A 57,671-nucleotide genomic window follows, 5' to 3' on the forward strand; every position below is an offset into this window, starting at 1 on the left:
AAAGCCGTCTACAGACGCATCGCCTGTAGAAAAGCGTGTATCCGTGGCTCCACGCGATGAAGTCATGGCAGCGTTCATGAATGTCGATGCGCCGGACTTTGGCTTGGCTCCTGTGGGCGCGGATCTGCAGGATCAGAAGGCTGAAGTCGCTGCGCCCAAGGTTGATCTAAGCCAGCTTACGCTGGCACCTGTAGGAAGCGACATAGGTGAGGAGAAGCCCGAGGCGCCCGCTCAGGTGCCTGATACGTCTCATCTCAAACTGGTGTGATTGCTCAGATCATGGCAGGAAAGGGCCGCAGCATTTCTTGAACTTGGCAGTACTGCCACAAGGGCAGGGATCATTGCGCCCAGCCGTTAACGGTACTGTCGGGTCGAGAAAATACCAGTGGCGCTGTTGCTGGACAAACGCTGAGCGCTCACGATGAGCATGCTCACCTTCTGCGTCATGCCAGCGTGCAACAAAGGTTACCCACGCATGTTCGGGAACGCCGCCTAATGGCTCATGACTTTCTACCTCAAGCCCAAGCCAGATGCTTTGAGCGCTCCAGGCACTCATCGCCGCCTTGTCCAGGCCTGCCTGTTGGGCAGGAAGCGTTGTAGCTACCACATAGTCGATCAGTCCCAGCACATAGGCACTGTAGCGTGAGCGCATCAACGCCTCGGCTGTAGGCGCCGGCGCGCCTGAATGATAGCGGCCGCAGCAGTTATCAAGCAGCTCATCGCTGCCGCATGGGCAAGGGGTAGAGGCCATCGTTACCACCAGTATTTTCCAAAGCGTTCAGGGTGGGCCCAGAAACGGGCATTCAGCCAGTCCGGTACCTGTTTGTAATCATGCAGATCATACGTGAACAGCGTCAGTATCTGCTGATCACGCTGGAAGCGCTCGCTTTGCTGCATGGCCAGCGCGTAGAAGTCCTTGGACTGCCACTGGCTGGCAGCCAGGTCAACCAAGACGGCCAGGCGGCTGGCATTGAGATTACGGATTCCACCGAGTAACTGCTGACCTTCACGCAGGGGTAGGTGCTCCAGGCAATCGGCCAGAATAGCCAGGTCATAGCGTTGGTTGGACACAGAGCCCTGCAAGGATCCAGTAGGTGCCTGAGTCAATTCACATTCAGGGTGAGCAGTTTTGAAAGCCTGCACGGCAGGCATCTCGCTGGCGCTGACAACCAGCAGCCGGGAAGGCGTGTAATGGTCCAGTAGCGCGGCCAAAGCCTGTTGGGGAGTGCGTGACGATAATGTCTCAGTCATATGGAACCTCGGCAGGTGTTGTGGAGACTAAACAGGCGGCACTGTCAAGATCAGGCTTGTACCGCCAGTCTGACGGAGCGGAGAAATCGATGTCCAACCCCTTTTTTCAAGGTCGCTTCTTTCTGTCCTTAATGGGAGACAACAATGACGATGATAAGGACCGCTTTACCCCTCATTCTGGTGGGCAGTGTTTTAACAGGTTGCGCCGGTGTAAAGAAAACTGACTGGCCCGCCTGTGCCGCTATTGGTGGTGCTACGGGTGCCGCAGTGGGCGCTATCGAAAGCAGTAGCTATGCAGGATGGGGCGGGCTGGTCGCTGGCGCCACTGCTGGAGCCTATTGCTATGTTCATGGGCAGGGCGAAGAGCAGGTGGCAGCTGTCGAGCCTGTAACGCCTGCCCCGACTCCTACGCCAGCGCCAGCGCCGCTTCCTCGCCAGGAAACCATTGTCGTACGTGATCTGCATTTTGCCTTCGACTCGGCTGAAATCAGTCCAGCAGACCGTGCGCAGCTCGATACGGTAGCCTCCCGGTTAAGAAGCGAAGCATCTACGACTCGCCTGACCATTAACGGTCATACGGACAGCAAGGGTACAGACAGGTATAACCAGCGTCTGTCTGAGCGCCGGGCTGCCTCCGTGCGCAACTATCTCGTTCAGTCGGGTGTTCCGGCAGCCAGTATCGTATCGGTCCAAGGCATGGGTGAAAGCCAGCCCGTGGCTACCAATGATACTGCCGAAGGACGTGCCACCAACCGCCGCGTAGAGATCCTCGTCGAACGTCAGTAACTGCCTTCACGTATGCTGTAGGTGCGCGTCAACAAGACTTGCACCTGCAGCAAACTCAGGTATGGTCATCTTCTCTCAAGAAGGAGATGGTGATGAGGCTGTTGGGTATCGTGGGTAAAGCGGCATTTCTTGTGTTCTGGCTGGCGGTTCTGGCCAATCTTCTGGAGCCATTTGCCTATCCCTTCCATCCCTTGATCAACGGAGTCGCCGCAGCGCTGTTGCTGCTGCACTTTATCGAAATGCTGGCAACAGGTGCACGTTTGAAGAGTCGCCCGAGTCCCTGGCTCGACCGTCTACAGGTGCTGTTGTTTGGCGTTTTCCATTGGCATCGCCTGCCGGTTGCTATAAAAACCTTGAATTGATTCAACCAAAGGCGTTGAGCCGGGCCGATGCGACAATCACTACGCTGATTCCGAGCAAAAGATTAAAACCTGCCAGTGTGCGAATTTGTTTTAATACTTGCGCGGCTGCTAGCCAATCCTGCCCGGATACGCTTCGTCTGAGTTGGGGCAGTTGAATAGCGTGTATCTTTAGAAAAAGCGCCACCATGGCCAGGTATAATCCCATCATTATCTGGATATAACGGGGCGCGGTTTCAAAGCCATTGAAATTGAGATGAAGAATCCCAATTCCTGTCACCGGCAGCGTAATCACAGCACCCCATACCCAGCGAAAGAAGCGTGGAAATAACGCATTCCAGAAGCGGATACGGGTAGGGGTATCCAGCGTTGCTGCAACCACAGGGTGCAGGATGACCCAGGCAAAAAAGAGGCTGCCTACCCAGAGCACGGCAGCAAGAACATGGATGGTATAAAGCCAGGTAGAGGGTGTCATTCAAGCATTCCTGATAAATTGGTGCCGAAATCAGACGATACGTTCGGTGTCGGTGCAAAGGCGCGTTATCATAGCGCTCCCGCTCAACTACTGATATTTTATACAGTCCTGTGTGTCTGATAGGCCGCCTACCCGTGGCGCCTGCCGGAAGCGTATGACGCTTCCCTGTCGAGGAACCCAATGCTTAGTGCCGAACTCAAGTCCCAGATCCAGGGGGCTTACACCCGCTTTCTCGAAGCCAAGTCGCTCAAGCCGCGCTATGGTCAGCGGCTCATGATTGCCGAGACGGCCAAAGGGCTCGGCGCGATCAAGCAGGATGACGAAGGGCGCCGCGTTGGCGATCCTGCCGTCGTAGCCGTAGAGGCCGGAACCGGTACCGGCAAGACGGTTGCCTATAGCCTGGCTGCTATTCCTGCAGCCAAGGCGGCTGGCAAGCGTCTGGTCATCGCGACAGCAACGGTGGCACTGCAGGAGCAGATCGTTAACAAGGATCTTCCAGATATCCTGCGTAACAGTGGCCTGTCATTCAATTTTGCATTGGCAAAGGGGCGAGGGCGCTACTTGTGCCTATCGCGTCTGGATCTCATGTTGCAGGAAAGTGAGGCCCAAAATACTACGGCTCAGCTTTTTGCCGACGATGGTTTCACCATTGATGTCGATGAAGCAGGCCAGAAGTTATTCACAAAAATGATCGATCGCCTGGCTGGCAACCGTTGGGACGGTGACCGCGATAGCTGGCCTGAAGCCATTGACGATCAACACTGGTCACGTATTACCACTGATCATACCCAGTGCACCAACCGACACTGCCCGAATTTTCAGCAATGCGCTTTTTTTCGGGCCCGTGAAGGCATGACCAAGGTCGACGTGATCGTTACCAACCATGATCTGGTACTGGCTGATCTTGCCCTGGGTGGCGGAGCGATCCTGCCTGACCCGCGCGATACTATTTATGTATTTGACGAAGGCCATCACCTGCCAGACAAGGCGATTAATCATTTCGCCCACTTTACTCGTCTGCGCTCTACAGCCGAGTGGCTTGAGCAAATTGCCAAGAACCTGACCAAACTGTTGGCTCAGCATCCGTTACCGGGTGAGTTGGGACGGTTGGTAGAGCAAGTGCCCGAGCTGGCCAGACAGATCCGTACCCAGCAGCAATTCATGTTTACCGCCTGTGAGCAGCTGGCAGATTTCCGTGCGGGCGAGGACATGGAAGGGCGTGATCGGCCCCGTCATCGCTTCACTGGCGGCCTCGTCCCGGCGGATTTACGTGAGATGGGAACAGAACTCAAGAAAGGGTTCGCCCAGCTATCCGATCTGTTTACGCGCCTGACGGACCTCCTGAAAGAGGCCATGGATGGCGAGAAAAGCATCGGTGTTGCCAGCTATCAGGCAGAAGAGTGGTATCCACTGTTTGGTAGCCTCTTGGCGCGTTCCCAAGGCAACTGGGAGTTGTGGACGGCCTTCACGCTGGAGGACCCGACCGACTCACCGCCAATGGCACGTTGGCTGACGTTAGTGGAGTCCGGCGCGTTCCATGACATCGAGGTCAATGCAAGCCCCATTCTGGCCGCAGAAACGCTACGCCGCACGTTGTGGAATGTGGCTTACGGGGCGCTGGTAACATCAGCCACCTTGACCGCGCTAGGAACGTTTGATCGTTTTCGGATGCGTGCAGGTCTGCCGCAAAGCGCTACCACTGCCATTGTGCCCAGCCCCTTCAAGTATGCTGAGGCAGGACTGCTGCGTGTACCCAACCTGCAAGCGGACCCAAGAGATTCTGCCGCTCACACGGCTGCTATCGTGCGAGAGCTGCCTGATATGCTGGAGGGCGCCAAGGGCGCGCTGGTGCTGTTCTCTTCCCGGCGGCAGATGCAGGATGTCTTCGATGGGTTAGAGCGCGAATGGCGCCGTCGGGTCCTGATCCAAGGCAATCTGTCCAAACAGGAAACCTTGAACAAACACCGCTCTCGTGTAGACGGTGGCGAGCCCAGTGTACTGTTTGGCTTGGCCAGTTTTGCCGAAGGGGTCGATCTGCCGGGGGCTTACTGTGAGCACGTCGTGATTGCCAAGATTCCCTTTGCCGTACCGGATGATCCTGTTGAGGCTGCCCTGGCCGAGTGGATTGAAGCCCGCGGCGGTAATCCATTCATGGAGATCGCCGTGCCTGATGCTTCGCTGCGCCTGATTCAGGCCTGCGGGCGTCTACTGCGGACCGAGTCAGACAGCGGCACAATCAGTCTGCTGGACCGCCGCGTAGTTACGCAGCGCTATGGAAAGGCCATCTTGAGTACCTTGCCGCCATTTCGTTTGGAAGTGCAGTAGCTGAGCCTCTCCTCATCAGTATGAGATACTCAATCCAATCACGATGAGGAGACAGTTGTGCAGACCCGAGGTTATTTCGATCTGGCCTTCGAGACAGTCAAGGACCGCTTCTGTGCGTTGTTCGATGAGCCTGGGCGAGGCGTACATACCCGCGGTGCAGCCTTGTGTGTTCAGGTAGACGGCGAAACTGTCCTTGACCTCTGGGCCGGTACGGCAGACAAGGATGCGCAGAGTGCCTGGCAGACCGACACGGTATTGAATCTGTTTTCCTGTACCAAGGCATTTACCGCCGTGGCTGCCATGCAGCTGGTTCAGGAAGGCAAGCTTGAGTTGGATAGGCCTGTACAGCACTACTGGCCGGAATTCGCTGCAGCAGGCAAGGGTGCTATTACCGTGCGGCAGTTACTCTGCCATCAGGCAGGACTTCCTGCGCTGCATGCCCCATTACCTGCTAATGCCCTCTACGAATGGGACACCATGACGGCTGCCTTGGCGGCAGAGACGCCCTGGTGGGTGCCGGGCGAGACACATGGCTATTCACCTATGACCTATGGCTGGCTAATAGGTGAGCTAATCCGCCGTATTGATGGCCGCTCGCCAGGAGAGGCTATTGTTTCCCGAACAGCCAAACCGCTTGATCTGGATTTTTATATTGGCCTGCCGGAAAGCGAAGAATATCGAGTTGCCCATATCGCTCGAGGCAAGGGTGATATGGGGGATGCAGCTGCCCAACGGCTTCTGAAAGCTACTATGACAGACCCGCAGGCCCTGAGCACTCGTGCGTTTGCCAATCCGCCGGGTATTCTCACCAGCACCAATAAACCAGAGTGGCGCCGTTTCGAGCAGCCAGCGGCCAACGGACATGGTAATGCGCGTTCACTGGCAGGATTTTATACAGGATTGCTCAATGGCCGTTTATTGGACCAGGGACTCCTACAACAAATGCTCAAGGAACACAGCCGAGGTGATGACAGGACGTTGATGACTTCGACACGTTTTGGTCTGGGATTCATGCTGGATCAGCCTGAGCACGTTAATGCTACTTACGGACTGGGTGCGCAAGCGTTTGGTCATCCTGGTGCTGGCGGATCAATCGGATTCGCTGATCCTGAGCGAAAGGTGGCGTTTGGTTTTGCCACCAATACATTAGGTCCTTATATTCTCATGGACCCACGGGCGCAGCAGCTGGCGGAAGCCGTAGGGCAGTGCCTTTGATAAGAGCGCGAACCGAAGTGGCCGGCATGGAGCTAAAGGCCACTTGGTTATTTCAACTCAAATCATCAGTCATTAACGGCTTTTAAGGCAGGGGCCGCTGGCGCAAGGTCCGCCTGGGTTTTGTGCAGCGCTAACTCCAGGTCAGCTGTCACCTGTGCAGGCGCGGGGCGATACGCCAGGAAATAAGCCAGCCCTACAAAACCGGCACCGCCCACAGCATTGCCCAGGAACACGGCTACCAGATTGGGCAGGCACTGCGCCCATGTAGCCTGGCCTGCAAAAATAGCAGCCGGAATAATGAACATATTGGCAACAACGTGTTGAAAACCGATGGCAACAAACGCCATGACAGGAAACCACATGCCAACAACCTTACCCACAACATCCTTGCTGGCAAAAGCGATCCAGACGCCCAGGCAAACGAGCCAGTTGCAGCCGACACCGGAAACAAACGCGTGAAAGAAGTCTGCATTGATCTTCGCATGCGCAATGGCAACAGTTTTATCCAGAAAAACGCCTTCGGTCAGGCCCAGTACATGGCCAAAGAAATAGGCTACGGCAACGCTGCCAATGAGGTTGGCGAAAGTAACCCAGACCCAGTTGCGAATCACTCCAGCTGTACGGATAGCACCTGCGAAACGTGCCATTGGCAATAGCAGCATATTACCCGTCAGCAGCTCACCGCCTGCCAACACCGTCATGATCAGACCGACCGGGAAAACGGCCGCGCCGATGAACCCCGCAAACGTGCCCCATTCAGCAGGCATGGTGCCAATCACATGAATATCGAGAAGAAAACCAGTAGCAATAAAAGCGCCGGCCATAACGCCAAGGATGAGCAGGGTAAAGACAGAAAGCCTATTTTTGGCAATACCAGCCTGTATCGCCAGTGTTGCGATTTCTTTAGGTGTATTTATAGACATAAGTGTACGCAAGGGAGGACAAATTGACGCGCCCAGCGTAGTGATGGCCAGTGCTAATTTCAATAGCTTGCTATCTATCGTTTGATAAGCCCTGTCTATGACGTGTTACTCTTACCGATCTCGCCTAAACCGACCCTATGTCTTGTCTTTTGCTTAACCGCCTGTCGGTTGATACAAAAGGACAACGTAGAACTCTTGCGAAATAGTCAGTTAAAGACACAATCTAAGAAACCACTTTAACTTCGCCTGTCGGTGCCGATTCGGCGGGCTTGCGCCTGATGGGATAAAAACGCATGAAGCTGCTCAAGACTACTACTGTCGTTCTCTGCATGAGCGTTTCCGCTTGCAGTTATTTTCACAAGGAAAGCGATGTTACTGCTGCCAAGGAACCGGTTCCTCTGGCAAAGACAAAGGTAGAATCGCAAAGCAATGTCGACGCCCAGGCGAAAACAGAGGACGGTCATTGGTGGTGGCCGTTCGGAAAAGGCGACAAGACTGTAACCGAGGCAAAGGTTCAAGCGAAAGTCCCGGAAATTACAGTCAGCAAAGAGTGGCTTGATCAGCACGAAAAAACGATTCGTGAAGCCATTTCTGGTAGCAAGATGCAAATGGAGCGTCGGGAGGACGGCCTGGTACTGATTGCCAACGTAGATGATTCCTTCAACCCAGATCGCGCTGAGATGCTTCTTCCTTCCATGCTGGGCCCGTTAGGGCGTACGGCCAAGCTGGTCAGCAAGGATGATGAGAGCGCTGTTATTGTGCTTGGCCATACCGATAGTACCGGCACCAAGCCTATCAATGATCAGCTCAGTTTAGGGCGTGCGAAGGCAGTCGCCTCCATTTTCCGTTTGAGCGGCCTCGGCGGCAGCCGCCTTGTCGTTCGCGGCCTAAGCGATACCCAGCCGCGGGCTGCAAACGATAATGCCGAAGGGCGCGCTCAGAACCGTCGTGTCGAAGTTCTGATCCAGCCACGTACGGTTGTGCTGGCCTCTCTGCAAAGCCAGCGCTGAGTCATTAAAGCATCCGAAACCCGAAAGTTTCGGATGCTAACTCGCCATATACCCGGCATGGGTCATGCAACCTGGCGCCTGACTGGGTAAGCTGTAAGTTCCATTCCCAATCAGGAGCTTGCCATGACCCAGACGCTGGCTGACATGCGTCGTGATTACACCCGCGACGGACTAACCGAAGCGCAGGCCCCGGCCGAACCATTTGCGTTGTTCGGTCAGTGGTTTGAGGACGCCGTTAAAACCGAGCAACCCCCGGTAGAGGCCAATGCCATGGTGCTGGCGACTGTCGATGCCGGGCAACAGCCACATTGCCGTGTGCTCCTGCTCAAGGGTGTCGATGCCAGGGGCTTTGTGTTCTACACCAATTATGACAGCGCCAAAGGACAGCAACTCGTCGAGCAGCCCAAGGCCGCAATGACCTTTTTCTGGCCCACATTAGAGCGTCAGGTACGGATTGAAGGCGTAGTCGAGCGCGTAAGTTCTGAGGAGTCCGACGCCTACTACCGCGTCCGGCCACTGGGAAGTCGATTGGGCGCCTGGGCTTCACCGCAAAGCCAGGCGATTGATGGACGGGAAGCACTCGAGGCGAGAGTAGCTGAGGTCCAGGCACGCTTTGCCCATGAAGAGCCACCGCGCCCACCACACTGGGGGGGATACCGGCTGGTTCCTGAGCGGATTGAATTCTGGCAGGGCCGCTCCAGCCGCTTGCATGATCGGCTTGACTACCGTCGTGAAGGAGAGGGCTGGAAACGCCAGCGTCTGGCTCCATAAACCGCTGCTCCGATCAGGAAGGGATTGCCGTGATTGAACTTGATTCAACCCTTGCGCAACACATCGTGGATCGCTCCATGGCAATCCTTCCCTATAACATCAATGTGATGGATGCCCAGGGTATGATTATCGGTAGCGGTGATCCGCTGCGATTGCATACCCGCCATGAAGGTGCCCAACTCGTACTGGCCAACAGTCGAGTCGTCGAGATCGATGAGCAGGCAGCCTCCTGTCTGCGTGGGGTGAGGCCCGGCGTGAATGTGCCATTGCTCTATGCCGAACGGCTAATTGGGGTGCTTGGTATCACGGGTACGCCAGAGGTTGTCAGACCGTATGCCGAACTGGTTCGGATGGCTGCTGAAATGCTGGTGGAACAGCGGCAGTCCCATATGGAGCGCCATTGGCAGCGGCATCGGCTGGATAATTGGATCGGACAGTTACTAGACCCTTCGGTAGGCCTGAATACGCTCTCTGTAGAGGCTGAACGACAGCAGGTGCCACTAAGTTGGCCGCGTCAGGTGTGTTTCATCGAGTTGGATGAAGCCTCTGACTCCAGATCGGCCAAGGCACTCAGCGCCATGCTATCGGCTAATCTGGAAAGTTTCTGTGCCCCGGTTGGTATGCAGGAATGGTTCTGGTGCCGTCCGTTCGGGCGCCCCCATGAAGAGCAGGCCTGGCTTGATCAGGCAAAGGCCAAGGGGCTAAACGTACTGCGTTTTACAGCGTCCGGCCCGCTGGAGTGTTTGGCTGATCTGCGAGAGGCCTGCCAGTCGCTGCGCCTGTTGCAAGCTTATGCCCGGGCCTGCTTGCCTACCGTGCGCTTGCTTAAACTGGATGAGCACCGCCTTACAGCTCTGCTCTATAGCCAAAGGCAAAGCTGGCTTCTCCAGGGCTGGCTCGAACCGCTTAAACGGCTGTTTGCACAAGATGAAAATGGCGTTTTGCGAGGGACCTTGCAGGCTTGGTGCGAGCATCACGGACAGGCTTCGGCTTGTGCCGCCTCCTTAAATATCCATCGAAACACTCTACGTTATCGCCTTGAACGCATCTGTGAGTTGACTGGCCTTAGTCACGATATGCTGGGGCAGTGGTTGTATCTATCGCTGGGAATCAGTCTTTTAGACTGCACCTGACATTATGCAATTGCACAAAATATAGCGGATAAATCAAGCTTTTTGCTGTGCATTTGTACCAAGCGTAATCCTTGGAAGTGATAGCACAATAAGCTCATTCACAGTTATCCGATCACAATAACAACCGGAGCCTGTCATGAGCCTCGTTTTTATCCTGGTGGCGTTGATTGCCTTTATCGTCGTAACCACTACACGCTTTAAGCTTCATCCGTTCCTGGCCTTGCTCCTGGCTGCTTTTCTAGCCGGTTTTGCCTATCAAATCCCCGTTACCGATATCACTAAAACCCTTACAACAGGCTTTGGCAATATCCTGGGGTATATCGGTATTGTTATTGTGCTGGGCACTATCATTGGTGTGATTCTGGAGCGCAGCGGCGCAGCCATTACCATGGCCGAAACCGTAATCCGCCTACTCGGTGAGCGCTTCCCAACACTAACCTTGTCCATTATCGGCTATCTGGTCTCGATACCCGTATTCTGCGATTCCGGTTACGTCATCCTTAACTCATTGAAGAATGCCCTGGCAGCCCGGATGAAGGTCTCCTTGATCTCCATGAGTGTAGCCTTGGCGACTGGACTTTATGCCTCGCATACCTTCGTGCCACCTACACCAGGGCCGATTGCTGCAGCAGGTAACCTGGGGCTCGATGCGCGCCTGGGATTGGTTATTGGCGTTGGCCTTATCGTGTCGTTCGTAACAGCCATGGCGGGTCTTTGGTGGGCAAACCGGTTCCTGAACAAAGACATTAAACTGGTCGATGACGGCACGCCGATACCCTCCCAGGAGGACTTCACTGCATTACGGGAAAGCTATGGTGTTCTTCCCAGTGCCTGGCAGGCATTTGCTCCTATCTTCATTCCGATTGCACTGATCTGCCTGGGATCGGTTGCTGCTTTTCCCAGTAAGCCTTTTGGTGAAGGAGCAGTGTTGACGTTGCTGGGCTTTATTGGGCAACCCGTTCCTGCGCTCCTGGTAGGTCTGGTGCTGGCGTGTTCGTTGCTCAAGGGTGACGACAAGCGTAAGGAATTTCAGAATCATGTGGCTGAAGGCATTCTATCCGCCGCTCCTATCTTGCTTATCACCGGCGCCGGCGGGGCTTTTGGTGCGGTCTTGAAAGTAACTCCACTAGGGGATTATCTCGGGAGCACGCTCTCCGCACTGGGAATCGGTTTGTTCATGCCATTTGTAGTATCCGCTGCCCTGAAAACCGCGCAGGGTTCTACCACTGTGGCGCTGGTAACAACCTCCGCTCTGGTAGCACCGCTTCTGGGGCAGCTAGGGCTCGACAGTGAAATGGGCCGCGTATTGACTGTGATGGCTATTGGCGCGGGGGCCATGACGGTTTCTCATGCCAACGACAGCTTCTTTTGGGTTGTAACTCAATTCAGCCGCATGAGTGTGGCTACAGCGTATCGCGCCCAGACACTCGCCACTCTGATTCAAGGGCTCGCGGGTATGGCCACGGTATGGCTACTGAGTTTGTTCCTGCTGTAACGGCCTGTCATACCTACCGAAAGGCTGGGCCGCCAGCCGGGAGAGCATTTATGAAACTCGTGATTGCACCTGATTCTTTTAAGGAAAGCTTGAGTGCGCCCGAGGTGGCTCAAGCAATTGCCGAAGGGTGGCGAGAGGTATTTCCTTCAGCTGCCATTGAACTGAAACCTATGGCCGATGGTGGTGAAGGCACTGTTGACGCGCTGCTGGCGGCAACGGGTGGCCAGCGCCGAGAAATGACTGTGCAGGGCCCGCTGGGGCAGCCAGTGCCCGCTCATTGGGGATGGCTGGAGGACGATACGGCCGTGATCGAGATGGCGGCCGCCAGCGGTCTGCATTGGGTTCCGAAAGGGCAGCGGGACGTTAAGCGTGCCAGCAGCTATGGTACGGGTGAACTGATCAAGGCTGCGTTGGATGAAGGCGCTCGGCGAATCATCTTGGGATTGGGCGGCAGCGCTACGAATGATGGCGGCACAGGGTTGCTTAGCGCTCTGGGCGTCCAATTCCTGGATGAGCATGATCAGCCTTTGATGCCGGGCGGCGCGGCGCTGGCCAGCCTTACCAGGATTGATCTGAGCCAGCTGGATCGACGCCTTGCCACTGTTCGTATCGAGGTGGCAGCTGACGTCAACAATCCATTGTGTGGTATTCACGGCGCTTCTCATATCTTCGGCCCCCAAAAAGGAGCAACGCCTGACGATGTCGCTGTGCTTGATGCAGCGCTTGGTCACTATGCTCAGGTTGTAGCTTGCGCACTGAGTGAGGACCACCGTAATTTTCCGGGAGCGGGAGCCGCTGGAGGGCTGGGCTTTGCTGCCAAGGCGTTTCTTAACGCGCGGTTCCGTCCGGGAATCGAGCTGGTTGCAGAGATTTTAGGGCTGGCCGAAGCAATCCGGGGCGCTGATCTGGTCATTACAGGAGAAGGGCAACTTGACCATCAAAGCCTGCATGGCAAGACACCTGTAGGCGTCGCCAAGATAGCCCGTGAGGCCGGTGTGCCGGTGGTTGCGCTGGTTGGTAGCCTGGGCGAGCGCTATCAGCAGGTCTATGACTCAGGTATCGAGGCAGCCTTCAGCCTGGCACCTGGCCCTATCACGCTTGAGCGGGCGTGCCAGACCGCCGCTCAAGAGTTGCGCGCACGCTCTACTGACCTTGCCCGCTTCTGGCGTCTGGCTCGACAGTCACGCTAGCCCTACGTGGGTTGAATCTCTCGACTTCAGGCAAAATAAGCGAAGCGTATGAACAAAAGCTGTCTGCGATTCAAGATTTGACCGTTTGCCGTAGAGCAGTGTGAGAGCATGATAAAAGCTGAACATTCCTGTAAGGCGGAGGGTCCACCATAGGGTTCCGCCGAGAACAGCCCTGTAGGAACTGGAGTTGAACGATGAATAAAGCCACTCAAATCATTACTGCACTGACTGCCTCTGTACTGCTGGCAGGGTGCGTGTCCAGCCAGACCGGTGACGTGTATTCACGTGATGAAGCCCGTCAGGTACAGACTGTACGCATGGGTACCATTACGGCCCTGCGTCCCGTCAAGATTGAAGGAACCAAAACGCCCATTGGCGCAGGTGCCGGTGCTGCAGTAGGCGGTATCGCCGGCAGTGGCGTGGGCGGTGGGCGGGGTAGTTATGTAGCCGCCATCGTAGGTGCTGTCGCTGGCGGTCTGCTTGGCGCAGCTACCGAAGAAGGCTTCACCCGTGCCAACGGTGTAGAGGTTACGGTGCGTGAAGACGACGGCAGCACACGGGCCTATGTACAGGAAGTAAGCAAGGGTGAAGTATTCCGTGTAGGCGAGCGTGTCCGCATCGTGACAGTTAACGGCACTAGCCGTGTAGCGCCTAACGTGACCCAGTAAGATCAATGGCCGCAGACGCATGTCTGCGGCCATTATTTGGTAGGCTCACTCAACGCAGGTCAACTGTGCGTTAAAAATGAGTGTCTACTGATGCTTCCCGCATCCGCCCGTACATCCTAGACTGCGTATTGCCGACGTTTTCTGTCGCATATCTGTAAGCCGCTCCGCGGGCTGGTTGTGCGCTGTAAATAGTTGTCGCATAGCGGCAATGCCCGGCGTGAACTACTCCCTACAATCCTTCCATCGCTAGCCAACAACAGGCAGGAGAATTTTCGATGTCTGCTCCGCAGCTCTCGGTGCAACGCACCGACTTCGACCAGATCATGGTGCCCAACTATGCACCCGCCGCATTCATTCCCGTCCGAGGTGAGGGTTCACGAATCTGGGACCAGGCAGGGCGTGAGTTGATCGATTTCTCCGGCGGCATTGCGGTTAATGCGCTGGGGCATGGTCATCCTGCCCTGATGCAGGCGCTGATGGAGCAGGCCAACAAACTCTGGCATGTGTCCAATATCTATACCAATGAACCTGCGTTGCGCATGGCTCGCAAACTGGTTGATGCGACTTTTGCCGATCGTGTCTTCTTTGCCAACTCTGGTGCAGAAGCCAACGAGGCCGCCTTTAAGCTGGCGCGTCGTTATGGGCATGATGTCAGTGGCGGAAGCCGTTATGAAATCATTGCCGCAACCAATAGTTTCCATGGTCGTACGCTGTTTACCGTAAGCGTGGGTGGCCAGCCCAAGTACTCTGAGGGATTTGGTCCGAAGATCGAGGGCATTACTCATGTGCCCTATAACGATCTGGACGCCCTCAAGGCGGCTATTTCCGAGAAAACCTGTGCGGTTGTGCTTGAGCCTATCCAGGGCGAGGGCGGCGTGCTGCCAGGGGATCAAGCCTACCTGCAAGGCGCGCGCGATCTGTGTGACCAGCATGGCGCACTGCTTGTGTTTGATGAGGTCCAGAGCGGCGTAGGCCGCACAGGCTATCTCTACGCGTATATGCACTATGGCATCACGCCCGACATTCTGACGACGGCCAAGAGTATTGGGGGTGGCTTCCCGTTGGCTGCGATGCTGACGACCGACAAGCTGGCGGCACATCTATCAGTCGGAACCCACGGCAGCACCTATGGTGGTAACCCGCTTGGCTGCGCTATTGGCGCTGCTCTGCTGGACGTGGTCAATACACCTGAAGTACTAGAGGGTGTGAAGGCTCGCCATAACCGTTTCCGCACTGCACTTGAGGCCATGGGCAGCAAATACGGGATCTTCTCTGGCGTTCGTGGCATGGGGCTACTCATTGGCGCTCCGCTGAGCGAGCCTTGGAAAGGCCGCGCAAAGGAAGTGCTGACTGCGGCCAATGAAGAGTCGCTCATGGTGCTTCAGGCGGGGCCGGATGTAATCCGCTTTGCACCTAGCCTGGTTATCAGCGAGGCTGACATCGATGAGGGTCTAGCCCGACTGGAGCGTGCTGTCGCTCGAATTACCCAGGCCTAAGCTTAAACGTGGCGCAGGGAGGCGCCACGGCATTCAAGAACGATTTCAATTAGAAAAACTATAAGGAGTGACTTCATGCTGGTGATGCGACCTGCTCGGGCAGCCGATTTGCCCCATGTGCAGCATCTGGCCGCGGACAGTCCGGTAGGTGTCACCTCTTTGCCGGATGACATCGAGCGGCTCAAGGAAAAGATCCGGGTTTCAGAAGCCTCGTTTGCAGCTGAAGTCAGCTTTAATGGCGAAGAAAGTTATTTCTTTGTCCTGGAAGATTTAGACACAGGGCGCCTGGTTGGCTGTTCTGCCATCATCGCCACGGCCGGTTTTTCCGAGCCGTTCTACAGCTTTCGGAACGAGACTTTTATTCATGCCTCCCGTGAGCTGAAGATTCACAACAAGACGCATGTGCTTTCGCTTTGCCACGATCTGACCGGCAACAGTGTATTGAGCAGCTTCTATCTTGATCGTGATTTTCTGGATACGCCTGTCGCCGAGCTCAACTCGCGTGGCCGCCTGATGTTCATGGCTGGTCATCCCGAGCGGTTCGCCGAGTCTGTTGTGGTCGAGATCGTGGGCATGAGTGATGAGAAGGGTGACTCGCCATTCTGGGACTCCGTAGGCCGGCACTTCTTTGACGTAAGCTATGCTGAAGCGGAGCGCATTTGCGGGGCCAAGAGTCGTACGTTTCTGGCCGAGCTGATGCCAATTTACCCGATCTACGTGCCGCTACTGACCGATGCAGCGCAAGAGGCAATAGGTCAAGTCCACCCACGTGCACAGATCACCTTCGATATCCTGACTCGCGAAGGCTTCGAGACAGACAACTACGTTGATATTTTCGACGGCGGTCCGACGTTGCATGCTCGCACCAATAACATTCGTTCAATGGCGGGTAGCCATATAGTCTCGGTAGAGGTGCGAGATGCTGTCGAGGGCACTCGCTCGTATCTGATCAGTAACGACCTGCTCCAGGATTACCGCGCCATTGTTTACGAACTCGACTGGGAGCCTGGAGCCCCAGCAGTCCTGTCAACTGCTGCTGCAGCTGCGCTGAACGTCAAGGCAGGCGATACCGTACGGCTCGTCGCCGTTTAACCATGAAACGTACCGTTGTCATGAGAGTAATGCGTGCCCAAGGCGCGTCAGACGCAAGCGCGACTAAAGGTCGGCCTGAGTCATCGGAGGGAATATGATCATTCGTCCTGTTACCCGCGCGGATTTGCCCGCGCTGATTGAGCTTGCGCGCACAACAGGCGCCGGGCTTACCACCTTACCAGCCAGTGAAGAGCGTCTGGCTCACCGGGTGGAGTGGGCTGAAAAAACCTTCCGCGGTGACGCTGAGCGTGCCGATGCGGACTATCTCTTCGTACTCGAGCAGGACGACGGTAAGGTTATTGGTATTTCCGGTATTGCTGGTGCCGTAGGTTTGCGTGAGCCCTGGTATAACTATCGGGTAGGGCTCACGGTCAGCGCCTCCCGTGAGCTTAATATTCACCAGCAGATTCCTACGCTGTTCATGGCTAACGACCTGACAGGCAACTCGGAGCTTTGCTCGTTGTTCCTGCATGCAGGCCATCGTAACGGGTTGAACGGACGCCTTCTGTCCAAGGCGCGTTTTCTATTCATCGCAGAGTTCCGCTCGCTGTTTTCAGACAAGTTGATCGCTGAAATGCGGGGCGTGTCTGACAGTCGAGGGCTGTCTCCATTCTGGGAGAATCTGGGGCGTAACTTCTTCAAAATGGAATTTTCCCAGGCGGATTACCTGACGGGTGTCGGCAATAAATCATTCATTGCTGAGCTCATGCCGAAGTTTCCGCTTTATACGTGCTTTTTGTCAGATAAGGCCCGTGCCGTCATCGGGCGTGTTCACCCGGATACCGAGCCGGCTCTGCGGATGCTTAATGCGGAAGGGTTTGCCTACCAGGGGTATGTAGATATTTTCGATGCAGGCCCAGCGATTGAGTGCGAAACCAATAAGGTTCGTGCTATCCGGGATAGTCAGATTCTTGTGCTGTCCATCGGGACGCCAGGCGAAGATGCCCAACCCTATGTGATTCATAACCGTAAGCGAGAGGGCTGTCGGATTACGGCTGCGCCTGCACGAGTAGCTTCGGGAACGCTGGTCGTTGACCTTGTTACTGCAAGAAGACTGCAATTGTCTGCTGGCGCTCAGGTTCGCGCTGTGCCGGTCGCGCCTTAGGAGAAAACGATATGAGTACGCATTATATTGGCGGTCAATGGCTAGCTGGCGAGGGTGCCGAGTTCACCTCGCTGAATCCTGTAGGGCAGGCGGTTGTCTGGCATGGAAAAGAAGCGACCGATACTCAAGTAGCGGCCGCAGTGGCTGCCGCACGAGCAGCCTTTCCAGCCTGGGCTCGTCAGCCATTGGAAGCACGTATCAAGGTGCTCGAGGCCTTTGCCGCAACGCTCAAGTCGCGTAGCCAGGAGCTGGCCAATGCGATTGGCATGGAAACCGGCAAACCTCTTTGGGAGGCTACAACAGAAGTCACCAGTATGGTGAACAAGGTAGCCATCTCGATTCAGGCCTATCACGAGCGGACCGGTGAAAAAGCAGGTACGTTGGGTGAGGCCAGAACTCTGCTGCGACATAAGCCGCATGGCGTTGTCGCGGTATTTGGTCCTTATAACTTTCCAGGCCACTTGCCCAATGGACATATCGTGCCTGCTTTGCTGGCAGGAAACACGGTTGTCTTCAAGCCCAGTGAAATGACGCCCGGTGTCGCCGAGCTCACGGTTAAGTGCTGGGTTGAAGCGGGCCTGCCGGACGGTGTACTCAATCTAGTACAGGGCGCTCGTGCTACCGGTGTTGCCTTGGCGGCACAGCCTGATATTGATGGCCTGTTTTTCACAGGATCCAGTCGCACAGGCGCCTTGCTCCATCAACAGTTTGCCGGTGCGCCTCATAAAATTCTGGCGCTTGAGATGGGGGGCAATAATCCGCTGGTGGTCGACACGGTTGAACAGGTCGAGGCGGCGGTCTATACCATTCTGCAATCAGCCTTCATTTCGGCCGGGCAGCGCTGTACCTGTGCGCGTCGTCTGCTGGTGCCGAAGACGGAGCAGGGCGACATTATCCTGCAGCGTCTGGTTCAGGCGGCGGCCAAGCTCCAAATCGGTCGCTTTGATGAAGAGCCTGCGCCTTTCCTGGGCACTGTAATTTCTCTGGAGGCTGCCCGCCAGCTGCTTGAGGCGCAGGAGCGTCTCTTGGCTGCAGGTGCAGTGTCGTTGCTGACCATGACTCAACCTCATGCTCAGAACGCTTTGCTCACGCCCGGCATTCTGGATGTGACTGGCGTTGCCAATCGTCCTGACGAAGAATTCTTCGGGCCGTTGCTGCAAGTCATTCGCTACGACAGTTTTGACGAGGCTGTACGCGAGGCTAATGCTACCCGCTTTGGTCTGGCGGCAGGCTTGCTCTCGTCATCCAGAGCGAGGTACGAACAATTCCTGATCGAGTCACGCGCGGGTATCGTCAACTGGAACAGGCCGTTGACGGGCGCTGCCAGCAGTGCTCCCTTTGGCGGCATAGGCGCTTCAGGCAATCATCGCCCCAGTGCTTACTATGCGGCGGATTACTGTGCTTATCCGGTCGCCTCGCTGGAGGCAGACACGCTTGATTTACCGGCAACGCTGTTGCCTGGAGTCCATCTATGAGTGCTTATGAAGTCAATTTCGACGGACTGGTCGGCCCAACACATAACTACGGGGGGCTCTCCTATGGAAACGTAGCCTCTCAAAGTAATGGGCAGCTCACCTCGAACCCTCGCGAGGCAGCTCGCCAAGGGCTGGCCAAAATGAAGGCGTTGATGGAGCTTGGCTTCAAGCAGGGTGTGTTTGCTCCTCAGGAGCGCCCTGATGTGGCGGCGCTGCGTCAGCTGGGATTTGCTGGAACAGATGCACAGGTTGTAGAAAAGGCGGCAAGAGAGGCCTTACCACTGCTGGCTTCGGTCAGCTCTGCCTCGTCAATGTGGACGGCCAATGCCGCAACGGTCAGTCCCAGCGCAGACACGGCCGATGGGCGGGTCCATTTCACGGCAGCCAATCTCAATAGCAAGTTTCACCGCAGTATTGAACATCCTACGACCAGTCGTGTACTGGCGGCCATGTTCCATGATGAAAAACACTTCGCACATCATCCCGCCTTGCCGGCAGTAAACCAGTTTGGTGATGAAGGAGCTGCCAATCACACACGTTTCTGCCGTGACTATGATGAGGCTGGCGTAGAGTTCTTCGTGTTTGGCCGGAGTGCATTCGATGGTCGTTATTCGTCACCACAGCGTTACCCGGCGCGCCAAACCCTGGAAGCGTCACAGGCCATTGCACGGTTGCATGGCTTGACGGACGAAGGCGTAGTCTATGCCCAGCAGAACCCTGAAGTAATAGATCAGGGCGTCTTTCATAATGACGTAATTGCAGTGGGCAATGCCGAAGTGCTGTTCTACCACGAAGACGCTTTTCTGGAGAGCGACCGCGTTCTCAAGGAGCTGGCAGATAAATTGGATCGCCGCGGTGGAACATTGCGCGCAGTGTGCGTGCCTCATAGCCAGGTAAGCGTAAACGACGCAGTACGTTCCTACCTGTTCAACAGTCAGTTGTTACTCAAGCCGGATGGCCAGACACTACTGATCGTGCCTGAAGAGTGTCGCCAGAATACTCAGGTATGGACGTATCTGGATCAGCTCGTTAAAAGCGACGGCCCTATTCGCGAAGTCAAGGTGTTCGACCTCAAGCAAAGCATGCAGAACGGCGGGGGACCAGCCTGTCTACGGCTGCGTGTAGCACTCAAGGAGACAGAGCTTAATGCGGTCAATCCAGGGGTGTTGATGACAACCGAGCTCTATACACGACTGCTGGCCTGGGTAGATACTCACTACCGGGATCGCCTGAACGTATCCGACCTGGCCGATCCGCAGCTACTATTCGAATGCCGAACAGCCCTGGATGAGCTTACACAAATCTTGGGACTAGGTTCGGTATACCCATTCCAGATCGATTGAGTGCAGACATGATCGAAAGCTTGTCCCTTATTCTTGAAGATACCCAAGGCGAGCGCCGCGAAGCACGCGCTGCTCGTGTTGCCGTTCAAATCAATGGCCGTGACCTCTGGCTGGAGCCGGATGGACAAGGTGGGCTCACGATCTATGCCGAGTCTTTTGAAGACGAGGCTGAAACCCCGGTACTGGCGCTACGCCCCCAGGCGGTGAATCAGTTTGGGCTGGCGCTCAGCCTGGAGCCGGTTGCAGAGGACCATGAGCATGGCCCAGATTGTGGTTGTGGGCATGATCACTGACTAACACTACTGCCAGCCAGGATCATCATGACGGAACAGTACGGTCTTTCTCTGGGCAAGCTGCTTGAACTCACATTGGCTGGCCGGGAGCCAGCCGAAAAGATCCAGGTAACCTCCAGCGGCATCCGCCTGCAGTGGTTGAGTGAGGGTGCCTTGCTGGTCAAACCGGCTAATGGGACGGATGCGGGCGTTGATCTTCTGCTGTCAGCCGGCATACACGGTAACGAGACAGCGCCTATCGAAATGCTGGATCGCCTTCTCAAAGGCATCGCGCGCGGTGAAATAAAACCGCGTATTCGAATTCTCTTTCTCTTGGGTAACCCCGAAGCCATGCGGCGCAATGTTCGCTTCGTTGAGCAGGACATGAATCGCCTGTTCAATGGCAAACATGCGCTGACTTCTGGATTCGAAGCTCAACGAGCCGATCAATTGGAGCGCCTGGTTACGCAGTTTTTCAGCGAGCCGGAAAGGCTTCGGCTCCATTACGATCTGCATACAGCGATTCGTGGCTCGGCTATTGAACGGTTTGCGCTGTACCCCTGGAGCGAAGGGAGAGCGCACTCGCAGGCTGAAATGGTTCGATTAGAAGCGGCAGGTATTGATGCTGTACTGTTGCAGAGCAAGCCCGGTATCACATTCAGTGCCTACAGTTACGCGGCCCATCAGGCCGAAGCCTTTACGCTTGAATTGGGAAAGGCTCGTCCATTTGGCCAGAATGCTGGAGTGGATGTCAGTCTGCTGGAGGCCCGCCTCAAGGCCATGATCGAGCAATGCGAGCCTGAACTGCCTCAGAAACTGGAGCGGCTTAAGGTATTTCACGTGTCGCGGGAAATCATCAAGCAGAGCGAAGCGTTTCGCCTGCATCTGGCCGATGATGTCGCTAATTTCAGCCCGCTGCCTGAGGGTTACTTGCTTGCAGAGGACGGTCCTCAGAAATGGGTGGTTACTGAAACAGACGCCCGGATCATTTTCCCGAATCCAAACGTAAAGCCCGGTCTGCGTGCAGGCATTTTGATTGTTCCGACTACGGCAGTAGACAATTCGTGATTTTCGAGGCGGCTTTGCATTAGCATCGGGGGTTTCCACGTTCCGGAGCTGTTTGTATGAGCCTCATCGATTTGAGAAGTGATACCGTCACTCAGCCTACGCTAGCAATGCGCGAGATCATGGCGAAGGCTGAAGTGGGGGACGACGTCTACGGTGAGGACCCTGCTGTTCTCCAACTGCAGCATCACTTGGCAGATGAGCTGGGTTTTGAGGCCGCCTTGTTTGTACCTACTGGTACCATGAGCAATCTATTGGGGCTTATGGCGCATTGCGAGCGGGGTGATGAGTATCTGGTCGGGCAGCTTGCTCATACGTACAAGTATGAAGGGGGTGGGGCGGCTGTCCTGGGCTCTATCCAGCCGCAGCCAGTTGAGATGGAAAGTGACGGTAGCCTGGATTTAAATCGGGTAGCGTCCTATATCAAACCCAAGGATTTTCACTTCGCGCGTACCCGTCTCCTTGCCCTGGAAAATACCATGCATGGCAAGGTCCTTCCCATAAGCTATCTTGCCGATGCCCGCCGCTTCACCCTTGAGCACGGGCTGGCTCTCCATCTGGATGGTGCCCGTCTCTATAACGCTATTGTCAAACTAGGCGTTGCACCAAAAGAAATCACACGTCATTTCGATTCCGTGTCGGTGTGTCTCTCAAAAGGGCTGGGCGCGCCGGTAGGATCTGTTCTGTGCGGCAGCCAAGAGCTGATTGACAAGGCCATCCGCTGGCGCAAGGTTGTTGGGGGCGGTATGCGCCAGGCTGGCATACTTGCGGCAGCTGGGCTTTACGCACTTCAAAACAATGTCACACGTCTGGCAGAAGACCATGCCAATGCAGAGCGTCTCGCTAAAGGGCTTAGTGAGTTGGGCTACACTGTTGAGCCAGTACAAACCAATATGGTTTACCTTGCCATGGGCGATGAGGCTTCCCAGCTGGCTTCTTTCCTGAGAGAAAGAGGCATTGTAGTCAGTGCAGCTGCACGGTTAAGGTTGGTAACGCATCTGGATGTGTCCGAGGCGGATATCAAAACCGTACTGGAAGCATTCGCAGCCTACCGCAAGGCCTGAATCCACTTGAATTAAATAGGCATTGCCTATATCGCAAATTGACGACAGCCGGCGCTCCGTCCCGATATACTGCAAGTCTTTGCTGGCGCGCTGTAGCCCTGTATCTGTCTGGAAGAATTTATGAAAAGCGCAGAAATCCGTGAAGCCTTCCTCCGCTTCTTCGAAGAGAAGGGGCACACCCGAGTGGCCTCAAGTTCGCTGATCCCCGCGAACGACCCAACCCTGTTGTTTACCAACGCAGGTATGAACCAGTTCAAGGATTGCTTCCTTGGGCTTGAAAAGCGTGCTTATACCCGAGCGACTAGCAGCCAGAAATGCGTACGTGCCGGTGGCAAGCACAATGATCTGGAAAATGTCGGTTATACGGCGCGTCACCATACCTTTTTTGAAATGCTGGGCAATTTCAGCTTTGGCGACTATTTCAAGCGTGATGCCATTACCTTTGCCTGGGAATTTCTAACCTCACCCAAATGGTTGGGGCTGCCCAAGGAAAAGCTGTGGGTTACTGTCTACGAAACCGACGACGAAGCGTTCGATATCTGGACCAAGGAAGTTGGCGTGCCGGTAGAGCACATGGTGCGTATCGGTGACAACAAGGGTGCTCCATATGCATCCGATAACTTCTGGACAATGGGTGACACTGGACCATGCGGCCCTTGCACCGAGATCTTTTTTGATCATGGCGAAGACATTTGGGGCGGCCCGCCCGGCTCGCCAGAAGAAGACGGCGACCGCTATATCGAGATCTGGAACAACGTCTTCATGCAGTTCAATCGCACAGCCGATGGTGTTCTGCATCCCTTACCTGCGCCAAGTGTTGACACGGGCATGGGCCTGGAGCGGATCAGTGCCGTGCTGCAGCATGTGCATTCGAACTATGAGATCGATCTGTTTAAAAACCTCCTGGCAGCGTCTGCCGAAGCCATTGGTTGCGCCAATGACGATGCACCTTCACTAAAGGTTGTTGCCGACCATATCCGCTCCTGCGGCTTCCTGATTGCTGATGGCGTACTGCCTTCCAATGAAGGTCGTGGCTATGTGCTGCGCCGCATTGTTCGCCGCGCCTGCCGTCACGGCAATAAGCTCGGCGCCAAAGGCACGTTCTTCCACAAAATCGTTGCAGCACTGGCGGCTGAAATGGGTGATGCCTTCCCTGAGCTTAAAGCCCAGCAGGCGCATATCGAGCGTGTACTGCGTACCGAGGAAGAGCAGTTTGCCAAGACCTTGGAACAAGGCCTTAAGATCCTGGAACAGGATCTGGCAGATCTCAAAGGTGATGTTATTCCAGGTGACGTAGTGTTCAAGCTGTATGACACCTACGGCTTCCCGGTTGACCTGACAAACGATATCGCACGCGAACGTAATCTTACGTTGGATGAAGAGGGCTTCGAGCGGGAGATGGAAGCTCAGCGTGAACGTGCGCGCTCTGCCAGCTCGTTCGGTGTGGATTACAACAGCCTGGTCAAGGTTGATGGCGAAACGCTCTTTACGGGCTATGACAGCCACGCCGGTAGTGGAAAGATTGTCGCCTTGTTTAAGGCCGGTAACCCAGTGCCTCAGTTGGTTGAAGGGGATGAGGGTGTTGTGGTGCTGGACCAGACGCCTTTCTACGCCGAGTCGGGTGGTCAGGTAGGGGATAGCGGTTATCTATTCGCTGATGGCCAGCGCTTCGATGTGCGTGATACCACCAAAGCGGGCGGCGCTTTCCTGCATCATGGTTTGGTTGCTGCAGGTACCCTCAAGGTCGGGGAGACGCTGGAAACGCAGGTGGATGCCTCGGTGCGTCAGGCAACTGCGCTTAACCATTCGGCAACACACCTGCTGCACGCTGCGTTGCGTCAGGTATTGGGTGATCATGTTCAGCAGAAGGGTTCACTGGTTGACAGCCAACGTCTGCGGTTCGACTTCAGTCACTTTGAGGCCATCAAGCTTGAGCAGCTCAAGGACCTGGAGGAGATCGTCAACACTGAGGTTCGTCGCAATACGCCAGTTCAGGTTGAGTTGATGGACATCGAAAGCGCCAAGCGCAAGGGTGCCATGGCGCTATTTGGTGAGAAGTATGGCGATACCGTACGCGTACTCACCATGGGTGATGGCTTCTCCATTGAGCTCTGTGGCGGGACTCACGTTGCCCGCACCGGCGATATCGGCGTCTTCAAAATCATCAGTGAAGGTGGTGTGGCGTCGGGTGTACGCCGTATCGAGGCAGTCACTGGGGCTGGCGCACTGGGCTATCTGAACAAGGCGGAAGAACAGCTCAAGGAAGCAGCCGGCCTGCTCAAGGGCAGCCGTGAGAACGTCATCGACAAGCTTTCCGGTGTGCTTGATCGTAACCGGCAGTTAGAAAAGGAGCTGGAGCAGCTCAAGGCCAAGGCAGCCAGCGCTGCCGGCAATGATCTGGCAGGCTCTGCCGTTGAAATCAAGGGTGTCAAGGTGCTGGCTGCCCGCCTTGACGGGCTGGACAGTAAAGCCCTGATGGCTATGGTGGATCAGCTCAAGAACAAGCTGGGCTCTGCCGTGATTCTACTGGGCGGTGAGCAGGACGGTAAGGTTGTTCTGGTAGCAGGTGTAACTCAGGATCTGACCAGTCGCTTGAAAGCGGGTGACCTGATGAAGCAAGCCGCTGCGCATGTAGGCGGGAAGGGCGGTGGTCGTCCTGATATGGCTCAGGGTGGTGGTACCGATCCGGCTGCGTTGGAAGGCGCACTGGAGCTGGCCCGCAGCTTTGCCGAAGCAGGACTGTGATTGAATAAGCGATGGGGCTCGCATCGCGCTCTGTGAGCCCTTGGCAGGTGTATACCTGAATTGTTAAATGAGCGCCCTCGCGTTAGGCAGCAATTAAATGGCATTGATCGTACAGAAGTTCGGCGGCACCTCGGTGGGTACTGTCGAGCGCATCGAACAGGTGGCCGAAAAGGTCAAGAAGTTCCGCGAAGCCGGTGATGACATCGTGGTGGTGGTTTCTGCCATGAGTGGCGAGACCAATCGTCTGATCGATCTGGCCAAGCAAATCATGCCGCAGCCAAACCCGCGCGAGTTAGATGTAATGGTGTCAACAGGTGAGCAGGTGACTATTGCCCTACTTGCCATGGCACTAACCAAGCGGGGTGTTCCGGCCGTGTCCTTCACCGGTGGACAAGTCCGGATCCTGACTGATAGCGCCTTTACCAAAGCGCGCATCGTCAGTATTGACGAGCATCGTATCCGTGCCGAACTCAAGGCTGGGCGAGTCGTGGTTGTGGCAGGTTTCCAAGGCGTGGATGAGCAAGGCAACATTACTACCTTGGGCCGTGGCGGCTCTGACACCACTGGTGTCGCGCTGGCAGCCGCGCTCAAGGCGAGTGAGTGTCAGATCTATACCGATGTGGATGGTGTGTATACCACCGACCCGCGTGTAGTGCCTCATGCGCGTCGTCTTGAAAAGATTACCTTCGAGGAAATGCTGGAAATGGCCAGCCTCGGCTCGAAGGTTCTGCAGATCCGCTCGGTCGAGTTTGCAGGCAAATACAACGTGCCTCTGCGCGTACTTCATAGTTTCAAAGAGGGTCCAGGCACCCTTATTACTCTTGATGACGAGGAATCCATGGAACAGCCGATCATCTCCGGCATCGCCTTTAACCGTGACGAAGCCAAGCTGACTATCCGCGGTGTTCCAGACACCCCGGGTGTTGCATTCAAGATCCTGGGTCCTATTAGTGCGGCCAATATCGAAGTCGATATGATCGTGCAGAACGTTTCGCACGATAACACCACAGACTTCACCTTTACGGTGCACCGTAACGACTACCAGAATGCTCTTGAAATTCTTAAGCAGACGGCGTCCACCATTGGTGCACGCGAGGCAACAGGCGACACCAAGATTGCCAAGGTTTCGATTGTGGGGGTCGGTATGCGCTCTCACGCCGGTGTGGCCAGCCAGATGTTTGAAGCGCTAGCCAAGGAAAGCATCAATATTCAGATGATTTCGACATCTGAAATCAAGGTGTCGGTGGTCATCGAAGAGAAGTATCTGGAATTGGCTGTACGCGCTCTTCATACGGCATTCGAGCTCGATGCGCCTGCTCGGGTAAGCGAATAGCCAAGCTCTCTGGAGGGCGGTTTAAGGTGCCTTCCATCGATTTGATCATGCCGCCGGAACTTTCTTTCTGGCGGTATTGGTCAATAGATCAGTAAGGATCGCGGGTTCCCGGAATTGATCCTGATTTTTTTTGCAGACTGTGGTCCTGAACGAAAGGAGAAAAGGAATGCTTATTCTAACTCGACGGGTTGGAGAAACCCTTATGGTAGGCGATGAAGTGACCGTAACGGTCCTGGGAGTAAAGGGAAATCAGGTGCGCATTGGCGTAAATGCCCCTAAAGAAGTAGCGGTTCACCGCGAGGAAATCTACCAGCGTATCCAAAAGGAAAAGGACCAAGAGCCTAACATCTGATTTTTATTTAACTTTTTGCTTGCATCCGAAAAAAAAACGCGTATATTACGCCCCGTCGCGGTGAGGTGGCCGAGAGGCCGAAGGCGCTCCCCTGCTAAGGGAGTACACCTCAAAAGGGTGTCGAGGGTTCGAATCCCTCCCTCACCGCCATTTACGTTACAGGTTCCGAGAAAAGCGATTCAGAGTTCTATCCCTCTGATTTCATTAAGAAAATTCGCTTGACTCGATAAAGTATGAGCCTATAATGTGCACCCTCAGCGCGCTCGTAGCTCAGCTGGATAGAGTACTCGGCTACGAACCGAGCGGTCAGAGGTTCGAATCCTCTCGAGCGCGCCATTTTGAAGGGTGCTTAACAAGCACCCGGCTTTACCAGTGGTGATCTGGATATAAAACCACCAAGTTGCGCGCTCGTAGCTCAGCTGGATAGAGTACTCGGCTACGAACCGAGCGGTCAGAGGTTCGAATCCTCTCGAGCGCGCCATACCCCAAAGGGCTTGCAGAAATGCAAGCCCTTTGTTTTTGTGCCCTGAAAAATCTGTACAAACATGTTCCGGCGAGGCCATATGAGTTGGGATCGTGAAAATCCGTTCGTCATGTCGCTGCAAGTGTCGGTTAGCGACATTGATGCGCTTGGGCATGCAAACAATGCCGTTTATGTCTCTTGGCTAGAGCAGTGTGCTTGGCAGCATTCCAACAGTTTGGGGCTTGGGGTTGATGAGTTTCATCGGCTGGATCGGGCTATGGCGGTAGTCCGACACGAGATAGATTACCTGGCAAGTGCCTTTAAGGGCGATGAGTTGCTGCTAGGGACTTGGCTGACCGATTGGGATAAGCGACTGCGCATGACGCGCCAATTTCAGCTGGTGCGTCCATCTGACGGTCTTACCGTGCTGCGCGCAATAACCACCTTTGTTTGCATAGAGCTCTCTTCAGGTAAACCGCGACGAATGCCTGAAGCTTTCATCCGGGGTTATGGTCAGGCATTGCCTAGTTCGCTTTAAGTATCTTCAGAGGTCCGCATGCAAATCGCTTTGGCACCCATGGAAGGGTTGGTTGATGAAATCCTGCGAGATCTGCTAACGCAGGTAGGTGGCATTGATTGGTGCGTTACTGAATTCATTCGTATCACCAATCGCTTATTACCTCAGTCAACCTATCAGAAATATGCTCCTGAACTGGCAAATGGCTCCATGACGCGTGCAGGAGTGCCTATGCGGGTACAGTTCCTGGGGTCGGACCCTGTTTGTCTCGCGGAGAATGCGGCCTATGCCTGCACACTGGGTGCTCCGGTTATTGATCTCAACTTTGGCTGTCCCGCCAAAACGGTAAATAACTCCAAAGGCGGCGCCATTCTTCTTAATGAGCCCGAATTGCTTCACTCCATTGTCTCCCATGTTCGCCGTGCCGTTCCGGCGCATATCCCCGTAACCGCTAAGATGCGTTTAGGGTATGACAGTCCTGAGGGTGCTTTGGAGTGCGCGCAGGCGTTGGTTTCTGGTGGCGCACAACAGCTGGTCGTACATGCTCGCACCAAAAGAGATGGCTATAAGCCGCCGGCTCATTGGGAGTGGATTGCCAGAGTAGCGGAGGTGGTTGATGTACCTGTGCTGGCTAATGGCGAGATCTGGACGCTGGAAGATTATTGGCGGTGCCGCGAAGTCTGCGGCATTGCGGATGTCATGCTGGGGCGTGGTTTGGTCTCTCGGCCAGACCTGGCTCGGCAGATAGCTGCAAGTGTCCAGGGTGAGCCTATCGATCCTATGCAGTGGGAGGAGCTTTTTTCGCTGCTACAGGTGTTCTGGCTTAAGGCTCGCCAGAAGATGGCGCCACGCTACGCGCCAGGTCGTTTCAAACAGTGGCTGGGCATGCTTTCTCGTAATTATGAGGAGGCTTTTGAGTTATTTGGTGAAATACGTCGTGAGACGGAATGTGAGCGAATAGATGCGCTCCTTGAGTTGCCAGCTTCAATACCTTCGGTTGCCTAGAGGGTTTGCCATTTGTCGGTTGTGGCTCTTGAAAAAGGGGAGCGAGTCCTTATATGGAATTGTACGGGGCGCCGAAGTCGGGCTCCGCTTGAAACTTGCTGATGCTTCAGGAGATTTCCATATGAATACTGCATTTTCTCTTGCTCCTCTGTTCCGCCATTCCGTTGGGTTCGACCGCTTCAATGACCTGTTCGAATCGGCTCTTCGTAATGAGTCGGGCAGCACCTATCCACCCTATAATGTGGAAAAGCATGGTGACGATCACTACCGTATTGTGATTGCCGCTGCTGGCCTTGCCGAAAATGACCTCGAGCTTGAAGTGGAACGGGGCGTGTTGACTGTGAAGAGCGGGCGCCGCGAGAAAAGCGCTGAGAGCGTGACCTATCTGCATCAGGGCATTGCACAGCGTGCGTTCAAGCTGTCCTTCCGCCTGGCCGACCATATCGAGGTGAAGGGTGCGAGCTTGAAGAGTGGTCTGCTTAACATTGATCTGGTACGTGAAGTACCGGAAGAGGCCAAGCCCAAGCGTATCGCCATCAATGGCCAAGTACGTGCAGACGAAAAGCCTGTGTTGGAAGGCTAGACGGCCTGAATGATTTAGAGACTCTTACATAAGGGGGGCGTTACGTACGTCCCCTTTTTATTTATGGAGGTCGTTCAACAGGTCCATGAATGCTTTTGCTGCATTGGAATGAGTCCGTTCCATGTGGGCAATGTAGCCCAGACGGCGTTTGAGTTCTATTCCGGGCAGTGGAAGCCTTACTACTTGCTCGTCAAGCATCGTTCGCGGCAACACGCTCCAGGCAATACCGATAGAAACCATCATTTTTATTGTCTCTAAGTAATTAGTACTCATTGCAATATTAGGGGTGAGCTGCTGTGCCTCGAAAAGCCCTCGTACTATGTGATGGGTAAATGTATTTCCCCCTGGAAAAACAGCTGGATGAGCAGCAACATCCGCCAGGCTGACCTGTTCTGACAGGGCCAGGGGATGCTCGGGTGCCGCTACAAAGTCTAGTGGGTCATCCCAGACAGGCGAGGCCTGGATGAGCGGTGCTGTCTCTGGCGCCAGTGTAATAATCGCAAGCTCAACACGCCCTTGCAGTATCTCTTCATAAGCCGCTTCGGAATCGAGAAAGCGGATATCTAGAGAAACCTTAGGATAAAGGCGTGTAAAGGTCCTTAGCACGGGTGGAAGCCGATGCAGTCCAATGTGATGGCTAGTGGCTAAGGTCAGTTTGCCGGCAGTCTCGCCATTAAGGTTAGCCAATGCCCTTCGTGTATCGGCCAGTACGTCTTTGACCTGATACGCCCTGGGAAGTAGGGCTCGACCTGCCTCGGTCAAGCTGATCTCCCGTCCGATTCGATCAAACAGGCGGGTATTCAGCTGTTGTTCGAGGCTGGCTATTCGTTTGCTGACAGCCGGTTGCGTCAGATGAAGCCGCTCGCCCGCTTCGGAGAAACTTCCGCACTCCGCAACTGCTATAAAAGCATTAAGGTTATTTAGATCCAAACTGGATTCCTAATGGTTATGCATATCATGAAAATTATGAATTTGTTTTATGAGATGCTCAAGCGTTAGGATCATCCATACAAGCCCTAAGGGCATAGAAACATGCCGATGAGGATGTAAGTGATGGCTGGCAAGACCCTTTACGACAAGCTCTGGGATATGCACCTGGTCAAGCAGCGCGATGATGGCTCGGCACTGCTATACATTGACCGGCATATTATTCACGAAGTGACTTCGCCTCAGGCATTTGAGGGCTTGCGTCTGGCTGGGCGTAAACCTTGGCGTCTGAGTGCCAATCTGGCAACGCCAGACCACAACGTGCCGACTACGCCAGATCGTAAGGAAGGGATTGCCTCTATCAAGGATGAGACGTCTCGCATTCAGGTTCGTACGCTCGATGAAAACTGTGATGACTTCGGGATCACGCAGTTCAAGATGAACGATGTGCGCCAAGGGATCGTGCATGTCATTGGCCCGGAACAAGGTGCCATTCTGCCGGGTATGACTGTGGTTTGTGGCGACTCGCATACCTCTACTAACGGTGCGCTTGGCGCTTTGGCTCACGGGATCGGAACGTCAGAAGTTGAGCACGTGCTTGCAACTCAGTGCCTGGTTGCCAAAAAGATGAGGAACATGCTGGTGCGCGTTGACGGTGACTTGCCGTTTGGTGTAACCGCTAAGGATATTATCCTGGCCGTAATCGGCAAGATTGGTACGGCAGGCGGCAATGGCCATGCCATTGAGTTTGCGGGTAGTGCCATTCGGGCCTTGTCCATGGAAGGACGGATGACGATCTGCAACATGTCTATCGAGGCCGGTGCGCGCGTAGGCATGGTGGCGGTCGATCAGACGACTATCGATTATGTCAAAGGACGTCCTTTTTCACCTGCGCCTGAATATTGGGATCAAGCTGTAGAGGTATGGCGTGGGCTGGTTTCTGATGATGACGCTGTATTTGACACTTTCGTCGAGCTGGATGCAGCCAAGATCAAGCCTCAGGTCAGTTGGGGAACGTCTCCTGAAATGGTGGTTGCCGTTGACCAGTCCGTTCCGGACCCAGCTCAAGAGCAGGATGCGGTAAGGCGTGGCTCCATAGAGCGTGCCTTGAAATACATGGGGCTTCAGGCTAGCCAGCCCATTACTGATATTCATCTGGATCGTGTCTTCATCGGCTCTTGCACTAATTCCCGGATCGAAGATCTTCGCGCTGCGGCTGCTGTTGCCAAAGGGCGTAAGGTGGCGGGCTCTATCAAGCAAGCCCTTGTCGTGCCTGGGTCGGGCTTGGTTAAGGCTCAAGCTGAGAAGGAAGGCTTGGATAAGGTCTTTATCGAGGCAGGTTTCGAGTGGCGTGAACCGGGCTGCTCAATGTGCCTGGCAATGAACGCGGACCGCCTCGAAAGCGGCGAGCATTGTGCCTCTACATCCAACCGTAACTTCGAAGGACGTCAGGGGGCAGGTGGCCGTACTCATCTGGTGAGCCCGGCCATGGCCGCTGCAGCGGCAATTGCTGGTCATTTCGTTGACGTTCGTGAGTTCGGCCGCGCTTAAGGAGCATTCCATGCAAGCATTTACTCAGCACACCGGCCTGGTTGCACCACTGGATCGTGCCAATGTCGATACGGATCAAATTATTCCCAAGCAGTTTCTGAAGTCCATCAAGCGGACCGGCTTCGGCCCTAACCTGTTTGATGAGTGGCGCTACCTGGATGTAGGGCAGCCCGGCCAGGACAATAGCAAACGCCCGCTTAATCCAGATTTTGTACTTAATCAGCCCCGTTATGAGGGCGCTAGTATTCTTTTGGCACGTGAGAACTTCGGGTGTGGTTCATCGCGTGAGCATGCTCCCTGGGCTTTGGACGGTTATGGCTTTCGTGCCGTGATTGCTCCAAGCTTCGCGGATATCTTTTTTAACAACAGCTTCAAGAACGGTTTATTACCAATCATCCTGCCAGAACACGAAGTAAGTGAACTCTTCGCTCAGGTTGAGTCGACAGAAGGGTATACCCTTGAAATTGATTTGGCCTCGCAGGTCGTCAAGCGTCCGGATGGCACAGTCGTTTCCTTTGAAATTGACGAGTTTCGCAAGCATTGCTTGCTTAACGGGTTAGACGATATTGGTCTTACCTTGCAGGATGCGGATGCCATAAGGGCATTTGAGAAGACGTACCGACAGGCCAATCCCTGGTTGTTCCAAAACGCATGAGGTAGGCAATATGGCTGGTGATCACGAACAAATCGTCCAAACCCAATTCGGCACAATGGCCGAGTCGTATCTAGGTAGCAATGTCCATGCTCAGGGCTCTGAACTACTTGAGATGCGCGAGCAGGTCGCCAAGCGTGAGCAGGCGAAGGTTTTGGATTTGGGGTGTGGAGCCGGCCATGTCAGCTACAACATCGCGCCTGTAGCCGGTTCAGTTGTGGCGCTGGATCTGTCCGAAGAAATGCTCGCTATTGTCAAGCGTACGGTGAGCGAGCGAGGCATTGATAATATCAGCGTCCAGCCTGGGATGGCCGAGCGTTTGCCGTTTGGGGATGCCAGTTTTGATTTCGTTCTCAGTCGATACTCTGCGCATCATTGGCGTGATATCGGCTCCGCCTTGAGCGAAGTGCGGCGGGTGCTGCGCTTTAACGGTCAGGCTGCGTTCGTGGACGTTATTTCACCTGCCAATCCTCGGCTGGACACCTATCTTCAAACGGTGGAAATCTTGCGTGATAACAGTCACGTCAGGGATTACTCCATGGCGGAATGGCTTCAGATGTTGGGTGTTGCCCGTCTAGGGGTTACCCGCTGTGTTCGTCAACGGCTGCGCTTGAATTTCCTGGAGTGGGCAGAACGGATGAATACACCTGAACCTATGCGTCAGGCTATACGCACAGTGCAGGGCCGGATTGGCCAAGAGGTACGCCATTATTTTGAAATCGACAAGGATGGCTCCTTTACCGTCGACGTGATGGTGCTTTGGGCTCAGCCTATATGATCTGAGTGGTGCTTTGCACCGCTCTTACTTTCCACTGATAAGTGAGATAACAATGAGCAAGCAGATTCTCATTCTGCCAGGCGATGGCATTGGTCCTGAAATCATGGCCGAGGCTGTTAAGGTTCTGAGTCGTGTCAACGAAATGTTCTCTTTGGATTTTGAACTGATCGAAGACGTGATTGGCGGTGCGGCCATTGATAAGCATGGCGTTCCGTTGGCTGATGAGACCCTTGAAAAGGCTCGAGCGGCAGATGCCGTTCTACTGGGTGCGGTTGGCGGCCCCAAATGGGACAAGCTTGACCGCGCTATCCGCCCTGAAAAAGGTTTGCTCAAGATTCGCTCTTCCCTAGGGCTGTTTGCCAATTTGCGTCCTGCCATTCTTTATCCGCAGCTGGCTGAAGCGTCTACGCTCAAGCCGGAAGTAGTATCCGGGCTGGATATCCTAATCGTGCGTGAGTTGACTGGTGGAATCTACTTTGGTGGTCCCCGCGGTATCCGTACGCTCGATAATGGTGAGCGTGAAGGCTTTAACACGCTTCCCTATAGCGAAAGTGAGATCCGCCGTATTGCACGGGTTAGCTTTGAAATGGCTCGCGTACGCGGCAAAAAGCTGTGTTCTGTCGACAAGGCCAATGTTATGGAATCCAGTCAGTTGTGGCGTGAGGTGGTCGAGGAAGTTGCCAGCGATTACCCAGATGTAGAGCTGAGCCATATGTATGTCGATAATGCGGCTATGCAGCTGGTGCGTGCGCCCAAGCAGTTCGATGTGATGGTTACGGATAACATGTTTGGCGACATCTTGTCGGATGAGGCTTCAATGCTGACCGGCTCGATCGGCATGCTGCCTTCAGCATCTCTGGATGCCAATAACAAAGGCATGTACGAGCCTTGTCATGGCTCGGCTCCAGATATTGCAGGTCAGGGTATTGCTAATCCTCTGGCTACAATTCTTTCCGTCTCCATGATGCTTCGCTACAGCTTCAACCAGTTAAAGGCAGCTGATGCCATTGAGCAGGCGGTAAGCCGTGTCTTGGACCAGAATTTGCGTACGGGGGACATCTGGTCTGCGGGCTGTCAAAAAGTAGGTACTCGCGAAATGGGTGAGGCAGTAGTCGCCGCGCTCGCAAGTGAGTAATCTGTACGGCCGGCCGGAGCGCTTCCGGCCGCCACTTCCAAAAAAGGTGTAGTAGCAATGAAGCGTGTAGGTTTAATCGGATGGCGCGGTATGGTGGGGTCCGTGCTCATGCAGCGTATGCTGGATGAGCGTGATTTCGACTTGATCGAGCCCGTGTTCTTTACCACCTCCAATGTAGGGGGCGAAGGTCCTTCCATTGGAAAAGATATCGCTCCGTTAAAAGATGCCTACAGCATTGAAGAACTGAAAAACCTGGACGTGATTATTACGTGTCAGGGCGGCGACTACACCAGTGAAGTTTTCCCGAAGCTACGGGAAGCTGGCTGGGATGGTTATTGGATCGATGCTGCTTCCAGCTTGCGTATGCAGGATGATGCGGTAATTGTCCTGGATCCGGTAAACCGCCGGGTGATTGATCAGGCTCTTAACGAGGGCACCAAGAATTACATTGGTGGCAATTGCACCGTTAGCCTTATGCTGATGGCGTTAGGCGGGCTGTTCGAGGCAGGCCTGGTCGAATGGATGAGTGCTATGACCTACCAGGCGGCATCGGGGGCAGGTGCTCAGAACATGCGTGAGCTGATTCGCCAGATGGGCGCAGCGCATGCAAGCGTTGCTGATGAATTGGCAGATCCTGCCAGTGCTATTCTGGATATCGATCGCAAAGTTGCCGAAACCCTGCGTGGAGAAGCTTTCCCTGTAGAGCAATTCGGTGCTCCGCTTGCAGGAAGCCTGATTCCTTGGATTGACAAGGAATTGCCTAATGGTCAGAGCCGTGAAGAGTGGAAGGGGCAAGCTGAGACAAACAAGGTTCTGGCTCGCTTTAAAAACCCGATTCCTGTCGATGGCATCTGCGTCCGTGTTGGGGCCATGCGTTGCCATAGTCAAGCATTGACCATCAAGCTTAATAAAGATGTGCCGATTTCCGACATTGAAGGCCTGATCAGTCAACACAATCCATGGGTTAAGCTTGTACCCAATCATCGTGAAATCAGCGTGCGCGAATTAACGCCTGCTGCGGTGACGGGAACGCTTAATGTGCCGGTAGGCCGTCTGCGTAAGCTGAACATGGGGTCCCGGTATCTGGGAGCCTTTACAGTAGGCGACCAGTTGTTATGGGGTGCTGCTGAGCCGCTGCGTCGTATGCTGCGCATACTGCTTGAGCGTTGATGCTTCACCCATCATTCCGCTGAGATCATGTTGCTCTATGACTCACGGTGATTGAAAGTCTTAAAGGCGGCCGCTACAGTGCCGCCTTTTTTCATTTCAGGCCATGCACATGAACACATCCCTTTCGGTCGTTGTCGTTGGTGCAACGGGCACTGTTGGCGAAGCCATAGTGACATTGTTGGAAGAGCGCAATTTCCCGCTCGCCAACCTTTATATAGCAGCGTCAGCTGACTCTGTTGGTCAGTCTATTGCCTTTCGCGGCAGAAACCTGCGCATAACGGCAGCTGACGACTTTGATTTTGGCAAGGCTCAACTTGCCTTTATGGTTACTGATGCTTCAGTTGCTGGGTCCTTGGCAGAAAAAGCATTTAAATCAGGATGTTCGGTCATTGATCTGACAGGTTCGTTGGACAGTTCGCGTGCTCCACGCGTAATGCCTGATGTCAATGCTGAGCTTATCGCTAAGCAGGAGAGGCCCTGCCTGTTGTCTGTGCCGAGTGCGCCTGCCGCCGCACTTATTAGCGCACTAGCCCCAATATGCTATCAAAGTGCCATTGAGCAAGCGACCGTCACCGCTTGTCTTGCAGCCTCTAGCCGGGGCAAGGCGGGTATCCGAGAGTTGGCGCGCCAGACAACCGAGCTGCTAAATGCGCGACCATTGGAACCACGGGTATTTGGCAAGCAGTTGGCATTCAATGTGCTAGCACAGACTGATGAACCTCGAGCCGATGGCTATACTGCACTTGAGCACAGGGTCATGGAGGAGTGCACAGAGGTATTGGGTAATAACCTTGGATTATTGGCAGTAAGCTGTATTCAGGTTCCCGTATTCTTTGGCGATAGTCTTTCGGTAACGGTTAAAACACGTGATGTATTGGCTATAAAAGATCTGAATTTGGCCTATTCTAAGCATGAAACCGTGGAATTGTTTGAGTCAGAGGAATATCCAACGGCCGTAGAGGATGCAATCGGACGTGATGAAATATTGATTGGACGCGTCAGACATAATCCAAGCGATCCACATCTAATTGAAATGTGGATCGTTTCAGATAATGTCCGGAAGGCGGCCGCGCTTAATGCCGTTCAAACGGCTGAATTATTGATAAAACATTATCTGTAAAAGATACTGATTTAAGTTAGGGCAGACTTATCAGTAAATAATTGGCTAGGCGTACCGTTTAAATTAGTCAGCCATATTGAACGGTACCTAGGTAAGCAAATCTGCTGCCGACAGAAATCATAAGGGAAAGCTATGGTTCGGGTTCGAAAATTAGTGCTAGCAATCGCGGCGGCATCCGCCTTTGCGTCAGGAGCGACGTATGGTCTTGGCCTCGGTGATATTCATTTGAATTCATCGCTGAATCAGCCATTCAATGCGGTCATTGACCTCAAGGATGTTCGCGACCTCTCAGCAGAAGAATTGCGTCCCGTTCTGGCTTCCCCTGAAGATTTCAGTAAAGCCGGCGTCGATAGAAATTATTTTCTGACCGATCTTAAATTTACGCCCGAAGTCCGTGCTGATGGGCGTAGCGTTATCCGCATTACTTCGTCCAGGCCTGTCCGTGAGCCTTACTTGAACTTCCTTCTGGAAGTGAGCTGGCCGAGCGGGCGTGTGCTTCGTGAGTACACTGTTCTATTAGACCCACCGCTTTACACGCCCCAAACGGCAGCTGCACCAGTGGCACCTGTAACAGCGCCAGCGGCACCCATGTCTCCGCGTCCAGCGGCTACCCCCGTACCCTCAAGCACAACGGGTATGCCTGTCACCATGAGCGGCGAGTATAGGACCAGCCCGAAAGATACGTTATGGGAAGTAGCTGATCGCACTCGCCCTAGCGATAACGTATCTGTACATCAGATGATGCTGGCGATTCAAGATCGCAATCCAAGTGCTTTCCTGAGCAATAACATCAACCTGATGAAGAGCGGGCAGGTTCTTCGTTTGCCTAACGATGAGCAAATCAGAGTGCGCTCACAGCGTCAGGCACTGGAAGAAGTAGCGGCTCAAAATCGTGCTTGGCGTGGTGGTCTTCAGGCGGCAGACGCTGCCAATGTTCCCGGTTCTCCTCGGCAGATCGATGCTACCAACAAGCAAGGTCCTGCGAATGAGCCTGTTACAGCGGAGCAGCAGGATAATCTGCGCCTGCTTTCCGGCCAGCAGGGAAAATCAGCTTCTGGTAGCGATCAGGGAAACAGCGGCACCAATCAGGCTCTAGCTGACAAGCTATCAGTGACGCAGGAAAGCCTAGACTCGACTCGTCGTGAAAACGAAGAGCTGAAGAGTCGCATGGGCGATCTGCAAAGCCAACTAGACAAATTACAAAAGCTGATGCAGCTCAAAGATGCTCAGCTAGCACAGTTGCAGGCTTCGGCTGCTAATCAAGGCGCTACACCAGAGCCTGCAGAGGCTCCGGCTCCAGTAATTACTCCGCCAGCTGCAGCTCCAGAGGGCGAGCCTGCTCAACCTGTAGTTGAGCAGAATATGCCTGAGCAAGTGGATGCTGTGCCTCCCACTATGCCAGAAGATACTGCGCCAGAGGCAACGGGTGATAAGGCCGAACCAGCCGAAGAGCCGGCTACTCCCTCCGCTGCGCCGGCCATGCCTGCCACTGCGGCCCCGGCTCAGCCTGCTGAATCAGCTGAAGAGCCATCGAGTTTCCTTGATCAGATATTTGGAAACTCGTTGTGGTTAGGCGTAATTGGCGGTAGTGCGCTGCTGGCCCTGCTTGTTCTTCTTATGGTCATTTCCCGTCGAAATGCCATGCGTGAAGCCGAGCGTGAAGCGGCGCTGGAGGAAGAACAGTCAATCGGGGCTTATCGTGTCGACCCTGACATCCATGAAAGCAGTCTGGATGGCTTGGATATAAGTGATCTGTCCGAAAATAATCTGGATCATCAAAATGCTGATGCCAAGCAGGCTTCTGATGCACTAGGTCAAGCCGATATCTATATGGCCTACGGACGCTTCAATCAAGCTGCTGATGTTCTGCAGAAGGCCAGCGATGAGGAGCCGCATCGTACTGATCTGCGTTTGAAGCTTATGGAAGTGTACGCCGAGATGGGTGACCGTGATGGTTTCATCCGCCAGGAAGATGAACTGCGCGAGATTGGCGGTTCTCAGACTGAGGTAGAGCAGCTTAAGTCCCGTTACCCAGCAATGGCTGCTGCCGCTGCGGCAACGGTGCTAGGTGCTGCAGCTCTGGCTGCTGCACATGAGGTCAGTGAGTCTGAGGAGCATCGTCTTGACGAGCCCGCTAGTGCTGAAAAGCTGGATGATGATTTCGATCTGAACTTCGATGATTTCAAGCTGGATGAGACCGAAGAGCCGGAAGTAGTGCGTGAGGAGGCAAATACCTTCGATTTCACGGCAGAAGAGACAACCGCTCAAGCTACCAAGGATGACGACTTTGACTTCAACTTCGATCTTTCAAGTGATTCGGATCGTCCGGTAACTGAACATACGGCCCTGAATGATGAGTTCTCGCTTGATTTGAACGATTCGGAGCATAACGCTACGTCTGTCGCTTCTAATGAGCCTGCTGTTCATGCTCCAGAGGATGACTTCAGCCTTGATTTGCCTGAGAGCGAAACCAAGTCTTCAGATATAAATGATCTGTCCGATGATTTTGATCTTTCTGTTGATGAGGCTGAGCCAGTAGCTGACCGTGAGGCTGATGAAGTAGTGACTCCACAGGAGCATAGCTTCGAGGCTGAGCTTCAGCGTGCCAATGCTGATCTTGAAAACGTCGATTCTGAGGCTCGGGAAGAGGTTGCGGCTGAAGAGCGCAAAGATGAAAATGTTGCCGACTTTGGCAGTTTCTCTGCTGATAATGGCTCTAGCCTTGATGACGATTTCGACTTCCTCTCCGGTGAAGATGAGACGGCAACCAAGCTGGATCTGGCGCGTGCCTATATCGATATGGGCGACGCAGATGGAGCAAAAGATATCCTTGATGAGATTTTGGCTGAAGGTAGTGATGCCCAGCGTAATGAAGCTCGCGAGATGTTGGCCCAGTTGAGTTAAGTATGATTGAGAGTGTTAACACAGCGGCAGCCGAGGAGGCTGCCGCTGGCGTTTCAAGGATAGCCCTTGGCGTAGAATATATGGGAGCGCGTTACCGCGGCTGGCAAAGGCAGCAGGCTGGCGTTTCGTCAGTTCAGGAAACGCTTGAAAAAGCATTGAGTCGCGTGGCTGCTCAGCCCGTAACGCTTTCCTGTGCAGGCCGTACAGACGCAGCCGTACATGCTAGCGGTCAGGTTGTGCATTTCGACACCTGTGTTGACCGTCCGCTTCATGCATGGGTACTGGGGGCAAATGCCAATCTGCCTAAAGACATCAGTGTCACATGGGCCAAACCTATGCCCAGACATTTTGATGCACGTTTTTCGGCGATTGCACGTCGATATCGCTATGTGATTTACAACGATCCTATTCGTCCGGCGCATTTGGCAGAACAGGTTACCTGGAATCACCGGCCACTGGATGTCGAGCGAATGCAAAGAGCTGCTTCGGTGCTGGTAGGAACGCACGATTTTACATCGTTTCGTGCACAACAATGCCAGGCCAAGTCACCCGTTAAAACTGTACATCATTTGCAAGTACAGGTTTTTGGCTGCTTTATTGTTCTCGATATCAGGGCGAGTGCCTTTTTACACCATATGGTACGAAACATAGCTGGCGTATTGATGACGATTGGGGCTGGCGAACGTTCTGTGGAATGGGCTGCTCAGGTGTTGCATGCACGTGATCGCAAGGCCGGAGGCGTGACAGCTCACCCGTATGGACTGTATCTGGTCAGGGTTGAATACCCCGAGGAATTCGACTTGCCCGATCGCTACCTGGGGCCGCATTTTCTGTCAGCCTTGCCTGATATAGCGAACTGACTAAGTTTCTGCCTTCTGATACCATCGTCTGATTTTTCAGTATGGGTGAGAAGACGTGTCAGCGGTCCGCGTGAAAATCTGTGGAATCACCTGCGTCGAGGATGCATTGGCTGCCGCTCATGCGGGAGCCGATGCTATCGGGCTCGTCTTTTATCAAAAAAGCCCCCGTTCTGTATCGGTTGCTCAAGCCAAACGCATCATTTCAGCACTGCCTCCGTTTGTGACAACGGTAGGGCTTTTCGTGGATGCGTCCCGCTGCGAAATTGACGAAACGCTGGATGCTTTGCCGCTTGATCTACTGCAGTTTCATGGTGACGAGACGGCTGCCGAATGCTCGCGATATCGGCGCCCTTACATGAAAGCCCTAAGGATGAAGCCGGGCGAGGATATTGCTGCCCGCTGTCATGAATACGCCAGTGCAAGCGCTATCTTGCTCGACACTTATGTGCAGGGTATTCCGGGGGGGACAGGGCAGGCATTCGATTGGGCTCAGGTTCCACAGGGGCTATGTAAACCCATTGTGTTGGCAGGAGGATTGGCAGTTGAAAATGTCGCCAATGCTATCGCCAGAGTGCGTCCTTATGCTGTCGATGTCAGCGGAGGGGTAGAAGCCTCCAAAGGCATAAAGGATCACGAAAAAGTTCGTGCATTCATTGATGCTGTAAGGCGTGGCTGATGTTGAGGCGGCTACGTGAGACCATGTGACGACAACCGGACTAGGACCGTCAACAGGCTAGATTAGGCCCGAACTCAGTTTGGGTCATCATTGATTTTCTACCCAATGATTAAGGGTAGGGGTTAGGTTGGGCTAATCCGTTAGGGTAGAGCCTGGGTGGGTCGTTGAGTTAAGCATGTTGCTTAATCTCCGCCTGCCATTAATTCATAATTCGCTCAGGGATTGTGTTTCGAGCTAAAGCTCGATACATGCGAGCCCATGCAAGTGGAGAGTAATGCATGAGCAATTGGCTGGTAGATAAACTGATTCCTTCGATCATGCGTTCCGAAGTGAAACGCAGTTCTGTACCTGAAGGGCTTTGGCATAAGTGTCCTTCTTGCGAGTCGGTGCTTTACCGCCCGGAGCTGGAAAAGAACCTTGATGTCTGCATGAAATGTGGTCATCACATGCGTATCAATGCCCGCCGTCGTCTGGATATCTTTTTGGATGCCGAGGGTCGCGAAGAGTTGGGTGCTGAGCTTGAGCCTGTTGATCGCCTCAAGTTTCGAGATAGCAAGAAATATAAAGATCGCCTGGTAGCCGCTCAAAAAGAGACGGGTGAAAAGGATGCTCTGATTGCCATGACGGGTTCGCTGATGGGTATGCCCGTTGCAGTCTGTGCATTTGAGTTCTCATTCATGGGTGGCTCCATGGGCGCTGTGGTAGGTGAGCGCTTTGTACGTGCAGCCAATGCGGCGCTTGAGCAGCGCTGTCCGCTCATTTGCTTCTCGGCATCGGGTGGTGCTCGCATGCAAGAAGCCTTGATTTCTCTAATGCAGATGGCCAAAACCTCCGCCGTATTGGCGCACCTGCGTGAGGAAGGTATTCCGTTCATTTCTGTATTAACAGACCCTGTTTATGGCGGTGTTTCGGCTAGTTTGGCCATGCTGGGTGATGTGATTGTTGCTGAGCCCAAGGCGCTTATTGGCTTCGCAGGCCCTCGGGTTATTGAACAGACGGTACGCGAAAAGCTTCCAGAAGGTTTCCAGCGTAGTGAGTTCCTGCTTGAGCATGGTGCGGTAGATATCATTGTGCCGCGTGCAGAGCTGCGCACTCGTCTTGCCAAGTTACTGGCTACCCTACAAAACGTTCCTAGCCCGGCAGCCTGATGAATAACAAGTCCCTGGCCGATTGGCTGAGTTACCTGGAACAATTGCATCCTACTGCCATTGATATGGGGTTGGACCGCTCACGCAAGGTGGCTCAGGCGCTTGCGCTGGGGCGCTTGGCCCCCCGCGTCGTTACTGTGACGGGGACAAATGGTAAGGGATCAACCTGTGCGTTCCTGGCTCGATTGTTAGGTGCGTCAGGGTTGCGCGTTGGTGTTTACAGCTCGCCTCACTTACTGCGCTATAACGAGCGTGTTTCCATTGATGGGCAAGAGGTTGATGACCAGGCGTTGTGTGAGGCGTTTGCTGCCGTTGAGGCTGCGCGTGGAGAGACCTCACTAACGTATTTCGAGATGGGCACGCTTGCGGCCTTTTGGTTGTTTGCGCGTGCCAGGCTTGATGTGGTCGTTTTGGAAGTTGGTCTTGGTGGTCGTCTGGATGCGGTTAACCTGATCGATGCCGATCTTGCTCTTGTAACGAGTATCGGCCTGGATCATGCGGAGTGGCTGGGGAATACTCGAGAAAGCGTAGCGTTTGAAAAAGCAGGTATTTTCCGTCCAGGAAAGCCTGCCTTATGCGGTGATCTTGATCCGCCGGCTCCGTTGTTTGAGCAGGCTAGCCGCTTAGGTACTCCATTGTTGTGCCGGGGTAAGGACTTCGATCTCCTCATGGAGCCAAACAGCTGGTTTTGGAAGGGTATCGCCGCCAATGGTGATGTTTTGACATTGCCAGGTATTCCGTTCCTGGACCTCCCTATGGAAAACGCTGCGCTGGCTCTGCAGGCGTATGCGCTGCTCGATATCGAATGGGTGCCCGAGAAGATAGTCCAGGCACTTGTTGACACGCATGTAACGGGGCGGCTAGATCGCCGTCCAGTACGTGTTGGTCACAAGCAGGTGCACTTGCTACTGGATGTAGGCCATAACCCTCATGCGGTGGAATATCTGGCCAGGCGATTGTCGGTGCGTCCGCCCAGAGGGCGGCGATTGGCTGTGTTTGGTTTGCTTTCCGATAAGGATCTGCAGGGAGTTATTGCGCCGCTGCTTCCACTGGTTAGCGAGTGGTTTGTGGCTGAACTACCAACGCCTAGAAGCCGTGCTGCGCAAGAGTTGGCTGTAGAGCTGCATAACCAAGGGCAGACCGTACAGTGTTGCGACAATATCATGGGTGCATTGAGCGCAGCGGTTGAAAGTGCTACAGAGGACGATGAAATCGTGGTGCTGGGGTCTTTCTACAGTGTGGCAGAGGCGCTAGGCTGGTTGCACAGTCACGCAGGAGGAAAATAAGGAATGGATCGAGTGCTCAAGCAGCGTATCGTTGGGGCATTGGTGCTACTTGCTCTGGCCATTGTATTCATACCAATGCTTTTTACTCGCCAGGATGAAGCTCGCCAGGTTGTTGTCGAGCCTGCACCTCAGCCCCAGACTCCAGCTATGCCGGAGGTTGCTGTAAAGCCGGTAGAAACACCAGAGGTCATACCTGATAAAGCTGAGAGTGCTTCTTCGCTACCCAGCGCGCCTATAACGGCCGTGCCGGAGATATCCAATTCAGATGCGCCTGTTGCTCAGGCCTCACAGCCATCTGCTCCTGCCTCTCAATCCAATACGCCAGCTGTAGCACAGGCACCACAGGCCAAACCTGCTCCAGCGACACCACCTGCGCAGCCAGCTCCAGCCGCTCAGCCAGAAAAGCGTTTGGATACTAATGATTTACCTGTCAGTTGGTCAGTGCAGTTAGCCAGTCTTTCCAACAAGGCCCGCGCAAACGAGCTGCAAAATACGCTGCGTAGCCAGGGCTACAATGCCTATGTGCGTAGCGTCGACGGGATGAATCGTGTATTTGTAGGTCCTGTGGTTGATCGAGGAGAGGCCGACCGTTTGCGCGATCAATTAAGTCGCCAGCAGAAGGTAAATGGCTTTGTAGTGCGTTTCCAGCCGGAACGCGGTTAACCAAATCGAAAGGCTCTGCTAATATGCAGGGCCTTTTTTAGTTGTGGGTCTCACCGTGGGCTTCACTTGGGCGGATTGGGCGATCGTAGGCGTTATCGCCATTTCCAGTTTGATTAGCTTGAAGCGTGGCTTTGTAAAGGAAGCACTTTCATTGCTGACATGGATAGTGGCAGGTGCTATTGCATGGCTGTTCGGCGGTGCGCTATCTCAATATTTCAATGACTATATCCAGATTCCTTCAGGGCGTATCATTGCTGCGTGCGCGTTGTTGTTCATTGCTACGTTGATGGTAGGGGCTCTGGTCAATTTCCTTCTGGGAGAGTTGATCCGGGTTACCGGACTATCAGGTACTGACCGTTTTCTTGGAATGGCTTTCGGAGCCGCGCGTGGCGGTCTGCTGATCGTCGTACTGGTAGGGCTTCTGAGCCTTGCTCCGGTACAGCAGGATCCCTGGTGGCAGCAGTCTGTATTACTGCCCCATTTTCTTTTGGTAGCTGACTGGTCTAAGAACTTCATGTTGGGGTTCGCAGGAAACTGGATGACTCAGGCAGCCGTACCACACACGCTTAATGGGCTGGGTGGCATTACCAAATAAACGATGCGTTGACGCATCCAATCGAACTAGTCTTAACAGTGGGGTTCCGTCACATGTGTGGCATCGTTGGCATTGTGGGCAAATCAAACGTCAACCAGGCGTTATATGACGCGCTCACCGTCCTACAACATCGTGGCCAGGATGCAGCTGGCATAGTGACCAGTCTGGACGGAAAGCTGTACCTGCGTAAGGACAACGGACTGGTTCGGGATGTGTTTCAGCAGCGGCATATGCAGCGCCTGGTTGGAAACATCGGTATTGGCCACGTTCGTTATCCAACCGCCGGCAGCTCATCTTCCGCTGAGGCGCAGCCGTTTTACGTAAACTCACCTTACGGTATTACGTTAGCCCATAACGGCAACTTGACCAATGTGACGCAACTTTCTCAAGAAATTTATGAGTCAGATCTGCGCCATGTAAATACCAACTCTGACTCGGAAGTGCTGCTCAACGTTTTTGCGCATGAGCTGGCTGTGCGTAACAAATTGCAGCCTACGGAGGATGACGTATTTGCGGCCGTCTCCGGTGTACACGAACGCTGCCGGGGTGGATATGCCGTCATTGCCATGATTACCGGTTATGGCATGGTCGGTTTCCGCGATCCTAACGCTATTCGCCCTATTGTATTCGGCCAGCGTCATACCGAAAAAGGCGTCGAGTACATGGTCGCCTCGGAAAGCGTATCGCTAGACGTCTTGGGCTTTACCCTCATTCGTGACCTTGCCCCGGGCGAGGCGGTTTACATCACCGAAGACGGTCGCTTGTTTACTCGCCAGTGCGCGGCGAACCCCAAGTATGCGCCATGCATTTTCGAGCACGTCTACCTGGCTCGCCCGGACTCCATCATCGACGGCATTTCTGTTTACAAGGCGCGGCTGCGCATGGGTGAAAAGCTTGCCGAGAAGATTCAGCGGGAGCGTCCAGATCATGGTATTGATGTAGTCATCCCGATTCCGGATACCAGTCGTACAGCCGCACTTGAGTTGGCGAATCATTTAGGCGTCAAGTTCCGCGAGGGCTTCGTCAAGAATCGCTATATTGGGCGCACGTTCATCATGCCAGGCCAGGCAGCGCGGAAGAAATCAGTCCGCCAGAAGCTAAATGCCATTGAGCTGGAGTTTCGTGGCAAGAATGTCATGTTGGTTGATGATTCCATTGTTCGGGGTACGACCTGCAAGCAAATCATTCAGATGGCCCGTGAAGCTGGCGCAAAGAATGTGTATTTCTGCTCTGCAGCACCTGCGGTGCGGTACCCCAATGTCTATGGCATCGATATGCCAAGCGTCCATGAACTGATTGCACACGGTCGCTCCACGGAGGACGTTGCCCGGTTGATTGGTACGGACTGGCTTATCTATCAGGATCTCAATGATCTGGTTGATGCGGTGCGTGGGGGGAATCCGAGTATCGAAAACTTCGACTGCGCAGTATTTGATGGTCAGTACATCACCGGTGATGTTGATGAAGCCTACCTGCTCAATATTGAGCAGGCTCGTAATGATGCAGCTAAAACTACAGCGCATACGGTAAACGCTATCATCGACCTATATAACGACTGAGGAGCTTTTACATGAGCCATGATTGGGACTCTGGGCGGCTTGATAGCGACCTGGACGGTGTGGGTTTCGATACCCTGGCTGTTCGTGCAGGCTATAACCGCTCACCTGAGGGTGAGCATGGCGAAGCGTTATTTTTAACATCGAGCTATGTATTTCGTAGCGCAGCCGATGCGGCAAAGCGTTTCGCAGGCGAAGTGCCGGGTAACGTTTACTCGCGCTACACCAATCCTACTGTGCGTACCTTCGAAACACGAATTGCGGCTCTTGAAGGTGCAGAGCAGGCTGTGGCGACTGCTTCTGGGATGTCCGCCATTCTGGCTCTGGTAATGAGCCTGTGCAGTGCCGGTGACCATGTGTTGGTCTCGCGTAGTGTGTTTGGCTCTACCATCAGCTTGTTTGAAAAGTATTTAAAGCGCTTTGGTGTAGAGGTGGATTATCCACCGTTATCAGAGGTTGAGGCCTGGCGTACGGCCTGCAAGACAAATACCAAGCTGTTCTTTGTCGAGTCGCCCTCTAACCCACTTGCTGAGCTGGTTGATATCTCGGCACTCGCTGAGGTCGCTCATGCTCAAGGCGCGCTGCTGGCAGTTGATAATTGTTTCTGTACGCCTGTGCTGCAGCAGCCGCTAGCATTAGGGGCTGATATCGTAGTGCATTCGGCCACCAAGTATATCGATGGCCAGGGCCGTAGTATGGGAGGGGTAGTGGCAGGTCGTGCCGAGCACATGAAGGAGCTGGTAGGGTTCCTGCGTACGGCTGGTCCAACGCTAAGTCCCTTCAATGCATGGTTATTCCTTAAAGGGCTCGAAACCCTGAAGATTCGAATGCAAGCGCATAGCCAGTCAGCAATGGAGCTGGCGCGTTGGCTAGAGGTGCAGCCGGGAGTTGAGCGAGTCTTCTACGCTGGTTTGGAAAGTCATCCGCAGCATGAACTCGCCAAGCGGCAGCAAAGTGGCTTTGGTGCAGTGGTCAGTTTTGAAGTAGCTGGTGGTAAGGAAGCCGCATGGCGTGTTATTGATGCCACGCGAATGATCTCCATCACCACTAATCTAGGCGATACCAAAACTACTATTGCGCATCCTGCCACGACCTCTCATGGCCGGTTATCGGCAGCAGAGCGGGCCAATGCCGGTATTAGCGATAGCTTGATTCGTATTGCCGTTGGTCTTGAAGATATTGAAGACATCAAGACGGATTTGGCTCGAGGCATAGCAGCGTTGTGAGTGAGGCATATCAAATGTTGACCGGTAGCAAGGTAGCGCTGGTTACAGGGGCAGTGCGTGGTATTGGGCTAGGTATTTCGGCTTGGCTCGTTACCGAAGGATGGCAAGTGGTTCTGGTTGATATCGATCGTAGCCGCGGTGCGCGTGTGGCACAGGCCCTAGGTGATCGTGCCTGGTTCATGGAAATGGACGTGGCGAGCGAAAGTCAGGTGGAGGCCGTTATTGCTGAAGTGGTTGGTCAGTTTGGCCGGCTGGATCTGCTAGTCAATAATGCTGGCCTGGCTGATCCTCATAATGGTCCGCTGGAAGCGCTGACGTTGGCCCACTGGAACCAAGTGCTGTCGGTTAATCTGACAGGCGCCATGCTGACGGCAAAGTACGCCGCTCCTTATCTCCGTGCCAATCGTGGTTCTATCGTCAATGTAGCATCGACACGGGCGCAACAGTCAGAGGTCTCTACTGAGGCCTATGCAGCCAGCAAGGGAGGTCTGATTGCGCTGACTCATTCATTGGCTATCAGTCTTGGACCCGATATTCGTGTCAATGCCGTTAGCCCTGGTTGGATTGATTCCCGGGACCCCTCCCTGCGACAGGCAGAGCCATTGACCGAGTTGGATCATGAACAGCACCCTGTAGGGCGGGTAGGTACCGTGGAGGATGTAGCGGGGCTGGTGGCTTGGCTTGCATCGGAGGAGGCCGAGTTTGTTACGGGTCAAGAATTCACTCTTGATGGCGGTATGACTAAAAAAATGATTTATTTAGATTAATTGTTAAAAAAGTCTTGACGGATCAAAGAGGTATGCGCAAAATGCGCGCCATCCAAGAGGGTGACCTCTTGATTCTCTCGGGCTTTGGCCCGACCGACGCAGCGGTAGTTCAGTCGGTTAGAATACCGGCCTGTCACGCCGGGGGTCGCGGGTTCGAGTCCCGTCCGCTGCGCCATTTTAATTTGTATATCTCTTTAATATCCTTGCCTGAAATTTTTCAGATTGAAATAATCTCGCGCACGGATACTTATCTAAAAGCTTACTTGGTGTTGTTACTGCTAAATTCAAAGTTTGGCTAGTAGATGATGCTAGAGAGCTCTTGCATGCTAACCTTCTTTGCGAATAGCTTTGCGGAAGTCTCCTGGCGTCAGAAGTGTCCAGCGTTTGAAGGCCCGTTGAAACGCTGCCGCAGAAGCAAAGCCAAGCACGTAAGCTACCTCTCCAAAGCTTAGGTCTGTATCACGGATATAGCTTATAGCGAGCTCCCTGCGCGTATCATTCAAGATATCCAGATAACGTGTTCCCTCATCTGCCAATTTTCGCCGTAACGTCCAGGCGGGCATTTGCAGACGTCTGGCAATCTCCTCAAGCGAGGGCTCTCCGTTTTTCAGCAGCGGACCGAGCATTGCTACGATACGTTCAGTCAAGCTATGCAGCCGTGTAAGGTGTAGTAACTCAGTCTTGCAGATATCCAAAAGCGATTTCCACGTTCCTGGGAAGTAGCTCAAACCTGGAAGCGCTAGTGTTTCAGCATCCAGTAGGAGCGCGTTGGTTTCTGCGCCAAACTCCACTGCACAGCCAAAGAGAGCTTCATAGGGCGCAGTAGTGGCAGGGCGCGGATACTCGATCAGAACCCTCTCAGGTGTTATAGGCTTCCCGGTTATATGGCTTAGCATGCAGATCCAGCCAGAAAGCACCTGGTCTATCACGAAGCGGTTATAGTCGTTATAAGGGCTGATAGAGTAAAAGTGCAGCCAGGCATGGCTTTCTTGCCTCTCGAAGCGAGACTGTCCGCGGTAGTTGCTGCCATATAGCGGTTCATAATCCAGTAGGGTGCGAGCGGCTTCTCCCAGCGTAGGTGCATGTAGGCTAGCTATGCCAGCAAGGCCCAGATAAACAGGCAGGCTCTGTTGGCCAATAGCCAGTCCCAGAGCAGGTTCTTGGGTAAGCTGAATCGCAGCATGCCCTAGCCTCATATACCGGGGAATGGACAGTCGTGCATTAGGCGTTGCAAATGTCGAGTTATCAATGCCGAAGCGGAGCATTAGCGCTTGAGGGTCATGGCCTTTAGTACGTACTGCATTGGCTAATGCATAAACGAATCCGACCGATAAATCACCCAGGCGCAAACGCTTTCGATTCATAGCCAGAGATTTAACAATTTGGCACCGCCGTGAGGGGTGTCTAACGGCGTGAGAGTCGGTTGCTCTTTAAGCATGAGCTTACTCTGAGAGGTTGAGCGAACCCCCCACACATGGCCGTTGGCGAATACCTGAACGCCAGCCTTTGCGCTCGTGGCTTGAAGTGCCTGGCTTATGTCCAGCGTACTGCGCTCATTCAGGGCGGGTATAGCCAGAATGTCAGTCTTTACGGGTGCTTGCGTATTGAGAGCATCGGTACCTAGAACGATTCCTAGTTTTCCTGCCGCTGTTTCAAGAACCTGTGGCGTTGTCGCGTGATGCTCATTGGCTGATAACCACGGGCTGCGATAGGGTTTTGCCAGGGGGTAACCATCTCGGCCAAAAACCAGACAAGTGTTGTAAAGCTTGCCTGTGCCAACCTGCAGCAGGCCTTCCTTCAAGCGAGGGGAGGGCAGAAGGATCGAACCGGCCACCACTGTAACTGAAAACTGACGAGCCAAACCGCCGAACAGGACCTGATAATTTCCTGCCATGTCCCACGCCTTCATTCTTAGCAAGGCTTCATCGAATCGGTGGTCACTCTTGGATGTAAGCCAGGCACGGGCAAACTTAACTGGGTTGCTAAAGGCTAGCCACCGGCGAGCTTCGTCGAGTTGAGAGGTGTTATAAACAATGGACTTCTCGCCGGTGAGCATCAGCCCTGTGCCAATATGCTCTGGGAATACCACAATCGTTTTGTCATTCAGCAGACCCTCCTGCTGCGCTTTGACAAGATAGCTTTCAAGTTTCAGGCGCAGGCGTTCAGGCGTCTGGTAGTCCAGCGTAAACAGCTCTGGCTGAATCGCCAGCAGGTTGCCATGGCCCCTGGCTTCGCCTGCATTGATGGCGATTTCGCTACGCAAGTCCGATAAGTAGTGAAATGTCGGACGCTGGGCTATCCACCCTGCTACCGCAGCGAAAATGCAGATAATGAATAAAAATACAAACTTGCGCATTAAAGCTCCGCATTGAGCCAGGCGTGCCTTGAGGCTTAAGCACTCTGGCTGAAAATTCCGTATCAGGGTAGGGAAAATGTTTTCAAAAGCCAAGCCAGGGTGTGCACCTTGGTTAATGAGTTGTCATTTACGGTGATTGAGTCTGATGGCGAGGCAGCTTATGTTTTTCCACATAACGCACCCATAACAAGCCTTTAGCCATCGGCTTTGGAGATACATCCCGTGACTGCCATCCATTACCCTCATCTACTTGAGCCACTCGACCTCGGCTTTACTCAGTTGCGCAACCGTACGTTGATGGGGTCGATGCATACGGGACTTGAGGAACGACCTGACGGCTTTGAGCGAATGGCGGCTTATTTTGCCGAGCGTGCCCGTGGCGGAGCCGGGCTCATTGTCACTGGCGGGATTGCCCCTAACGAAGAGGGTGCAGTGTATGGCGGCGCAGCCAAACTTACGACGGAAGAGGAGGCTGGTCGTCATAAGGTAGTCACTCAGGCCGTTCATGACCATGATGGAAAGATTTGCCTGCAGATCCTTCACGCAGGACGTTATGCCTATACGCCAAAGCTTGTCGCACCTTCCGCCTTGCAGGCACCTATCAATCCTTTTAAGCCAAGAGCGCTGACTACCGAAGAGGTCTACCAGCAAGTCGATGACTATGTCCGTTGCGCTCAGCTGGCTCAAATGGCGGGTTATGACGGTGTAGAGGTAATGGGGTCAGAGGGATATTTCATCAACCAATTCATCGTAGCGCGGACCAACCACCGTGAAGACGAATGGGGGGGATGTTATGAGAACCGTATTCGCCTGGCTGTAGAGATCGTGCGGCACATTCGGGCGGCTGTGGGCGACGCTTTTATTATCATTTTTCGCTTGTCCATGCTGGATCTCGTGGAGGAAGGCAGTAGCCCGGAAGAAATTGTGCAGCTGGCCCAGGCGATCGAGCAGGCTGGCGCTACGCTGATCAACACGGGAATTGGCTGGCATGAGGCACGTATTCCAACTATTGCCACGTTGGTGCCAAGAGGTGCGTTCAGTCAGGTGACTGCGCAGTTGAAGGGTAAGGTAACGATTCCTCTGATTGCCACCAATCGCATCAATATGCCTGAGACAGCAGAGCGCATATTGGCGGAGGGGCAAGCCGATATGGTATCGATGGCGCGCCCCTTTCTGGCTGATCCTGAGTTTGTTATCAAGGCTGCGGCGGGGCGTGCAGACGAGATCAATACGTGTATCGCCTGCAACCAGGCCTGCCTGGATCACACCTTTGCTGGCAAGCTGACCAGCTGTCTGGTCAACCCAAGAGCTTGTCATGAGACTGAGCTTAACTATACACCTGCCAGCCAGGTCAAGCGTATCGCAGTGATTGGCGCAGGGCCTGCAGGCTTGGCCGCCGCTACTATAGCGGCACAACGAGGGCACTCAGTAACCTTGTTCGAACGTGCGCAGGTTATTGGAGGGCAATTCAATATAGCCAAGCGTATACCGGGCAAGGAGGAATTCAGCGAAACGCTACGCTACTTTGGCAAGCGCCTGGAGATTACTGGCGTCACTGTGAGGCTGGGGCATGAAGTGAAAGCTGAAGAGCTGATACAAGAGGACTATGACGAAATCATTCTGGCTACTGGAATCGTGCCTCGTACGCCATCCATCCCTGGCATCGAGCATCCTTCCGTCATCAGTTATCTGGATGCGATATATGGACACAGGGAGGTGGGTAGACGTGTAGCCGTAATCGGGGCGGGAGGAATTGGGTTTGATGTAGCCGAATTCGTTACCCATCAGGCGCCTATGGATACCTTGAGCCTGGTGGCTTTCTGGCGTGAGTGGGGTATCGATACGATGCTGCAGGCTAGAGGGGGTGTCATGGGCATTTCTCCTCAACCTGTACTGCCTGCTCGAGAGGTTTATCTATTACAGCGCAAGGCGTCCAAGATGGGTGAAGGGCTAGGGAAGACCACGGGCTGGATTCATCGGACCAGCCTAAAACATCGTCAGGTAAAGATGCTGAACGGCGTCGAGTACCTTCGCATTGACGATGAGGGACTACATATTCGTATAGGCGATGAAATTCGGGTTTTGGCTGTTGATACCATTATTGTCTGCGCGGGACAGGAACCCAAGCGGGACTTGCTGGATGCACTGTCCTTGGCTGGGCGCCATGTGCATATTATTGGTGGAGCAGATGTGGCAGCAGAACTGGATGCCAAACGGGCCATTAATCAGGGAGCACGCCTGGCTGCAATCCTATAGTGGCCCAGCTGCGCCTATAGAAACGGCTGACTAAATAATAATGTGCACAGCTGCAGAGCTGTTCACATAAGCCACCTAGTCTTTTAAATGAAAGGCCCTAGACTGTAGCGATGGGTTTAGGGCTAATGTGCCTTAAGTAATGTGCTGTGCTGTCCGGTTGTACGTCCGGTGCCAAGGCGCCTGTGAGTCATGCGCTTTTCCAATGGGTCGAGGACTGCCCCATGAATACATTGAATCAGGCTCAACGAGCCGAAGCGGTACTGTTCTTTGATGAAGAGGGATCAGTCATCAAAGAAATGCTTTATCACGAATTTGAGGCGTTGCTGGATGCTTTCTTTGCACTGCCCCAGTTCGCTCAGCAGCGTGTTCAGTTGGCTTATGTAACGATTGATCTGCAGCTGTGCATCCGTTCGTGTGTGTTTTTCTATCTGGACTTCACCTCTACAGGTGCTGCAGACCCCAACTGGAATATTCCGTTACGCGAAATGGCCGAGCGGGCCGGGCGTGGTCCTGATCTGGGTGCTGGGCCAATCAGACTCGCTTGCCGTAGTCAGTGTCCGATTTCCTGGCATCAGCCCAGCCTGTGGGATCCTGCACTTGTCTCAGGTCGAAATGATCTGATTGAACTTCGAGAGTGCATCAAGCGTAATCAGTTGGGATTGGCCCGTACCGAGGCAGTGGTTGATCAGGTCAAGCCTGAGCAACTTCATATGGCTGAAGAGCATCAATGGTATGTTCAAGAGCCTTCAGTCTCGGCGGTGCACGTGGATCTGGCTGCTCTTGAGCAGGAACACCAAGCGAAAATGGAGCACCTGGTGCGTCAGCAGCGGTTGCGCATCCTCGCACTGACTCGAAAGCATGAGGAAGAGTTGGTCCAGCTCAAGCGGGAAACTGAGCAACTGCAGACTGCATTGACCGAGCAGGAGCGTATGAACGCTACGCTCATGACACGGCTAGAGCAGGAAGCCAGTCAATATCGCTTGACCCGAAACGAGCTGACCCAACAGCTGCGCGCACTGGAAAAGAACAGTGAATACAAGATTGAAGCCTTCAAAATTCAGTTTGACGCCGAGCAGCAGGCCCGTATTGAGTCAGCGGTTGCTGATTACAAGGAGCAATTAGCTATCCGTGAGGTGGAGCTGGCCTACCGGGAAGAGCTGGACTCGCAGCTAGAGGATGAGATCGAGCAGCTCAAGGTAAAATGCGCCAGGCTTGAAGCTGAAAGTGGTAGCAAATTATTGGAGCGAATGGCAGGCAGTGGTGTGATATTTGTGACTTATCAGCCCGGTGCAGGGCATATTACGCTGTCACGCACCGATGTCCTGCAGTTTATTGAAAGTCCATTGGCTTACATTGCCATGCGCTGCCGGGTTACACAGCCGCATTATGAACAGTGGCTTTCTCATTATAAACACCCCGTTTGCCAAAGGACTTTACCGGGCGGCAAGCCGTGTAATACCCCGCTTCAGCGTGTCGAGTCACCTCGTCAGTTCATTCGGGGGGAGTCTGACTGCTGTCTTCCGCACCAAACGACCATATTCCTGAAAAATCAGGCAGGCTAGTGTTTGACTTAGGGGTAAAAGAGCCGCCATTGCAGGAGGTAGCAACAGACTGGCTGGCCAGGGCGGGTGTTCGGCTGGCACTGTTGCGCCTTGATGAAGTGGATCCTCTGGTCTCAGGTAACAAAAGCTACAAGCTGGCGGCCTACCTCAGACAGGCCCGCACCGAGGGGGCCGCTGGATTGATCAGCCTCGGTGGTGCTCACTCCAATCACCTGCATGCACTTGCTGCAGCAGGGCGGCGGCTCGACTTGCAAACCGTTGGACTGCTAAGAGGCGAGCCTCAAGATACGCCGACGACCGACGATCTGCGTAAGTGGAAAATGGAGCTGCACTGGTTGGGATATGGAGGTTACCGGGCCCGGCATGATGATGATTTCTGGCAGAACTGGCTGGCGCGCTATCCAGGCTACTTGCCGATCCCTGAAGGGGGCGGCGGTTACCTTGGCATGCAAGGATGTGCGCCGTTGGTGGCTTATCTTCAGACGCAGCTAAATAAGATTGGCTGGTCTGATTATGATGAGCTTTGGGTAGCAGCAGGTACTGGAACAACAGTAGCGGGTTTGGCTGTAGGGGAGTCTGGAAGGCATCCGGTTGTAGGTACGCTTTCTGTCCCTTTGAGTTACAACGTCCCGCAGCAGGTGGCTCAATGGCTAGATGATGCAGGCCAGTCTGATGCGGATGTTCGCTGGCTCGATGCCAGCCTGGGCGGATTTGCACGTATCGATACAGCGTTGGCTAGCTTCATGGCATCGTTCGAGGCAGACACTCAGGTGCTTCTTGAGCCCCTCTATACCGGTAAACTGTTGTTGGCACTTCGCCGGGAAATTGAGGCGGGACATGTTCCGCCAGGGCGACGCATTGTGGCTGTACACACAGGTGGGCTACAGGGACGGCGAGCTATGCAACCACGGCTGCAGACATTGCTGGAGTTGTAGGTCAGTGCGAGGTGTTGTCAGGCAAGGGCCATGATTGAGGTACCCAGAACAAGCGACGGTCCTCAGAGCCTTGCTCATTAAAATGGACAAGTAATCGAGGCCAATGCGGCTCGCTACTGAAGTCAAAAAGGGTATGCCCATCGTTTCTGTGCGCAGGTGCAAGCCAGCGGTGTTTGGGGAGCAGTCTCCATGCGCGCTTATCACCGGGCACGAGCTCACCAAAGCGTTGCCAAAGCCCCCGCTGATGGTACGTCGAGCAGCTGGGAAACGGCGTAGCGCCTGAGGGTGGGTAGAAGAGGTAGCCGCTCATCCAGAACCAGGACTGTATAGACGCGATACCGAGCGTCTTGAGCAGGACTTGTGCTTCCGATGTATGTGACAGGGGTAATTGCCGGCCAAGAAAGTGACTTAGCTTGCGTTCGAGGCGGTCTTCGCCGCCAGGGCCAAGCCAGTCAGGTAACTGTGGCAGTCCTGTAGCCAGATAGTATTTAACCGCTACTTCCAGGTGATGAACACCCTGATCGTCTCGGAATAGTAAGTCGAGTTCTCCTAGCGTCTGAGCCGCTGTACGAAGGGGCAAATTAGCGCCTAAAAGGTCAACTCCCGGTGCATGAGCAAGAGCAAACTGCCAGAGCCGTTCATAATAACGGCCGAGTCGGCGGTCGTTTCCCTGCGCAAGCCACTCTGTTAACTGACCAGGCTTGCGATCAAGTTCATGCAGCCAGTCGGCTAATTTGTCGGGTTTTGCTGTCCAATCGCTTGCAGTCAAAGGATGACGCTGCTCTGCGCGATCCAGGAGGGGTGGCGAAGTGATCACCCAGGCCATGTCGCGCACTGCTGGATCACAGAGCGCGTAAGGCAATGCGGCCAATGTTTGGAATGGATTGCTCATCATTCAAGCATACGCCGAGTTGGGCAAAGGTGTACGGTTTGCTGCATCTTGCTGCTTGCCCGCATAATTTATTGACATTCCTGCCATAGAAGGGCTGCGGCCACGTATGGATTCTTTTCAGAAAATCGGCATTATCGGCCGTTTGGGTAGTACTCAAGTACTGGATACCATTCGCCGGCTCAAAAAGTTTTTATTGGAGCGGCGGCTGCATGTCATTCTGGAGGACATTATCGCCGAGGTCATGCCGGGCCATGGTCTGGAGACCTGCTCGCGCAAAACCATGGGTGAGATATGCGACCTGGTCATTGTAGTGGGAGGAGATGGCAGTCTTCTGGGAGCGGCACGTGTGCTGGCGCGCCCCCGTGTGCCTGTTCTGGGTATCAACCGAGGCAACCTTGGGTTTTTGACTGATATCCGCCCGGATGAACTTGAGATCAAGGTTGCAGAGGTCCTTGAGGGGCAATATATCGTTGAGACACGTTTTCTTCTAGACGCCTTTGTCTGTCGCGAGGGAGAAACGATTGGGCAAGCCGATGCCTTGAATGATGTTGTTCTGCATCCTGGCAAATCGACGCGCATGATTGAGTTTGCACTGCATATCGATGGCAAGTTTGTCTGTGCTCAAAAAGCAGATGGCCTTATCGTCGCAACGCCTACAGGCTCGACGGCCTACGCGCTGTCAGCGGGCGGGCCTATCATGCATCCCAAGTTGGATGCGATTGTTATCGTGCCGATGTACCCGCATACCTTGTCCAGTCGCCCAATTGTGGTGAGTGGGGACAGCGAGCTGAAAATCGTGGTGTCGCCGAACATGCAGATCTATCCGCAGGTCTCATGTGATGGACAGAATCATCTTAATTGCGCGCCTGGTGACGTCGTAACTATCCAGAAAAAACCGCATAAACTGCGACTCGTCCACCCGCTGGATCACAATTATTACGAGGTTTGCCGGACGAAGCTCGGCTGGAGCAGCCGTCTGGGGAATGATTGATGCTTGACCCTGATCGTGGCTATGACCTGATAGGCGATATTCACGGCTGTGCTCACGTGCTTGAACGTTTGCTGGATCAAATGGGGTATCGCCAACACAAGGGTGTCTGGCAACACCCGCGAAGAATGGCTCTTTTTTTAGGAGATATTCTTGA

54 protein-coding genes and 4 tRNA genes (2 of these 58 only partly in view) are annotated in these 57,671 nt (G+C 54.1%); 50 read left to right on the forward strand and 8 right to left on the reverse strand.

Features of this window, described 5'->3' with window-relative positions; genetic code table 11:
• Positions 1–268, forward strand: the 3' end of a protein-coding gene (locus tag IEX86_RS09120) for a hypothetical protein (RefSeq protein ID WP_188865809.1). 272 nt of this gene lie to the left of the window's left edge; 268 of the gene's 540 nt are visible here — the last part of the coding sequence; its start codon lies beyond the left edge, outside the window; it ends in the stop codon at positions 266–268.
• Between the two features lie 9 nt (positions 269–277).
• Here IEX86_RS09120 and IEX86_RS09125 read toward each other — a convergent pair whose 3' ends face one another.
• The gene (locus IEX86_RS09125; RefSeq protein ID WP_188865810.1) at positions 278–751 is read right to left on the reverse strand and encodes a YchJ family protein; all 474 of its coding nucleotides are present in this window, start codon (positions 749–751) and stop codon (positions 278–280) included.
• A 2-nt stretch (positions 752–753) separates the two neighbouring features.
• Positions 754–1,251: a DUF6231 family protein gene (locus IEX86_RS09130; protein ID WP_188865811.1), complete on the reverse strand. Its 498-nt coding sequence runs from the start codon at positions 1,249–1,251 to the stop codon at positions 754–756.
• Between the two features lie 144 nt (positions 1,252–1,395).
• On the opposite strand from IEX86_RS09130, the gene IEX86_RS09135 reads away from it, so the two are divergent.
• On the forward strand, positions 1,396–2,037 hold the full coding sequence (locus IEX86_RS09135; protein ID WP_188865812.1) for a PA1041 family peptidoglycan-binding anchor lipoprotein: 642 nt from the start codon (positions 1,396–1,398) through the stop codon (positions 2,035–2,037).
• A gap of 92 nt (positions 2,038–2,129) precedes the next feature.
• On the forward strand, positions 2,130–2,399 hold the full coding sequence (locus IEX86_RS09140) for a DUF1145 domain-containing protein (protein WP_373290411.1): 270 nt from the start codon (positions 2,130–2,132) through the stop codon (positions 2,397–2,399).
• A 1-nt stretch (position 2,400) separates the two neighbouring features.
• Here IEX86_RS09140 and IEX86_RS09145 read toward each other — a convergent pair whose 3' ends face one another.
• Positions 2,401–2,871 (reverse strand): CopD family protein, encoded by a 471-nt coding sequence (locus tag IEX86_RS09145; protein ID WP_188865813.1) that lies wholly within the window; start codon positions 2,869–2,871, stop codon positions 2,401–2,403.
• 180 nt (positions 2,872–3,051) lie between these two features.
• On the opposite strand from IEX86_RS09145, the gene dinG reads away from it, so the two are divergent.
• Both dinG and IEX86_RS09155 read left to right on the forward strand, forming a co-directional pair.
• Entirely contained in the window at positions 3,052–5,196 is a 2,145-nt protein-coding gene (gene dinG, locus IEX86_RS09150; RefSeq protein ID WP_188865814.1) for an ATP-dependent DNA helicase DinG, read from the forward strand.
• Between the two features lie 57 nt (positions 5,197–5,253).
• Positions 5,254–6,411, forward strand: a complete 1,158-nt coding sequence (locus IEX86_RS09155; protein WP_188865815.1) for a serine hydrolase domain-containing protein — start codon at positions 5,254–5,256, stop codon at positions 6,409–6,411.
• Positions 6,412–6,476: 65 nt separating this feature from the next.
• Here the strand turns inward: IEX86_RS09155 and IEX86_RS09160 are convergent, their stop codons facing one another.
• A complete protein-coding gene (locus IEX86_RS09160; RefSeq protein ID WP_188865816.1) occupies positions 6,477–7,334 on the reverse strand; it encodes a formate/nitrite transporter family protein in 858 nt (285 codons plus the stop codon).
• A gap of 293 nt (positions 7,335–7,627) precedes the next feature.
• Here IEX86_RS09160 and IEX86_RS09165 point away from each other — a divergent pair, with 293 nt between their 5' ends.
• From IEX86_RS09165 to IEX86_RS09275, 23 genes are all read left to right on the forward strand, one after another.
• Positions 7,628–8,344: an OmpA family protein gene (locus IEX86_RS09165; RefSeq protein WP_188865817.1), complete on the forward strand. Its 717-nt coding sequence runs from the start codon at positions 7,628–7,630 to the stop codon at positions 8,342–8,344.
• Between the two features lie 123 nt (positions 8,345–8,467).
• Positions 8,468–9,115, forward strand: coding sequence for a pyridoxamine 5'-phosphate oxidase (gene pdxH / locus IEX86_RS09170; protein WP_188865818.1), 648 nt, complete (start codon positions 8,468–8,470; stop codon positions 9,113–9,115).
• 29 nt (positions 9,116–9,144) lie between these two features.
• The gene (locus IEX86_RS09175; protein ID WP_188865819.1) at positions 9,145–10,248 is read left to right on the forward strand and encodes a sugar diacid recognition domain-containing protein; all 1,104 of its coding nucleotides are present in this window, start codon (positions 9,145–9,147) and stop codon (positions 10,246–10,248) included.
• Between the two features lie 136 nt (positions 10,249–10,384).
• A complete protein-coding gene (locus tag IEX86_RS09180; protein WP_188865820.1) occupies positions 10,385–11,743 on the forward strand; it encodes a GntP family permease in 1,359 nt (452 codons plus the stop codon).
• 50 nt (positions 11,744–11,793) lie between these two features.
• Positions 11,794–12,933, forward strand: coding sequence for a glycerate kinase family protein (locus tag IEX86_RS09185; RefSeq protein ID WP_188865821.1), 1,140 nt, complete (start codon positions 11,794–11,796; stop codon positions 12,931–12,933).
• A gap of 194 nt (positions 12,934–13,127) precedes the next feature.
• The gene (locus IEX86_RS09190; RefSeq protein ID WP_188865822.1) at positions 13,128–13,601 is read left to right on the forward strand and encodes an outer membrane lipoprotein; all 474 of its coding nucleotides are present in this window, start codon (positions 13,128–13,130) and stop codon (positions 13,599–13,601) included.
• A gap of 275 nt (positions 13,602–13,876) precedes the next feature.
• Positions 13,877–15,097: an aspartate aminotransferase family protein gene (locus tag IEX86_RS09195; RefSeq protein ID WP_188865823.1), complete on the forward strand. Its 1,221-nt coding sequence runs from the start codon at positions 13,877–13,879 to the stop codon at positions 15,095–15,097.
• A 75-nt stretch (positions 15,098–15,172) separates the two neighbouring features.
• Positions 15,173–16,189: an arginine/ornithine succinyltransferase subunit alpha gene (gene aruF / locus IEX86_RS09200; RefSeq protein WP_188865824.1), complete on the forward strand. Its 1,017-nt coding sequence runs from the start codon at positions 15,173–15,175 to the stop codon at positions 16,187–16,189.
• Positions 16,190–16,283: 94 nt separating this feature from the next.
• Positions 16,284–17,294 (forward strand): arginine N-succinyltransferase, encoded by a 1,011-nt coding sequence (aruG, locus tag IEX86_RS09205; RefSeq protein WP_188865825.1) that lies wholly within the window; start codon positions 16,284–16,286, stop codon positions 17,292–17,294.
• An 11-nt stretch (positions 17,295–17,305) separates the two neighbouring features.
• Positions 17,306–18,769, forward strand: a complete 1,464-nt coding sequence (gene astD, locus IEX86_RS09210; protein ID WP_188865826.1) for a succinylglutamate-semialdehyde dehydrogenase — start codon at positions 17,306–17,308, stop codon at positions 18,767–18,769.
• Complete coding sequence (gene astB / locus IEX86_RS09215; protein WP_188865827.1) at positions 18,766–20,112, forward strand: N-succinylarginine dihydrolase; 1,347 nt, start codon at positions 18,766–18,768, stop codon at positions 20,110–20,112. The genes astD and astB overlap by 4 nt, the downstream gene beginning before the upstream one ends.
• 8 nt (positions 20,113–20,120) lie before the next feature.
• On the forward strand, positions 20,121–20,405 hold the full coding sequence (locus tag IEX86_RS09220) for a GTPase (protein WP_188865828.1): 285 nt from the start codon (positions 20,121–20,123) through the stop codon (positions 20,403–20,405).
• Between the two features lie 27 nt (positions 20,406–20,432).
• Positions 20,433–21,452 (forward strand): succinylglutamate desuccinylase, encoded by a 1,020-nt coding sequence (gene astE / locus IEX86_RS09225; RefSeq protein WP_188865829.1) that lies wholly within the window; start codon positions 20,433–20,435, stop codon positions 21,450–21,452.
• Between the two features lie 56 nt (positions 21,453–21,508).
• Complete coding sequence (gene ltaE / locus IEX86_RS09230; RefSeq protein ID WP_188865830.1) at positions 21,509–22,513, forward strand: low-specificity L-threonine aldolase; 1,005 nt, start codon at positions 21,509–21,511, stop codon at positions 22,511–22,513.
• Positions 22,514–22,633: 120 nt separating this feature from the next.
• The gene (alaS, locus tag IEX86_RS09235) at positions 22,634–25,258 is read left to right on the forward strand and encodes an alanine--tRNA ligase (RefSeq protein WP_188865831.1); all 2,625 of its coding nucleotides are present in this window, start codon (positions 22,634–22,636) and stop codon (positions 25,256–25,258) included.
• Between the two features lie 97 nt (positions 25,259–25,355).
• Positions 25,356–26,591: an aspartate kinase gene (locus IEX86_RS09240; RefSeq protein ID WP_188865832.1), complete on the forward strand. Its 1,236-nt coding sequence runs from the start codon at positions 25,356–25,358 to the stop codon at positions 26,589–26,591.
• 166 nt (positions 26,592–26,757) lie between these two features.
• Positions 26,758–26,943, forward strand: coding sequence for a carbon storage regulator CsrA (csrA, locus tag IEX86_RS09245; RefSeq protein WP_010794953.1), 186 nt, complete (start codon positions 26,758–26,760; stop codon positions 26,941–26,943).
• 59 nt (positions 26,944–27,002) lie between these two features.
• Positions 27,003–27,093 (forward strand) — tRNA-Ser (locus IEX86_RS09250).
• A 109-nt stretch (positions 27,094–27,202) separates the two neighbouring features.
• Positions 27,203–27,279, forward strand: a tRNA-Arg gene (locus IEX86_RS09255).
• A 68-nt stretch (positions 27,280–27,347) separates the two neighbouring features.
• Positions 27,348–27,424, forward strand: a tRNA-Arg gene (locus tag IEX86_RS09260).
• Between the two features lie 82 nt (positions 27,425–27,506).
• A complete protein-coding gene (locus IEX86_RS09265; protein WP_188865833.1) occupies positions 27,507–27,944 on the forward strand; it encodes an acyl-CoA thioesterase in 438 nt (145 codons plus the stop codon).
• An 18-nt stretch (positions 27,945–27,962) separates the two neighbouring features.
• Entirely contained in the window at positions 27,963–28,928 is a 966-nt protein-coding gene (locus tag IEX86_RS09270; protein ID WP_188865834.1) for a tRNA dihydrouridine synthase, read from the forward strand.
• Between the two features lie 121 nt (positions 28,929–29,049).
• The gene (locus IEX86_RS09275; RefSeq protein ID WP_188865835.1) at positions 29,050–29,511 is read left to right on the forward strand and encodes an Hsp20 family protein; all 462 of its coding nucleotides are present in this window, start codon (positions 29,050–29,052) and stop codon (positions 29,509–29,511) included.
• 57 nt (positions 29,512–29,568) lie between these two features.
• Here IEX86_RS09275 and IEX86_RS09280 read toward each other — a convergent pair whose 3' ends face one another.
• Positions 29,569–30,441, reverse strand: coding sequence for a LysR family transcriptional regulator (locus IEX86_RS09280; RefSeq protein ID WP_188865836.1), 873 nt, complete (start codon positions 30,439–30,441; stop codon positions 29,569–29,571).
• Positions 30,442–30,564: 123 nt separating this feature from the next.
• Between IEX86_RS09280 and leuC the strand changes: the two genes are divergently transcribed.
• The 17 genes from leuC (at position 30,565) to IEX86_RS09365 (ending at position 48,700) form a co-directional block, all read left to right on the forward strand.
• Entirely contained in the window at positions 30,565–31,989 is a 1,425-nt protein-coding gene (gene leuC, locus IEX86_RS09285) for a 3-isopropylmalate dehydratase large subunit (RefSeq protein WP_188865837.1), read from the forward strand.
• 10 nt (positions 31,990–31,999) lie between these two features.
• Positions 32,000–32,644, forward strand: coding sequence for a 3-isopropylmalate dehydratase small subunit (leuD, locus tag IEX86_RS09290; RefSeq protein WP_188865838.1), 645 nt, complete (start codon positions 32,000–32,002; stop codon positions 32,642–32,644).
• Positions 32,645–32,654: 10 nt separating this feature from the next.
• On the forward strand, positions 32,655–33,419 hold the full coding sequence (locus IEX86_RS09295; RefSeq protein ID WP_188865839.1) for a class I SAM-dependent methyltransferase: 765 nt from the start codon (positions 32,655–32,657) through the stop codon (positions 33,417–33,419).
• 52 nt (positions 33,420–33,471) lie between these two features.
• Complete coding sequence (leuB, locus tag IEX86_RS09300; protein ID WP_188865840.1) at positions 33,472–34,554, forward strand: 3-isopropylmalate dehydrogenase; 1,083 nt, start codon at positions 33,472–33,474, stop codon at positions 34,552–34,554.
• Positions 34,555–34,611: 57 nt separating this feature from the next.
• Positions 34,612–35,724, forward strand: a complete 1,113-nt coding sequence (asd, locus tag IEX86_RS09305; RefSeq protein ID WP_188865841.1) for an aspartate-semialdehyde dehydrogenase — start codon at positions 34,612–34,614, stop codon at positions 35,722–35,724.
• A gap of 109 nt (positions 35,725–35,833) precedes the next feature.
• Positions 35,834–36,844: an aspartate-semialdehyde dehydrogenase gene (locus tag IEX86_RS09310; RefSeq protein ID WP_188865842.1), complete on the forward strand. Its 1,011-nt coding sequence runs from the start codon at positions 35,834–35,836 to the stop codon at positions 36,842–36,844.
• A 132-nt stretch (positions 36,845–36,976) separates the two neighbouring features.
• Positions 36,977–39,748 (forward strand): motility hub landmark protein FimV, encoded by a 2,772-nt coding sequence (locus tag IEX86_RS09315; protein WP_188865843.1) that lies wholly within the window; start codon positions 36,977–36,979, stop codon positions 39,746–39,748.
• 2 nt (positions 39,749–39,750) lie between these two features.
• Positions 39,751–40,608 (forward strand): tRNA pseudouridine(38-40) synthase TruA, encoded by an 858-nt coding sequence (gene truA, locus IEX86_RS09320; protein WP_188865844.1) that lies wholly within the window; start codon positions 39,751–39,753, stop codon positions 40,606–40,608.
• Between the two features lie 55 nt (positions 40,609–40,663).
• The gene (locus IEX86_RS09325) at positions 40,664–41,284 is read left to right on the forward strand and encodes a phosphoribosylanthranilate isomerase (protein ID WP_188865845.1); all 621 of its coding nucleotides are present in this window, start codon (positions 40,664–40,666) and stop codon (positions 41,282–41,284) included.
• Between the two features lie 278 nt (positions 41,285–41,562).
• Positions 41,563–42,432: an acetyl-CoA carboxylase, carboxyltransferase subunit beta gene (accD, locus tag IEX86_RS09330; protein WP_188865846.1), complete on the forward strand. Its 870-nt coding sequence runs from the start codon at positions 41,563–41,565 to the stop codon at positions 42,430–42,432.
• Positions 42,432–43,718, forward strand: a complete 1,287-nt coding sequence (folC, locus tag IEX86_RS09335; RefSeq protein ID WP_188865847.1) for a bifunctional tetrahydrofolate synthase/dihydrofolate synthase — start codon at positions 42,432–42,434, stop codon at positions 43,716–43,718. The genes accD and folC overlap by 1 nt, the downstream gene beginning before the upstream one ends.
• Positions 43,719–43,721: 3 nt before the next feature.
• On the forward strand, positions 43,722–44,381 hold the full coding sequence (locus IEX86_RS09340) for an SPOR domain-containing protein (protein ID WP_188865848.1): 660 nt from the start codon (positions 43,722–43,724) through the stop codon (positions 44,379–44,381).
• A gap of 55 nt (positions 44,382–44,436) precedes the next feature.
• Positions 44,437–44,976, forward strand: coding sequence for a CvpA family protein (locus tag IEX86_RS09345; protein ID WP_188865849.1), 540 nt, complete (start codon positions 44,437–44,439; stop codon positions 44,974–44,976).
• Between the two features lie 53 nt (positions 44,977–45,029).
• Complete coding sequence (gene purF, locus IEX86_RS09350) at positions 45,030–46,535, forward strand: amidophosphoribosyltransferase (protein ID WP_188865850.1); 1,506 nt, start codon at positions 45,030–45,032, stop codon at positions 46,533–46,535.
• Between the two features lie 11 nt (positions 46,536–46,546).
• Positions 46,547–47,758: an O-succinylhomoserine sulfhydrylase gene (locus IEX86_RS09355; protein WP_188865851.1), complete on the forward strand. Its 1,212-nt coding sequence runs from the start codon at positions 46,547–46,549 to the stop codon at positions 47,756–47,758.
• A 14-nt stretch (positions 47,759–47,772) separates the two neighbouring features.
• Positions 47,773–48,525, forward strand: coding sequence for an SDR family oxidoreductase (locus IEX86_RS09360; RefSeq protein ID WP_188865852.1), 753 nt, complete (start codon positions 47,773–47,775; stop codon positions 48,523–48,525).
• Positions 48,526–48,623: 98 nt separating this feature from the next.
• Positions 48,624–48,700, forward strand: a tRNA-Asp gene (locus IEX86_RS09365).
• A gap of 151 nt (positions 48,701–48,851) precedes the next feature.
• Here IEX86_RS09365 and IEX86_RS09370 read toward each other — a convergent pair.
• Both IEX86_RS09370 and IEX86_RS09375 read right to left on the reverse strand, forming a co-directional pair.
• Positions 48,852–49,889, reverse strand: coding sequence for an AraC family transcriptional regulator (locus tag IEX86_RS09370; protein ID WP_188865853.1), 1,038 nt, complete (start codon positions 49,887–49,889; stop codon positions 48,852–48,854).
• Positions 49,886–50,881, reverse strand: coding sequence for a carbon-nitrogen hydrolase family protein (locus tag IEX86_RS09375; protein ID WP_188865854.1), 996 nt, complete (start codon positions 50,879–50,881; stop codon positions 49,886–49,888). Before IEX86_RS09375 ends, IEX86_RS09370 begins: the two co-directional genes overlap by 4 nt.
• 222 nt (positions 50,882–51,103) lie before the next feature.
• On the opposite strand from IEX86_RS09375, the gene IEX86_RS09380 reads away from it, so the two are divergent.
• From IEX86_RS09380 to IEX86_RS09390, 3 genes are all read left to right on the forward strand, one after another.
• A complete protein-coding gene (locus IEX86_RS09380) occupies positions 51,104–53,137 on the forward strand; it encodes an NADPH-dependent 2,4-dienoyl-CoA reductase (protein ID WP_188865855.1) in 2,034 nt (677 codons plus the stop codon).
• A gap of 221 nt (positions 53,138–53,358) precedes the next feature.
• On the forward strand, positions 53,359–54,699 hold the full coding sequence (locus IEX86_RS09385; protein WP_188865856.1) for a chromosome partitioning protein ParA: 1,341 nt from the start codon (positions 53,359–53,361) through the stop codon (positions 54,697–54,699).
• A gap of 29 nt (positions 54,700–54,728) precedes the next feature.
• On the forward strand, positions 54,729–55,634 hold the full coding sequence (locus IEX86_RS09390) for a 1-aminocyclopropane-1-carboxylate deaminase/D-cysteine desulfhydrase (protein WP_188865891.1): 906 nt from the start codon (positions 54,729–54,731) through the stop codon (positions 55,632–55,634).
• A gap of 1 nt (position 55,635) precedes the next feature.
• Here IEX86_RS09390 and IEX86_RS09395 read toward each other — a convergent pair whose 3' ends face one another.
• Complete coding sequence (locus IEX86_RS09395; RefSeq protein ID WP_229685287.1) at positions 55,636–56,529, reverse strand: DUF1853 family protein; 894 nt, start codon at positions 56,527–56,529, stop codon at positions 55,636–55,638.
• Between the two features lie 103 nt (positions 56,530–56,632).
• Between IEX86_RS09395 and IEX86_RS09400 the strand changes: the two genes are divergently transcribed.
• Both IEX86_RS09400 and IEX86_RS09405 read left to right on the forward strand, forming a co-directional pair.
• A complete protein-coding gene (locus tag IEX86_RS09400; RefSeq protein ID WP_188865857.1) occupies positions 56,633–57,517 on the forward strand; it encodes an NAD(+) kinase in 885 nt (294 codons plus the stop codon).
• A protein-coding gene (locus IEX86_RS09405; RefSeq protein ID WP_188865858.1) for a metallophosphoesterase crosses the window boundary here: on the forward strand, positions 57,517–57,671 show its start. The gene runs 817 nt beyond the window's last position; only the first 155 of its 972 coding nucleotides appear in the window; it begins with the start codon at positions 57,517–57,519; its stop codon lies off the right edge, out of view. The genes IEX86_RS09400 and IEX86_RS09405 overlap by 1 nt, the downstream gene beginning before the upstream one ends.

The organism is Pseudomonas asuensis, from assembly GCF_014646755.1.
In the GTDB taxonomy this organism is placed as follows: domain Bacteria; phylum Pseudomonadota; class Gammaproteobacteria; order Pseudomonadales; family Pseudomonadaceae; genus Chryseomonas; species Chryseomonas asuensis.

Coding starts and splice junctions, on each gene's coding strand:
- IEX86_RS09360 (WP_188865852.1), top strand. CDS start 47,773: ATGTTGACCGGTAGCAAGGTAGCGCTGGTTACAGGGGCAGTGCGTGGT.
- IEX86_RS09265 (WP_188865833.1), top strand. CDS start 27,507: ATGAGTTGGGATCGTGAAAATCCGTTCGTCATGTCGCTGCAAGTGTCG.
- IEX86_RS09385 (WP_188865856.1), top strand. CDS start 53,359: ATGAATACATTGAATCAGGCTCAACGAGCCGAAGCGGTACTGTTCTTT.
- IEX86_RS09180 (WP_188865820.1), top strand. CDS start 10,385: ATGAGCCTCGTTTTTATCCTGGTGGCGTTGATTGCCTTTATCGTCGTA.
- IEX86_RS09310 (WP_188865842.1), top strand. CDS start 35,834: ATGAACACATCCCTTTCGGTCGTTGTCGTTGGTGCAACGGGCACTGTT.
- asd (WP_188865841.1), top strand. CDS start 34,612: ATGAAGCGTGTAGGTTTAATCGGATGGCGCGGTATGGTGGGGTCCGTG.
- leuB (WP_188865840.1), top strand. CDS start 33,472: ATGAGCAAGCAGATTCTCATTCTGCCAGGCGATGGCATTGGTCCTGAA.
- pdxH (WP_188865818.1), top strand. CDS start 8,468: ATGACCCAGACGCTGGCTGACATGCGTCGTGATTACACCCGCGACGGA.
- accD (WP_188865846.1), top strand. CDS start 41,563: ATGAGCAATTGGCTGGTAGATAAACTGATTCCTTCGATCATGCGTTCC.
- folC (WP_188865847.1), top strand. CDS start 42,432: ATGAATAACAAGTCCCTGGCCGATTGGCTGAGTTACCTGGAACAATTG.
- ltaE (WP_188865830.1), top strand. CDS start 21,509: ATGAGCCTCATCGATTTGAGAAGTGATACCGTCACTCAGCCTACGCTA.
- IEX86_RS09375 (WP_188865854.1), bottom strand. CDS start 50,881: ATGCGCAAGTTTGTATTTTTATTCATTATCTGCATTTTCGCTGCGGTA.
- IEX86_RS09220 (WP_188865828.1), top strand. CDS start 20,121: ATGATCGAAAGCTTGTCCCTTATTCTTGAAGATACCCAAGGCGAGCGC.
- IEX86_RS09295 (WP_188865839.1), top strand. CDS start 32,655: ATGGCTGGTGATCACGAACAAATCGTCCAAACCCAATTCGGCACAATG.
- astB (WP_188865827.1), top strand. CDS start 18,766: ATGAGTGCTTATGAAGTCAATTTCGACGGACTGGTCGGCCCAACACAT.
- aruG (WP_188865825.1), top strand. CDS start 16,284: ATGATCATTCGTCCTGTTACCCGCGCGGATTTGCCCGCGCTGATTGAG.
- IEX86_RS09135 (WP_188865812.1), top strand. CDS start 1,396: ATGACGATGATAAGGACCGCTTTACCCCTCATTCTGGTGGGCAGTGTT.
- IEX86_RS09355 (WP_188865851.1), top strand. CDS start 46,547: ATGAGCCATGATTGGGACTCTGGGCGGCTTGATAGCGACCTGGACGGT.
- IEX86_RS09130 (WP_188865811.1), bottom strand. CDS start 1,251: ATGACTGAGACATTATCGTCACGCACTCCCCAACAGGCTTTGGCCGCG.
- IEX86_RS09370 (WP_188865853.1), bottom strand. CDS start 49,889: ATGAATCGAAAGCGTTTGCGCCTGGGTGATTTATCGGTCGGATTCGTT.
- IEX86_RS09165 (WP_188865817.1), top strand. CDS start 7,628: ATGAAGCTGCTCAAGACTACTACTGTCGTTCTCTGCATGAGCGTTTCC.
- csrA (WP_010794953.1), top strand. CDS start 26,758: ATGCTTATTCTAACTCGACGGGTTGGAGAAACCCTTATGGTAGGCGAT.
- IEX86_RS09185 (WP_188865821.1), top strand. CDS start 11,794: ATGAAACTCGTGATTGCACCTGATTCTTTTAAGGAAAGCTTGAGTGCG.
- IEX86_RS09195 (WP_188865823.1), top strand. CDS start 13,877: ATGTCTGCTCCGCAGCTCTCGGTGCAACGCACCGACTTCGACCAGATC.
- IEX86_RS09145 (WP_188865813.1), bottom strand. CDS start 2,871: ATGACACCCTCTACCTGGCTTTATACCATCCATGTTCTTGCTGCCGTG.
- IEX86_RS09270 (WP_188865834.1), top strand. CDS start 27,963: ATGCAAATCGCTTTGGCACCCATGGAAGGGTTGGTTGATGAAATCCTG.
- dinG (WP_188865814.1), top strand. CDS start 3,052: ATGCTTAGTGCCGAACTCAAGTCCCAGATCCAGGGGGCTTACACCCGC.
- leuD (WP_188865838.1), top strand. CDS start 32,000: ATGCAAGCATTTACTCAGCACACCGGCCTGGTTGCACCACTGGATCGT.
- IEX86_RS09340 (WP_188865848.1), top strand. CDS start 43,722: ATGGATCGAGTGCTCAAGCAGCGTATCGTTGGGGCATTGGTGCTACTT.
- truA (WP_188865844.1), top strand. CDS start 39,751: ATGATTGAGAGTGTTAACACAGCGGCAGCCGAGGAGGCTGCCGCTGGC.
- IEX86_RS09160 (WP_188865816.1), bottom strand. CDS start 7,334: ATGTCTATAAATACACCTAAAGAAATCGCAACACTGGCGATACAGGCT.
- IEX86_RS09275 (WP_188865835.1), top strand. CDS start 29,050: ATGAATACTGCATTTTCTCTTGCTCCTCTGTTCCGCCATTCCGTTGGG.
- purF (WP_188865850.1), top strand. CDS start 45,030: ATGTGTGGCATCGTTGGCATTGTGGGCAAATCAAACGTCAACCAGGCG.
- IEX86_RS09140 (WP_373290411.1), top strand. CDS start 2,130: ATGAGGCTGTTGGGTATCGTGGGTAAAGCGGCATTTCTTGTGTTCTGG.
- IEX86_RS09125 (WP_188865810.1), bottom strand. CDS start 751: ATGGCCTCTACCCCTTGCCCATGCGGCAGCGATGAGCTGCTTGATAAC.
- astE (WP_188865829.1), top strand. CDS start 20,433: ATGACGGAACAGTACGGTCTTTCTCTGGGCAAGCTGCTTGAACTCACA.
- IEX86_RS09395 (WP_229685287.1), bottom strand. CDS start 56,529: ATGATGAGCAATCCATTCCAAACATTGGCCGCATTGCCTTACGCGCTC.
- IEX86_RS09400 (WP_188865857.1), top strand. CDS start 56,633: ATGGATTCTTTTCAGAAAATCGGCATTATCGGCCGTTTGGGTAGTACT.
- IEX86_RS09190 (WP_188865822.1), top strand. CDS start 13,128: ATGAATAAAGCCACTCAAATCATTACTGCACTGACTGCCTCTGTACTG.
- IEX86_RS09315 (WP_188865843.1), top strand. CDS start 36,977: ATGGTTCGGGTTCGAAAATTAGTGCTAGCAATCGCGGCGGCATCCGCC.
- astD (WP_188865826.1), top strand. CDS start 17,306: ATGAGTACGCATTATATTGGCGGTCAATGGCTAGCTGGCGAGGGTGCC.
- aruF (WP_188865824.1), top strand. CDS start 15,173: ATGCTGGTGATGCGACCTGCTCGGGCAGCCGATTTGCCCCATGTGCAG.
- IEX86_RS09240 (WP_188865832.1), top strand. CDS start 25,356: ATGGCATTGATCGTACAGAAGTTCGGCGGCACCTCGGTGGGTACTGTC.
- leuC (WP_188865837.1), top strand. CDS start 30,565: ATGGCTGGCAAGACCCTTTACGACAAGCTCTGGGATATGCACCTGGTC.
- alaS (WP_188865831.1), top strand. CDS start 22,634: ATGAAAAGCGCAGAAATCCGTGAAGCCTTCCTCCGCTTCTTCGAAGAG.